A 57,671-nucleotide genomic window follows, 5' to 3' on the forward strand; every position below is an offset into this window, starting at 1 on the left:
TCGCTGCCATCAATTGAGTGAACAAACAAGGTCTCGGTGAGGGACTCGCCAGACTTGAGCCCTTGTATCGCGGACTGAGAGTTGTCGGCGGTGTAGGTCCAGTGGCCGAGATCGTTAATAGTCAGAGTGCCGTATTGCCCTTGGAGTGTGGTGGCAATGAAGTGAGCATCGCCGCCATCGGGATCGATCACCGTCAGTTGCCCCGATGTCTGTAGCTGCCCGGCGACCAGGTCTCTGTCTTCTGTCACCGAGCCGCTGGCAATGCCATGGATGATGGCTCGCTGATCTGCGCCGTGAACTTCTATTGTCACTATCTGGCTGACGGGTTGTCCCGAGCTGTCGGTTGCCGTGACTCTGAAGGTTTCCGTGGCCACCTGGCCTGCATGTAGGGCCAGGGTGTTGGGCGAGCTATTATCGATCCGATACTGCCAGACACCTGTATCTGGGTCGATCACTAGCTCGCCATAGACGCCTGATGAATGGGGCACAGCCCAATGGACGCCGTCTCCCGTGTCAGGATCCGTGGCGATCAATTGCCCCGACACCTTATCAACCGAGCCCAGCTCGTTGAGGCTAGCATGATGGACGCCGGAGATCACCGGCAGATCGTTACTGCCCTCGACGGCGACGCATATGACGCTGCTGACTCTGTTGCCCAAATTGTCTGTGGCCGTAATGGTAAAGGTTTCATTGTGGTGCTCGCCTTCGAACAGGGCATTGGTCTTGGCATCGAAGTTGTTGAGATGATAGTGCCACTCACCTGTGCTGGGATTCAGTACAAGATCGCCATATTGCCCCTTGCTGGTCTCTACCGACCAGGTGACGGTATCCTTAGTGTCGCCGCTGGCCGCGAGTTTGTCCGATACCGTATCGATAACACTATTTTCTTTAATCGTTTGAAAATCTTGTTGACTATCAATATGTAACGGATTTTCATGCGTGCCAGTGCCAGTGCCAGTGCCAGTGCCAGTGCCAGTGCCAGTGCCAGTGCCAGTGCCAGTGCCAGTGCCAGTGCCAGTGCCAGTGCCAGTGCCAGTGCCAGTGCCAGTGCCAGTGCCAGTGCCAGTGCCAGTGCCAGTGCCAGTGCCAGTGCCAGTGCCAGTGCCAGTGCCAGTGCCAGTGCCAGTGCCAGTGCCAGTGCCAGTGCCAGTGCCAGTGCCAGTGCCAGTGCCAGTGCCAGTGCCAGTGCCAGTGCCAGTGCCAGTAAGCGAGACCTGTGGGTCGGTAGTGGGGCGCTCAGTTGTTGGGGGCTGAGTGCCTGTTTGCTGTGTGCTTGGCTGCTGTGTCGAGCCTGTGCTCGGCTGTGGTGGCTTATGAGCTTGTGTCTCGCTGCTCGTCAGGGTCACCTGAAAGGCGGGTGGCGTGCCGCCTGAGGTGAGGGCGTGAGCAAGAGGCGTCAGGTTTGGGGCCTGGGCTGTGCCTTTTTCGAAGCCGCTAAACTCCTCTATACCCGTGGTCTGCGCTGCGCGGTGGGCCAACTTGTTTTGCACCTGCGCCGCATTTGCTTGTGCTTCTGGCGTTTGAGTTTCCTGTGTCTGGGCTTCTTGTGACTGAACCTCTTGGGACTGACTTTGATGAGACTGGCTTTGCTGTGACTGAGCCGCTGACGCTATCCTATCGTCTAATTCTGTTGAACTTGGTGTCTGATCTCCCTGAGCCATTGGGCCCTGATCTGCACTATTTGCCAGATCTGCGTGCTCTATTTGTGGCTCTGCGCTTGCGCTGGCGGCCGCGTGCCAAGGCTTATCCGCCACCAGATCTTGATTGAAGCGGCTCGTCGTCTTGCCATCGCGATACTCTTCGGCCTTGAGCTTTTGGACCGCCTTATCCTGCGCCCTGGCGAGACGTTCCGCCTCGCGCTCACGTCGCTGAGCCTCTGTTAACGGCTCCGGCTCGCTCGCCGGCTGCGAATTGGTTTGCGGCTTCGCCTGATTCCTAGCCTGACTAGATTCGTCCTGAGGCGGCGTGTTGGGGCGCTTATCTTGGCTCATGGCGTTCTCCTAACGTTCACCAAAGGCTTCGGTTACATTGGTAAAGACCGGCTTCCATAGGTACTGGAAGACTGTCTTGTCGCCTGTCACTATGTCGGCTTCTCCCGTCATGCCGGGGATCAACGCCAGCTTGTCGGGTTGGTCGCCGAAGTAGGGTTTGTCGATGGCTATCTGTACCTTGTAGAAGACGCCACCTTTCTCGTCGGCGTCCGTGCTGGGGGAGATCTTCTTCACCAGCCCATCGATGGCGCCGTAGCGGCTGTAGTCGAAGGCATCTATCTTGATGCGGGCCTTCTGCCCGACGGTGACGAAGCCTATGTCTCTGGGGGACAGCTTGGCCTCTAGCAGCGCAGTGGGTGTGGTGGGGACGATCACCGCCACGGTACCGCCTGGCTGGATCACGCTACCCGCGGAGTTGTTGGGGATAGATTGAATGATGCCATCCACCGGCGAGGTGACCCGGTTCTGCTGCACCAGGGAGTCAGAGGATTTGAGCCGGGCAACTATGCCTAGCAGTTCGGCCTGGGCGTCTGTGCGTTTCTCGCCCACCTCGTTGAAGAGGCTCGCCTGCTTCTGGGCCAGCTGTTTCTCTTGATTGTCTATGTTGCGTTGCAGCACGCTGCGACGCCCCTCCAGCACCTTGAGCTCACGGATATAGGCGTCGAGTTTCTGTTGTGATTCCAGCATCCTGAGTTTAGAAACCGCCTGTTGCTCCTTGACCGAGTTCATCATCTTGAGGGTCTGTTCTACCGAGCGGATCTGATCCTTGAGCGGGGTGATCTCCTGCTCGACACTGGCCAGCTCAGCCTCAGACTTGGCCACGTCAGATTCGGACAGGGCGATGATCGCCTGCTTCTCCTGATTCATACGTGCCAGGGCGTTGATGTGTTGAGCCACTAGGGCGGGGAAGCCGAGCTGATAGGCGTTAAAATCGGGCTCACGCTCCTCGAGGAAGGCGGTGTATCTCTCTATCTTCAGCTCCAGGTTGGCCTGCTTGCTTTGTAGCTCCTCCTTCAGCGCCTGGCTGTCGGTGGCGACAAAGTTAGCGATAAGGTCGCCCTTCTGGACCAGATCTCCCTCGGCGACGGCGATCGATGCCAGGGTGCCGCCGGTCTGGCTCTGGATCACCTGCCTGTGACCCAGCGGCACCACCTGGCCCTTGGCCTTGGCGATCTCCTCTATGTTGGTGAAGATAGACCAGATCAGCAGAATGAAGACGGCCGTGGCGATAAAGAAGGTGATGCGGCGAATGGCGCGCTTCTCGGCGGGCGCCTCGACGGCCTCGGTAAATTCGTGTTCAGGCCATGAACGCTGAGTGAGTTGGCTGTCATTCATTTTGTGAGGCCTCCATGCTGGGGGTTGAGTCCTGGTTGGTTGCACCTTGTGTCGTCACACCGTCTTGGTTAGGCAGAGGCCCTGCGTAGACCACAGTGCCTTTGTCGAGGATCACCACCTTGTCGGCCTGTTGAATCAGCGCCTGATCGTGAGTGGTGAACAGGATGGTGGTCTTGCCCTTGAGGCGTTTGAGGGTCTGGATAAAGGCCTGTCGGGCAAAGGGATTGCGATTGGCTATCGGCTCATCCATCACCAGCAGGGGAGAGCCTTTCAACAGGGCCCTTGCCAGGCTGATATAGCTGCTTTCCACCGCCGAGAACATGCTGGTGCCACGGGAAAAGAGGTTGGCATCTATGTTCTGTTTTAGCGCCTGCAGCAGCGAGGCGCCGCCGGCATCGGTGAGGGCCTGCTTAAGCTCTTCGTCGCTGGCCTCTGGCTTGGCCAGGCGCAGGTTGTCCGCCAGGGTGCCGGGTAAGATCTCGCTGTTGGTGGGGCTGTAGGCGGCCCACTGACGGAAGATCTCAGGGTCAAATTGTTTCAGGTTTTTGCCGTTGACGGTGACGAAGCCGGCCTGGGGCTCGATAACTCCTATGGCGGTGAGCAGCAGCGAGGTCTTGCCGCTGCCGTTGGGGCCTATGATGGCCACCGTCTCGCCAGTTTCGATGTCGAGGGTTACCCCGGAGAGAGCGGGCTCGCTGTCGGCGCTGTATCTCAAGGTCACATGCTTAAAGGAGAGCGCCGGTGTCTGGTTGAGATTTGGCGAGTCGAGCCTGAGCTCATTGAACTCTGTGGTTACGCCCATGAAACGGTCGAACTGATCGACGGCGCCCTTGAGCAGGGTAAACTTCTGCCGCGAGGCAAAGGCCAGCTGCGCCGGGCCTGTGATCCGCCAGATCAACATGACGCAGGCGATCAGCGCCCCCGGGGTGATGCTCTGGTTGAGCACCAGGAAGATGCCGGTAAACACTGTGGCTAGGGCGGTAAACAGTCCCATGGCATGGGCCACCGCCGCGTTGAGTCCCGCACGTTTGCTGTAGAGAAAGTTCTGCCGGCAATGCTCCCGGGCGCGGCGCATAAATTGCTCGTACCAGGCACCACTCTCGCCGGCGCTCTTAAGTGGTAGCAGGTGAGTCGAGAGCTCGTTCAGGCTGTTCTGGTACTCGCCGCTGATGGTGGGCGCGGCGGCCTGGGTAAATTTGTCCAGCGCCTTCATCACCAGATAGAAGAGCAGCAACATGCCTAGCGGCACCAGCACCAAAACACCACTCAATAGGGTAATGGCGACCAGAGCTATGAGGGTAAAGGGCAGATCGATGAGGCCGCCTCCGCCAGGGCCGGCCACCAGGCTGCGTACCTTCTCGGCGTTGCGCATCCTGGCGATATGGCTGGAGAGGCCGACCCGTGAGAGCAGGCTAAGGGGCATGCTCAGCAGGCGGTTGAAGGTGATGCCGGAAAGATCCCTGGCGAAGCGGTTGCTGACATTGGCCAGTGCCTGTGCCCTAAGCAGCCGACTGGCGACAAAAATTCCCAAGGCAAGGGCCGCACCCAAGGCAATGCTGGGCAGGATCTGCGGCGCCTGACCGCCGATGACCCTGTCGTACACCGCCATGGTAAAGAGTGGAATGGCGAGGCCACTCAGGCTGGATAGCAGACTCAGCCAGAAGATGGGGCGATACCAGGGCCTGAGCTTGGCGAGATGGGAGGCGAACACGCTGCTGCTTCGGCTCTGGGCCGGCAGGCTCTCCACCAGAAACACGTGGCCGGCGCCCGGCAGCTTGTCGAGTGTGAGCCATTGATTATCTTTGCTTAAGTATTGAAAACTGTGGTTGCTGCGCCGCGCCACCATAGGCTCGCCATCCTGAGGCAGCAAGATGAAGGGGTAGACGCTGTGGACCAGGAGGTTAGCATCCAGTGCCTGCACCTTGATGCCCACATGATGCTTCTTCAGCAGAATATAGGCTTCGAGATGGGTGAGCCTGTCGTGGAGATCGCTCTTGTCTATGTTGCTGGCCTGCACGCTAAGGCCCAGCTGATGGAACAGGGCGATCAGCAGCGACTTGGGTAGATGTATCGGATCTAGGTGCTGATTCATTAGCGTACTCCTCCTTGGCCTTGAGCTTGACCAGCCAGCTCGCCGTGCTCGCCGAGTGCGATCTGCATGTCGCTCAGCGCCGCGACCTCATCGAAATAGGAGGCGATGACAACCGTCATCTGCCCGCGCCGCTCCATTAACACCTGTAGCAGGCGGGCCTGGGAGTCGGCATCCAGTGAAACCATAGGCTCATCCAGCAGCAGGATGGAGGGGGACTGCGCCAGGGCTCGTACCAGGGCGATCAACTTGATTGCCCCCTTGTTGAGCACCTGATTCTCATTGCTGCCCACCTGGGTCTGATAACCCGCCGGCAGCTGCGCCAGGGTGGCCGATAGGCCGAGTTGGTCGGCGATCAGCATGGCGCTCGCCTCACGCTCGCGGCGAAACAGCGTCATGTTCTCCAAGATGGAGCCGCTGAAGAGGCTGGCCCAGGGGGGAACATAGCAGATGGATTGACGGTACTCGAAGCCGTCGTGATCCTGCTGCGGCACACCCGCGATGGCGATCTGCCCACTATCTAGCTGGTGATAGGCGCCTATGGTGCTCAGTAGCAGGCTGGCATGGGTCATGGGGTTGGAGGTAACGGTAACTATGCAGCCCGCAGGTATGGTGAGGCTGATGTTGTCGAGCCGGGCACTGGTCTTCTCGGCGCTGACGCTCTCGAAGCTAATGGGGCCGAGGGGCAGTTTCTGTTGATAGCGGGTCTGGCCGTTAAAGGTCTCCTGGGGCGTCGCGATCAAAGCATTGACCTGATCCATCGCCTCCTTGGCACTGACGTATTTGGCCCTAAGGCTGCCGATGGCGCTTAAGGGGGCGACGGCGCGCCCGGCCAGGATGGAGCAGGCCGCCAAGCCACCCGTGGTCAGGTTACCGTTGAGCACCTCGAAGCAGCCTATCATCACCAGGCACAGGGTGGTGGCCTGGGCGGTGCCCTGGATCAGCTCCTGTAGTTTCGCCGACAACCAGTCGACCTCCTCCTGCTGGGCGAGGCGCTGATGATTGATCTTCTTATAGGCGTAGGTCATGCGGGACTCGAGGGCCATCGCCTTGGTGGTAGTGAGGCCTGAGAGCACCAGCATCAAGAGGCGGGTGCGCTCATCCTGGCTCAGGCTTAGCTCCTTAGTGGCGAGAGAGAGTTTCTGCCCCAGCTGCCATACTCTCACGCCGGCGATCAGCCAGACGATCAGTGGGATAAACACCAGCGGCCCGCCTATGTAGGCCACTAGGGCGAGGAAGATTAGAACGAAGGGGAAATCCATCAGCGCCACGGCCGCCTGGCCGGAATAGATGTCGCGCATGGCCGCTATGCTGTGGATGCCGTGGGAGATCTTGCCCGCGCCGAGATTCTCTATGTGGTGGTAATCGGCATTGAGCAGACGCTTCACCACCCGGGTGATGGTGTGCAGCTCATAGTTGGCCGCCGAAGCGCCCAGCAGCCAGCTACGGGCGTACCTGAGTATTAGCTCCAACAGGATGGCGATAGCGACTCCAATCACTAGAACTGTTGCCGTCCCGTGTGCCTCGTTGGGCAAGATACGATCGTAGATCTGTAACATGGTGAAAGGCAGGGCGAGTGAAAGCAGATTGATAAACACAGAGGTGAGGAGCAGTTCGTTGAACGACTGATTCTGTGCGAGCAAACGAAAGGTTTTAACCATCTATGCCGTCCCTTGGAATAATTGGTGATTAAACAAGAGTGTAGTTCAATGTTGCTAGGACTAAAGCTAGCAGCTAAGACAAGGGTTAGATATAAGACAAATTTCTATACTTTTGATTTAGCTGCAAAGCTTGCCTCGTCATTATTTTGAGCGGATTGGCAGCCTGGTGGATTGGCTGCCTGGCGGATTGGTAGCCTGATGGGTGAGTGCGATGGGCAAAAAAAAGAGGCCTGGTGGACCAGACCTCTTTGCTGCAGGGAGATGACGAAAGGGGATTACAAATTACTTGGCGTGTTTAGCGCCTTTCTTGTTCTTCATTGGGTCGCCTTCGTAACCTAAGGCTTGCCAATCTAAACGTGTGCCCTTGTTGTGGCAGTCGTTACACTTGAGCGCCTGATCTTTTGGCGAAACCATGTGGTTAATACGCCACCACATCTCGGTTTCGGCAAAGCCATGCTCACCACTGTACTTGATGCCTTGCTGGGCCAGTGCCTGGTTAGCCTCCATGCCGAGCTTGGCGGCCTTATCCCAGTCGAACTCTTTCCAGTAACCGCCCTTGCCATAGACTTTGGCGGTAACGAAAATGTTCTGCTTCTTGTCGTAGATCTGCTTGCCGCGATGCACCTTGAATGGGTAGATCTTGGCGGTCTTGTCTGTGATATCACCCAGTGGTGCAGTCAACTTAGTGACCTTGGATGGATCCATCTTGTCACCCACCATGTAGGCATCGGCTTTGCCGTTGTACCAGGCGTATTCAGGCTTGACCATCTTGCCCCAGACGAAGCTGCCTTTCTTCTTCATGAAGGTGTGCTTGCCATACTCGTCCACGGTTTCCTCTTGATCGCTACCCGCGGTCGACCAGTCCCAGCTCATCTTGGTCGGCTCATTGCGGGCGAAGAATGGAATGTGACAGGTCTGACAGGCGACGCTGGCCGTATGGGTGTTGAGGCGCTTGTTGGCGTGTGGCGCGCTATCGTGGCAGTTTTCACAGCCGATATCGTTCTCACCGCCTGGCGATACGCCCATGGCATTGCCGGTGATCTGGTGCTGCTGGGTGGTGTGACAGGTCTGGCACTGGAAGTCATTGCCATCGCTGTCCATGTGCACGTCGGTGGCCTTGTCGGGATAGGCCATGGAGGAGTCGAGATCCCCATGCTTCACCGCGTCGCCGCCGCCACCGTAGAAGTGGCAGGAGCCACAGTTGTCACGTACCGGCATGCCGACATTTTGTGCCACACGTTCCAGGTTGACCTTAGCCAGGGCCTCGCCGGCACCGGCAGGGTCTTTGACATAGGTACCTGTGGTGTCGTGACACACCAGGCAGTCGACCTTGGTCATGTCGCTAAAGTCGAAGTTGTTGTCTTTCCAGCCATAGCCTGCGTGACAGCTGGTACATCTAGGCTCGTTACCGGCGATAGAAGTACAGAAGTTGTTGATGGCGTTCTTCTTCCCCCGTTTTACCGTGCGTCCGGGCAGCTTCTGTTCTAGCTCCCAGGTCCAGTGAGAAGACTTCATAAAGTCTTTGGCGTGATCTTCATGGCATTCGATACACTGCTCGGTCACCTGAGAGCCCTGGGTAAAGGGCCCCTGAATGGCTTCCTTATGCGGGTTTTCGGCGATGGCATTGAGGCTGGCCAAGCCGAATACCCCTGCAGCAAACATCGCCGTAAGAGAAAGTGTGTGTTTCATTGTCTGTTCCCTACCCCCGGCCTAGGCCGGGGGAGATAGCTTAGTTAGAAGTTGACGACGAGTGAGGCGTTGATGTCATAGGCGGTATCGACTACTGGCAACATAGAGAAGGCAGAGCCAGCGATCACATCATCCACCTTCTGCGGTGCGCCCACAGGGGTGCCGCTGCCGGTGTATTCGTAGTCGTAGTAGAGACCAGCGAGTTTGATGAACATTCTTGGGTTGATATCAAACATATAGTAGGCCTCGGCCACATGACCGCGTGTAGCCAGCTTGCTGCCGATAGGATCGTCCTGGGCCTGGGTGAACGGTGTCCAGTACTTGGAACCATAGTTATACTCGAGGCCGAACTTGCCGTATGGCGCCGGGATCTGAATACCCACATAGATACCGTAACCATCTTTGGTGTCGTTCTCGTCGGCAGCGCTTGGCATCATGATGATCTCGCTACCGTCGGCATTGAGCTGGGCTTCAAATACCGCATCGCTGAGCATGCCACCAAACATACCGGCATTACCGTTGCCTTCGGCGCGGGTCCAACCGAAAGAGGCGAAGGCCTTGAAGTCTTCATCGCTCTCGTAGGCGTAACCTATGCCGCCCAGGTACATGTCGCCGATCACGCCGCTAGGCTGTACTCGGGTCTGGAAGTTGAAGTTGCTGAACTTCTGCATGTCCTGGTACATGGTCGGGGCAAAGATTCCCGCTAGCTGAGTGGGGAAGGCCATGGTGCCCTTGAAGCCATCGTTGATATCTTTGGCGCCAAACAGGGTGAATTGCAGGAAGTGATTACCGTCGTTGATGGCATCTATGTTAAAGCCGCCCAGGTGGGTGTCTTTGGTGACGATATCGCCAAACATCTCACCATTGCCCCACTGTGACTCGAAGCCCTGGCCATAACAGAAACGAACTACCTGACCTTCGATGCCGGTGAGCTCACCCAGCTTGTAACCCAGAGTTAGACCATCGAAGTTGAAGTTAACCAGGTGACCAGATGGCGTACCGCCGCGTTTCTCGTTTTCACGATATTGGGTTGGTGGGCCATAGGTAGATGGACGACGACCGATAGAGAGGTAGGTGTTGCTGCCCCCTATGTTTTTCCAGTCGAAGTAGGCGCGTTCGACCCTGAGCCAGTCGCCGCTGGTGTTACCACTGTTGGTGCCATCCATAGTGAATGAACGCCATGAGTCGAAGACTTGAACACCTGTGGAGTCACCCCAGTTTTTGTACATGCTGAGACGGCCGGCGAAGCTGACGTTATCCCATACCTTGGCCTTGAGGTTGAGTCGCAGACGTGTGGTGTAGAAGATGTCGTTATTGATATCTTGGGTGGTCTTGGGGGCCAGCACGTAAGGCATCACGCCTTGTAGCATGCCGCTCTGAAAGGCGGCGGCAAGCTCCGGGTTGGCAGCCATCATCTGTCCCAGGGGGGAGTTAGGATCGTTAGGCATACCAAAGGCACCAGACATGGCTTTAGCACCAAAATCGTTGAAGTCCACCTTGATTGCAGGGTTCCAGGTGACATTTTGGTAATGCAATGAATGGGCCTTGGTACGGAAATCGCCGGTGATCTCTAATCGGTCGAGAGCGGTGTGGCGCTCGTTCTTATCGACGCGGCTGTTGATCTGATCGATCTCTTCGGTGAGATCGGCAAGTTGTTGTTTAAGTTCGGCTATTTTTTGCGCATCGCTATCGGCGGCATAGACTGAGCCTGACATAGCCAGGGCGTTAGCGATCAATATAGACAGTAGAGTACGCATGTGAATCTCTCCTTAGGCGCTCATCGGGAGCGGTGAATGAGCGCTTCGATTACAAAAGCTGTGGTTAACCGCAAGTCTGTGGCTGATCTGAGTCGGCCGCGTGGTCGTATAAGAATTGCTGGATATCCAGGCGTTCTTTGTCGGAGAGCTTTTTAAATACGTCTGGTTGGGCGCCGTGCATGTCGCGCTTGAAGAAGCGATCCCACTGGCTCATGGTCTTGCTCATGGGGGTGAGTTCACCGGCGGCATCGCCCTTGCTGTGGCAGGCCTTGCACTCTTTTTTATAAAGGTGTTTCCCTTTCTTAGGGTTACCACCGTCGACGGCGTAGACTTGTCCGCCTACGGTGAAGGCGAGGATTAAGCATGTAGCTATTTTGGCAACGTTTTTCATCATCATTTTCCTTAATCGCTACTCTGAGCGATTTATTAACCTGAAACAAAATGCTTGTTTCTTGTTGGAAAATTTACCAAAAGGGGGTAGTTGTAAATTTGATGTTGATCACCTTCATGAAAAAAATCTAATTGATAAAAATATCATGGATAAAAATCTAATGAATAAGGTGTAATGCAATGAAATTTAATGATTTTTGTTTTTAAGGCTTTGCTATCTTGTGATCTTGCTCTCGGGGATAAACCACCTAGTTAGATCACACTTTATTATTTCAGCTCTCTCTAAATAGGTATTTTTGCTTGTTTTTGTATTGCAAATGGTCCTGTTTTAACGGGTAGGGTGGCGAACTGAATCGGCAGGTTTCTCTGGCAATGGGAAGGGGCGGCAAAATGATTTAAAAAAAAGTGTCTGATCGAGCTGTTTTGAGAGCACTTTTTAGCCGTCTTAGTCTATCTTTAAAGACGACTCGGGTAGATTCCTGAGCGAGAACAAAAATAATGAACGGGGTGAATGAGATGAAATACCTTAGCTTGGTCATCGCAGTGTTATTGTCTGGTAGTGCCTCACTGGCATCTGCCGCCTCCCTCTACAACGAAGCCCGTAGTGATGCCATGGGCGGAACCGGGGTCGCGGCCTCTAACCGCGAAGGTGCCGCCTTTATCAACCCCGCCCTGTTAGCCATTCATGCCCCCAAGTATTCCGGCGGCGCCGTGATGTTGCCCGTGCTGGGCGCCGAGGCTGCGAATATCGATAATCTGACCGACAAATTCGACGCCCTGCAGGCCTCCTATGACGGTTTGGAGGCGGCCATCAATGCCAGCGACGTCACTGGGATCACCAATTACCGCGACATGCTGGTCGCCGATCTTAAGTCCCTCGATGGTGAAAATGCCTATGGCAGTGTGGGGCTAGGTTTTTCCGTGGTCCTGCCCACCAAGCGCATGCCCATGTCGATCTTTTACAAGACCTATATCGATGCGGTGAGCGTGGCGGTGATCGAGGACAGCGACATAGACGCCCTGACCAATCTCGACCCTAACAATCCGCCTGCGGTCACTGATCTGGATTCGCAGGGGGCCGTGGTCGCCGGTGCCATCTCAGATCTTGGTGTGGCCCTCAGCTTCCCGCTGTCGATCGTCAACATGCCGGTCGCTGTCGGTATCTCGCCCAAGCTGCAGCGCATAGACACCTATAACTATGTGGTCAGTGCCAACAACTTCGATGCCGATGATTTCGACGACAACAAATACCGCAACGACGATACCGTGGCAAACCTGGATATCGGCGTGGCCATTCAGCCACTCGAACGCATGACCATAGGCCTGTCGGGACGTAACCTGGTGAGCCAGAAGCTGGACACAGTCGAGGCGATGGGGCGCAAGTTTACCTATCGTGTCGAGGCTCTCTATACCTTAGGTGTGGCTTATGATTGGGATAACTTCAGCCTGACGACAGATGTGGATCTTAATGGTCATAAGCGATTCGATGAGATAGGCGAGACCCAGTATTGGCGCCTGGGCGGTGAGATGAGGGCGACTGATTGGCTGGCCCTGCGTGTCGGCTATCGCCACGACATGAAAGATACCAGCAGTAATCTCTATACCCTGGGCACAGGCTTTACCATAGGTCGCTCCTTCAATCTGGACCTGACCGGCCTGGTGGGCACAGATGACGCCGTGGGTGGGGTGATTCAGACTTCCTATCATTTCTAGGAGTATGTTTCTCTAAGAATGAAAAGGCCGGCTGTGATGCCGGCCTTCTCTTGAGCCTAGGTGTTAGAGCAGGGCACTTAAGGACTTGGCGGCCAGCAAGATGGCGCTCAGGCTACAGAGCACCAGCGTCATGATGCGGGTCTTATTCTTGTCTATGCGTCCCACCAGGCGATTGGCCATCAGGTAACCCAGCAGCACAGAGGGGAGCAGCAGCGCCGAGCAGTAGAAGTGATGTAGGGTCAGCAGACCCGTAAGCCCCAGGATCACTATGGCGATAGTGGAGCTGAAGATGAAGAAGGCCGACAGGGCCGCGCGAAACTGCTTGGCATCTTTACCCGAGAGCAGTATGGCCAGCGGCGGTCCGCCGATGGCGGCGATGTTGCCGAAGATCCCCGAGATCACCCCGGCGATAAACAGGCTGCGGCGGTTGACCACTAAGTTGAGCCGCATCAGGCTCAGCAGTACGGCGATGGCCACGATGATGGCGATAGTCATGCCGAGCACGTCCTGGGGGGCGACCATGAGCAGGCCGGCGCCGATCAGTCCGCCGGGGATGCGTCCCAGCAAGGCATATTGCAGGCCGTTGAATTCCAGGGCGCCACGCTCGCGGATCAGGGTCAGCAGGGCGATAGAGAAGCCCATCAGGATCACGGGCGCAGGCACAAGTGACGGTTCGATAAGGTAGAGCAGAGGCGCGGCGACGACTGCCATGCCGAAACCGATCAGGCTCTGGGTGAGGGCGCCGACGAAGACGATAAGCGAGGCTAGCGCCAGAATATGGGGATCGAGCGGAAGTGCAGGCACTGCAATGTTCCAGGCTAAGGTTGAAAACTAAAAGAGGGACCGCCTAGCGATCCCTCTATCGATTCGTGTGTGAGTGGATCACTCCATCTCTTCCCACTCTATGCCCATCTCGGTCATCAGACGTTTGACTTCGGCTGGGATGCTATCTGGCTTGTCTTTAGACAGGTCATCGTCTTGGGGGAGTGGTTGACCGGTGTAGGCGTGCAGGAAGGCCTCGCACAGCAGCTCGCTGTTAGTGGCGTGACGCAAGTTGTTGACCTGGCGCCGGGTGCGTTCGTCGGTTAACACCTTAAGCACCTTAAGAGGAATAGAGACAGTGATCTTCTTTACCTGCTCATTCTTCTTACCATGTTCAGCATAGGGGCTGATATAATCGCCATTCCACTCAGTCATTGACTCACCTGTAAATTCTAAAATTCGGTGCAGATTTTAAACCCTTACAAATTACAGTCAAATTATTGCCTCGAATTTTTGGCAAATGCAAATAGATTTCTAAATGTTTGGACGTCTAAACGTCCAAAAGTTGTTGACGCTCACTACCGGCTTAGGTACATTTAGACGTCCAGACATCTCTTTTGTCCGAGGTGCCTGCCCAGATCCATATTGAGGAGTTGAAGATGACAGCGCGTAAACTAGCCACCGCCGCCGTACGACGAGGCATAGAGTCAGACACTCAGCACGGTGCCGTGGTGCCGCCTATCTATCTGTCGACAAACTACTCGTTTGAAGGGCATCAACAGCCGCGGGCGTTCGATTACAGCCGTTCCGGTAATCCGACCCGCTCCATTCTCGGCGATGCGATTGCTGAACTGGAACAAGGGGCGACCGGCGTGGTGACCTGTACCGGCATGGCCGCCATCACCCTGGTGACCAGCCTGTTAGGACCAGAGGATCTGCTGGTGGTGCCTCACGATTGCTATGGCGGCAGCTATCGCCTCTTCACCAACCTGGCCAAGAAGGGCGCCTTCAAGCTATTGGTGGTGGATCAAACCGACGAGCGAGCGCTTGAGCAGGCGCTGACCCAGTCACCCAAGATGGTGTGGCTGGAGACTCCTTCTAATCCGCTGTTGCGTGTGGTCGATATTGAGGCCATCGCCCAGGCAAGCCACAAGGTGGGCGCTCAGGTGGTGGTGGACAACACCTTCCTCTCTCCTGTGTTACAACAGCCACTGCAGCTGGGGGCCGATATCGTGGTGCACTCCACCACCAAATATATCAATGGTCACAGCGATGTAGTGGGAGGCGCCGTGGTGGCCAAAGACCCTGAGGTGGGCGAGCTGCTGCACTGGTGGTCAAACACTCTAGGTCTGACCGGGTCAGCCTTCGACAGCTACCTGACCCTGAGGGGGCTGAGAACCCTGGCGGTGCGCATTCGTGAACACCAAGCCAACGCTCAGAAGGTATTGGCACTGCTTTGTGACCACAAGGCGGTGGAAAAAGTGTATTATCCGGGGCTTGCCGAGCATCCTGGCCATGAAATTGCGGCCAGACAGCAGAAGGGCTTCGGCGCTATGCTGAGTTTTGAATTAAAAGGTGGCGAATCGGCACTCGTTGCCTTTTTAGATGCGTTACAATACTTCTCGGTAGCCGAGAGTCTGGGAGGCGTAGAGAGTCTGGTGGCGGTCCCCGCGACCATGACCCACAGAGCCATGGACCCAGATGCACGCCGTGAGGCGGGCGTGAAAGATACCCTGATCCGTTTGTCAGTGGGCATAGAAGATGGCGAGGATCTGGTGGCAGATATTCTTGCGGGTTTAGAAGCGGCTATCGCGGTAAGTAGTTAAAGGGTTTGAGGAGCAGATAATGACACGATGTCATTTGCATAAGTTTGGTGGTTCTAGTTTAGCGGATGCAGATTGTTACCGCCGCGTCGCCCACATTTTACTGACCCATGGCCACAGCGATGATCTTATCGTGGTGTCGGCTGCGGGTAAGAGTACCAATTTCCTATATCGCCTGCTGGAGCTGTGCGACACAGATCAGCTGTGGCAGGAAGAGTTACAGGTGCTGGTGAGTTACCAGCAGAACCTGATCGAGCAGCTGCTCTCCAACGAGCAGGCCCGCAGCCTGAGAGAACGACTGGCCACCGACAAGTCGCAGCTGACCAGCCTGCTGTCGCTGGATGAACTGAACGACTATCAACGCAACCAGGTGGTGAGTTTCGGCGAGCGCTGGTCTTCCTGTCTGCTGGCGGCGCTGCTGCGCGAGTCTGGCGTGGCGGCGACCGATGTCGATGCCCGCACCCTACTGGTCGCCGATGAAGGCGCCGTGCCGCAGATCCGCCTTGGCGAGTCACGCCAGAAGGTGCAGGCACTGCTCGAGGCTCATCCCCAGGAGCGTCTGGTGATCACCGGCTTTATCTGCGCCAACGAGCAGGGCGATACCCTGCTGCTGGGCCGTAACGGCTCAGATTTTAGCGCCACCTTACTGGCTAGCCTGGCGGATATCGAACGTGTCACCATCTGGACAGATGTGGAAGGGGTGTTCAACGCCGACCCTAACCGAATTAACGATGCCAAGTTGCTTAAGAGTATGTCGCTCACCGAGGCCAACCGCCTGGCGCACCTTGGCTCTCCGGTGCTGCATAACCGCACTCTGCAGCCATTGTTCGACACCGAAGTCAGCCTGGCGGTGCGTTCAAGCTACGCACCCCATACAGATTTTACCCTGATCGCCCCTAAGAGCTCCTCGGCCAGTGCCCCTGTGGTGACCAGCCTCTCCAGCGTCAGTCTGTTTAGCTTGACCATATCGGTCGAACTGCCTCAGCTGCTGGCCTGTTTTGCCCAGGCAGGTTTGACGCCACTGGCCTATTGGTCGTTGGCCCACGGTCGCGCCGAACTGGCCTTTACCCATGAGAATCAGAAGCAGGCCCAGGCGATCTTCGAGGCCAAGCGCAGCGAACTTGGAATCGATGAGTTACAGCTGCGTGACGATCTCGGCCTGGTGGCCCTGGTAAGCGCCGATGCCAGCCTCTATCGCCGCGGCTTCTCGCGTCTGTTGAGCCGTGAGGCCCATCCTCTGTGTAATGATGGCCTTAGCCTGGTGACTCTGGTGCCTAAGGCGCAGGTGAACCTGTTGACCCAGAAGGTGCACAGACGCTGCGCCGGTCCGCGCAAGCGTATCGGTGTCCTGCTGCTGGGCATAGGCAACATAGGCGAAGCCTGGATCGATCTCTTCAAGCGGGCTCGCCCAGTGCTCAATAAGGAGCTTGAGGTCAGCGTCGAGCTGGTGGGACTCTTGAGTTCCAAGAAGGCGCTGCTGAGCGAGACAGATATTGATTTAAGCAGCTGGCAGCAGGCCTTCGAGGAGCGCGGTACCGGTTGGCAGTACACCCATCTGTTTGAGCAGTTGCAGGCACTAAATTGCGATGAGTTGATCGCCCTGGACATCAGCGCCAGCGCCGATCTCACCCTGCAATATCCCGAGTTTTTTGCCCGCGGCATTCATATCGTCAGTGCCAACAAGCTGGCGGGTTCTGGGCCGCTGGCCTTCTATCAGGAGCTGAAACAGCAACTGGGTAATCGCCGTCTGTTCTGGCGTTATAACGCCAGCTGTGGTGCGGGCCTGCCGGTGCAACATGCGCTAAATGATCTGCATAACAGCGGTGACAGCATAGAGGCGGTCGGCGGCATCTTCTCCGGTACCCTGTGCTGGCTGTTCGAGCACTATGACGCCAAGAAACCCTTCTCCGAGCTGGTGCTGGAGGCCAAGGGGCTGGGTATTACCGAGCCGGATCCCCGCGACGACCTCTCCGGCCGGGACATGCAGCGCAAGTTGCTGATCTTGGCCCGTGAGATAGGTTACGACATTGAGCTGGACGATATCGAGCTGGAGTCTCTGGTGCCGACTAAGCTGGCCGAGATCCCGCTGGATGATTTCATCAAGCGTATGGCGGAGCTCGATGGCGAGATGTTGCAGCAGTATCAGGCGGCTGCCGAGCAGAACAAGGTGCTCAGGTATGTGGCGTCATTGGATTCAGAACAGGGCCAGCTCAAGGCCAAGGTGGGGATCCAGTGGGTCGATAGGAGCCACCCGTATGCCAATTTGACGCCGGGCGATAATGTCTTCGTGATCCGCAGCGATTTCTATCAGGACAATCCGCTGATCATACGTGGCCCGGGCGCCGGGCGTGAGGTGACGGCTGCCGCGGTGCAGTCGGATCTGGCGCAGATCTGCCGGGATCTCCTGCAAGAATAATCTAATGGGTCGATGCGTGCATCGGCCTTTTTTTACCCTTTATCTCTTCATTCTTACTCGCTTTTTCAGCCTGTTTCGCCGGGGTCACCCGGCGGGATCTGCTCGCCTGTGCCTGCCGTTTCACTTTCGGACTATCTTATAAACAGATTGTTTTTTATTGAGTCAATTTTTGGGCTTGACATCACTCTGAGTTTCTCTAGTATATGGACATATAGACGTCCAAACGTCTAAAAATTTTTTGCTCTAGGTCTGAGGGAATTAAGATGGCTTTTCATCACGCACAACACGCCAATTCATTGAATCAAAGCTTGTCTGAGCTTAATGGTGATATCAATGTGTCATTCGAGTTTTTCCCACCGGCCACCCCCGAGATGGAAACCATTCTGTGGAACTCCATCAGACGCCTGGAGCCGCTCAAGCCTAAGTTTGTCTCGGTAACCTATGGTGCCAACTCTGGTGTTCGCGATCGTACCCACGGGGTGATCGAGCGTATTCAGAAGGAGACAGATCTGGTGGCGGCGCCCCATCTGACCCTGGTCGATGCCAGCGATGAAGAGCTGGTCGAGCTGGCGAAGCACTACTGGAACTCGGGTATACGCGACATAGTTGCGCTACGTGGCGATCTACCCGCGGGCAGTCCTAAGCCGACCCGTTTTGCCAACGACCTGGTGCGCCTGCTTAAGTCTGTGGCCGACTTCGATATCTCGGTGGCGGCCTATCCTGAAGTGCACCCGGATGCGCCCAATGCCCAGGCGGATCTGATTAATCTTAAGAAGAAGATAGACGCGGGGGCCAACCGCGCCATCACCCAGTTCTTCTTCGATGTGGAGTCTTACCTGAGATTCAGAGACCGCTGCGTGGCCGCCGGTATCGACGTGGAGATAGTGCCGGGCATACTGCCAGTGACCAACTTTACTCAGCTGAAACGTTTCGCCGGCATGACCAATGTGTCTATCCCAAGCTGGCTGCATAAGCAGTTTGAAGGGCTCGACGATGACCCGTCGACCCGCCAGATGGTAGGGGCCAACGTGGCCATCGACATGGTCAAGGTGTTGTCTCGTGAAGGGGTGAAAGACTTCCACTTCTATACCCTGAACCGCGCCGAATTAACCTATGCCATCTGCCATACCCTTGGCGTAAGACCCGGTAAATAGCGCGTCGTTAGCCAGAATAGACTTCTAGCCCCGCCTCAATAGGTGGGGCTTTTTTATACCTATTATCAATAGTCCTAGTGTGGTTTTTCTTCTATGATTGACCACAGCCAATAAGGAGGTTGATATGTATAGAATGCTTATCGGAGTAACAGCGCTTTTCCTGAGTAGTCAGGTGATGGCCGCCAACGAGATGCCACCGGCCGCCGCCCTGTGTGGCAGTTGCCATGGCCCGACCGGGATGGGCATAGAGCCTATCGCGCCGCGTATCGCCGGACTCTCTTCCGAATATATTGTCAAGCAGATCCACCTGTTTCAGCAAGGCGACAGACAAAACCCCAGCATGACACCCATGGCGATGACGGTGCAGGGAGAGGCCATCAATCAGGTGGCAGATTACTTTGCCGCTCAGCCTTTGCCAGCCTTTACCCCAGTGGTGCGAGGTAGCCAGACTAGCTACCAGAGCGCGGCGGAAACCTTGGTCTATCAAGGGGACTGGCAGCGCACCCTGCCGGCCTGTGTCTCTTGCCATGGCCCCTCGGGGATAGGCGGAGGCCAGTTCCCGCGTCTGGCGGGGCAGCAGGCCAGCTATCTCAAGACACAGCTGATGGCCTGGCAGTCGGGCACGCGGAAGGGCGATATCGATAACATGATGGGCAATATCGCCAGCAAGTTGAGCCAAGATGAGATAGCGGCCCTGGCCGACTATTTTGCCACGTTGAAGTAGGGAGGCGGATATGAACAGGAATCTAATGACACTCAGCGGCCTACTCTTTTTTGCCCTTGGCAATAACGTACAGGCGGGTGACTTACCCGATAAGCAGGCTGAGCTGAAACTGGCGGCGCCAGCGCAGGATGCGGATTATCTTAAGATGCGCTCCCTTGCCACCATCCCCGAAGGTGTCTTCGGCGACAAGGTACGCCTGGGCTATCAGCTATTCGTTAATACCCAACAGCTTAGGGGCCAATATGTGGGCAACGAGCTGAACTGCGTCAACTGCCACATGGATGCAGGGCGCAGGGCCAATGCCTCTCCCTTGTGGGCCGCCTATCTGGCCTATCCTGCCTATCGCAAGAAGAACGATAAAGTTAATAGCTATCAGGAGCGGATTCAGGGCTGTTTCACCTATTCGATGAATGGCAAGGCGCCCGAGTCGGGCAGCGAACCCCTGGTGGCGCTGTCGGCCTACTCTTACTGGTTAGCCATGGGGGGCCTGATGGATAAGTATGGCGTGACAGGCGCCGTGCCCGAGCTGAGCGATGCCGAGCTGCTCAAAGGCGGCAAGCGGGAGGATTTTGTCTTGCCCGAGGCGATCGCCAAGGCCACGACACTCGATGAGCGTGCCAAGTTGCCGGGCAGAGGCTTCCCCGCCATCCCTAAGCCCGAACAGGCTTATTCACCTGCGCGCGGCGAGCAGGTCTATCGGGCTCATTGCCAGTCCTGCCACGGTGAAAACGGTGAAGGGTTAGCCATGGGCGGTGTCTATAGCCTGCCGCCGTTGTGGGGGCCGAACAGCTTTAACTGGGGAGCTGGCATGCACAGGGTCAACACGGCGGCCAATTTCATCTATGAGAATATGCCTCTGGGTAAGAGTGTACAGCTTTCTCATCAGGAGGCCTGGGACGTGGCGGCCTTTGTGGTCTCCCATGAGCGACCACAGGACCCGCGACTGGAAGGCGATAAGGTGATGGAGCTGAGCAAGCGCTATCACCAGCATCAAGGCTATTACGGCAAGAGTGTGGGTGAGGGGGCCGTGCTCGGCACTCAATCCTATCCTATCAATCCGGTTAAGCAGTAAGCCTAAGCAATAAGCCTTAAGCTTGTTCCGCCAGAGACTGAGTGTTAACGTTAACGGCTAACACTCAGTCTCTATGGATTCTATGCGCACCAATGCCAGTCAGTGCCCCCTGTGTCACCAGCCCAATCAATGCGCCGTAGTGGCGGGGCGTGAGAGTGATACCTGTTGGTGTCATCATCAGACGTTTGCGCCCAAGGCGCAGTTGCCTCAAGCCATAGCCCCAGATGTTTGTATCTGCCAGGCCTGCGCCGAGGCGCTTAGGCTGGAGGCTGAGTTGGGGGTTAAGCGAGTCGATTAATGGTCAATCAATTATTTAAGGATGAATATTTATGAAAAATAGCGCCATCATGCTCTTAGGCCTGCTTGTTCTCGCGGGATGTAGCAATTTAACGCTGACGACCAATATCTCACCTGAAGAAGCGTTAAAGACCTCTAAGGTGGAGGAGTATAGTATGGCCGAAATTGGCCGTTATAAGGCGGATTATCTGGGGAAAGTGTCAACCTCTATGTGCCGTACCCGCTCTACTCAGCCGAAACCGACCGAGTCATTATTGGTTGGCAATCTCAAATATAAGGCGCAGAAGTTGGGAGCTAACGGCATAGTCGTCATGGAGTGTGTCGATCATAAAATCAATAACGATTGTCCTGAGTTCTTGCGCTGTGATGCGCTGGCTTATCGCGTCGACTTCGACGCCCTGTAAAATAAAAAAGAGGCGAATTCGCCTCTTTTTTCATCTTATGAGCTAACGGGAGCTTGGGTAGTAGTTAGGGCCTTCGATTCTAAATGGAATGGTCTCTCTTCCCCAGTCAGACAGCAATACATCTCTAACACGCTCACTGTCACCCTCTGTGCTACATCCCCACATCTCGGCACAGGTGCGTCCGGCGATGTTGGAGCCGGTACCCGACTCTGTATCTGGGCGGCTGTTATTGAGGCGGGCAATTTCGTCGTCGAAATAGCGGTTATAGTCGGGTGCCGTTACTGTGATGGTTTCCATTTCACCCACAGGGGCATTGCTGCCTGGTTTGGCGTCCTTGTCTGCGTCGACCATGGCATATAGCTTAGGTAGCGGCAGAGTCTTGGCCAGTTCTGATTTTTTCAGGTTAGCGGCAAAGACTTTAGCCGAGGCATTATTCAACTCATAGGCGCGAGATAGCCACTTGTCGGCTTCGGTAAGGTCTTGCTTGACCAGAGTATCGTTGAGGTAAACCTTACCTAACACTAAGGCACTTGGAGAGAAGTTGACCTTCATACTGCGCTCCAAGAGCGAGATCGCCTTATCGACATCTTGATAGTCGGTCTCTTGCAGGTACATGACTGCTGCCTTGTACTGTGCCGTCGTATTGCCAAACTTGGCGGCGCGTCTAAACCACTTCAGCGCCTTCTCTGGGTTTTTCTTGGTGCCGTAACCTGCATAGTAGAGTTCTCCCAGGGTTGCCATGGCGTCAGAGTGACCTCGCTTGGTCAAGATGGTATAGGCCTTAAAATATTCCTTACATTCTGCCGAGTCACACTCAGGCAATCCCGAAGCGTAACTCGTTGACGTAATAGCCCAAAAGGTCAAGCCGATTGAGAGTGTTTTGATTATCCTTTTCATTATATTGTCCTATTTTGGTGGTTGATGTGCTTCAACCCTCTATGCCTCAATCGGCTCAGAGTACATCTTGTTGAGGCTGATATTATCGAAAACATTATCGAAAACTAAGAGCTATCCTTCCCCAGTCAGACAGCAGGAAGTCGCGAATACGCTCACTGTCTCCCTCCGTACTACATGCCCACAATTCGGCACAGGTTCTGCCTGCGATATTGGATCCTGTGCCTTTTTCCGTATCTGGGCGACTGTTGTTGAGGCGGGCGATTTCGTCGTTGAAAAACTGGGTATAGTCAGGCGCAGTGACTGTGATGGTTTCCATCTCACCGACAGGTGCATTACTGCCGGGTTTACTGCTGGCTTGCGTATCTAGCAGGGCATAAAGCGTTGGCAGGGCGAGTGTTTGGCCTTGTTCGGACGCTTTAAGTTGCTTGGCAAATTTTTGCGCCTCTTGGTTGTTGAGCTCATAGGCCTTGGCTAGCCAGTGATCGGCTTCGGCAAGGTCTTGTTTAACGAGTTCGTTGCCAAGATAAATTTTACCTAATACGAAGGCGCTGGGAGAGAAACCGACTTTACTGCTGCGTTTGAGCAGTGTGATGCCTTTGTCGATATCTCTTCCTTTTGAATCTTGAAGATACATGATCCCGGCCTTGTACTGGGCCGTGGTATTGCCAAACTTGGCGGCACGTCTAAACCACTTGAAAGCTTGCTCCATATCTTTCTCTGTGCCATAGCCGGCATAGTAGAGTTCGCCCAGGGTCGCCATGGCGTCCGAATGCCCTCGTTTGGTCAAGATGGTATAGGCCTTGAAATACTCCTGGCATTCAGCCGTGTCGCATTCGGGAAGCCCGGCAGCAAAGCCTTGGGAGGTAACCGCCAACAGGCTTAGTCCAATTGAGAGTGCTTTGAGTCTCTTCTTCATCATCTCGTCCTTTGATAGCGCTGACAAAACTCCAACTCTTCAAGCCTGAAAGAGGCTTTAAGTACCACTCGTTGAAATGGATTTACCTAACATTTAAGGCCAATGCGATATTGCCCCAATCCGATAACTGTAGATCTCTAATGCGTTCGCTGTCGCCCTCACTGCTGCATGCCCAGATATCTGAGCAGGTTCGTCCAGCGATGCTGGACCCGGTTCCCTTTGCCGTGTCGGGACGACTCTGATTAAGCTGTGCTATCTCCTCATCGAAATAGGCGGCATAGTCAGGGGCCTCAACCAGTATTATCTCCATCTCTTCCAATGATGATTTACTGTCGGCCGCGACGGGCTTTTCGGCATCGACAAGTGCAAACAGTTTAGGCAGCGGGAGCTTGGCAGTATCGGGCGATTCTCTAAGGGTTTTGGCAAATTTCATTGCCTCTAAGTTGTTGAGCTTATAAGCGAACGTCAGCCACCTGTCCGTTGCGGCTAAATCCCTTGGGATCAGTGTGTCTTGCAGGTAGATCTTGCCTAGGGCTAGCGCGCTTGGTGAAAACGTCGCCTTGGCGCTACGTTTTAGCAAAGCGATCCCTTTGTCGATATCTTGGTATGCAGAGGTTTGCAAGTACATGATCCCGGCTTTATATTGCGCCGTGGTGTGGCCAAACTTGGCGGCGCGTCTAAACCACTTAAAGGCCTTATCGAGATCTTTTTCCGTGCCATAGCCCGAGTAGTAGAGCTCACCAAGCGTCGCCATTGCGCTCGAATGACCCCGTTTGGTCAAGATAGTATAGGCGTCAAAATAGGCCTCGCATTCTGCCGTTTTACAAGGGGCTAACTGAGTTGCATTGCAAAGAGGGGCTATCGCGACCAAAGCTGCTACTAACAAAAGCTTATTCACGATTCGCTGCATGCCGATATCCTTTAGTAAAATGTTAATAACTATTACTATCAGTAACTAATGGAGAGTGCCATAGTACTAAAGTGCTAATGTTTGGTGATCTCTTAGTCCTCTCCTGGCATGGCTAAGAGCGGGCTCGATTTAGGAATTTTTAATCTATTCAGAACAAGGTCAGATATTTAGCCTGTTGGCATTAAGGGGCTCAAGTTGTCTGGTAGGAAGGGCAGGATTGGCAAGGGGGAGTGATGGACAAGCTTGATGCGATCGTTATCGGTGCCGGTGTGGTTGGGCTCGCGGTGGCGGCTAGCTTGAGTCGGCGTTTTGGCAATGTGCTGATCATAGATCGCGCCGAGACCATAGGCACAGGCATCAGCAGTCGCAACAGCGAGGTGATCCACGCAGGGATCTACTACCCGACGGGGAGCCTCAAGGCGCAGCTTTGCGTAGAGGGTAAACGGCAGCTGTATGCCTATTGTCGTCGCCGGGGTGTCGCCGTGAATTCCCTGGGTAAGCTGATAGTGGCGACTCAGGTCGAGCAGGAGGCGCAGCTCGACGCCTTGTTCACTCAAGCTCGGGCCAATGGGGTCGATGATCTTAACCCCCTTGGTCGCCGGCAACTGCAGGCACTCGAGCCGGCGCTCAAGGCATCTGCCGGGTTACTCTCTCCCTCTACAGGTATTGTCGACAGTCATGGCTTGATGCTGAGTCTGCTGGCCGAGGCGGAGGAGTATGGCGCGATATTCTGCCCTCATACCGAGTTTATCACCACCCAGGCCGATGCGAATGGCTTCAGGGTGGAGCTGATGCAGCAAGGGGAGCGGGTGAGTCTGGAGACCAGCTTTCTGATCAACTGCGCCGGATTATTTGCCACAGAGGTGGCGACGCGTATTGAGGGGCTGGCAGAGTCGCTCGTTCCACAGCTTTATTGGTGCAAGGGGCATTACTTTGCCTATCAGGGCAAGAGTCCGTTTGCGCATCTTATCTATCCCGTGCCCGAGCCAGGGCTGAAAGGCTTAGGAATACACGCCACCATAGATCTCGGCGGCCAGCTTAAGTTTGGCCCGGATGCTCAATACATGGTACCTGACTCTCTGGAAGACTATCGGGTGCCAGAAGCGCTGCGCCAGCGTTTTCATCAGGCGATCGCGAGCTATTACCCAGGCATAGCAATTGAGCGGCTACAGACTGCCTACGCCGGGATCCGCCCTAAGCTACAGGGGCCAGATGACACCGAGGTGGCTGATTTCTTGATTCAGGGGGAGGCGCAGCATGGCATACCAGGCTTGGTGAATCTGCTGGGAATCGAATCCCCCGGATTAACGGCGAGTCTGGCCATTGCCGAGCAGGTCTCTCGGCAGTTAGTGACGCCATAAAAAAAGGAGCCGATAGGCTCCTTTTTTAAGTTCGCGCGCTTTAATCGCGCCAGGGACGGGCGTTAGCCGTTGTCTCTGTTGCCCTTACGGTGTGACTTGCGCTCACCCACAGGCTTGCGACGACGCGGTGCACGGTTGTCATCGCTGGCATTGACAATTTCGCTGCCCGCTTCGCGGATGTTTAGCGGCTTGCCACATACGCGAACCTTCTTCAGGTGTTGCAGGACATCCTTTGGCATGCCTTCTGGCAGGTCGATCGAGGTGATCTGATCGAACAATTGGATCTGACCTATGTAACGGCTGTCGATGTTGGCTTCGTTGGCAACTGCGCCGACGATGTTGCCTACACCCACACCATGGTCACGACCCACGTCTAGCACGTAACGGCACATCTTGACGTCTGGATGATCTTTCAGGGTATCTGCCTGGCCCAGGTTTGCCGGAGTCGGACGCGATTCGCGGCGGCCACGAGGAGCACGATCTGAGCGGTCGCCACGGTCGCGCGAGTTGCGCTCGTCACGGCTATCGCGCTGACGCTCCTGAATAGGAGGCAGCTGCAGAGGACGCTCCTGCTGCACCATGTTGAGCAGTGCGGCGGCAAGTACTTCGGTGTCCACTTCCAGTTGCTGACACAGCTGGGCAACGGCGCCATGCATGAAGTCCAGCGACTCGTTGTCGATGGTGTTGGAAACCTGCTCTCCCAGACGCGACAGACGACGCTCGGCCACTGTCTCAGGGCTTGGCACGTTCATCGGTGAGATACGGCTCTTGGTCGCACGCTCGATGGTGCGCAGCATGCGCATCTCTCTGTGGGTGACGAACAGAATCGCCATACCGGTACGGCCGGCGCGGCCGGTACGACCGATACGGTGTACATAGGCTTCGGTGTCGTAGGGGATATCATAGTTGATCACGTGACCGATACGCTCAACGTCCAGACCACGGGCGGCCACGTCGGTGGCGATCAGGATATCCAGTTTGCCACGCTTAAGCTGATCGACGGCGCGCTCACGAGCCTGTTGGTTCATGTCACCATGCAGTGGCGATGAGGCATAACCGCGGGCTTCCAGCTTCTCGGCCAGTTCGACACAAGAGTTACGGGTACGCACGAAGATGATGATACCTTCGGTGTTTTCAACTTCCAGTACGCGTACCAGGGCCTCGAGTTTGTTGTGCTGAGACACCTGCACGAAGCGCTGCTCGATAGACTCAACGGTTGTGTGGCTAGCTGCGATGCTGATGTGTACCGGCGTTTGCAGGTACTTGTTGGCGACGCGCTTGATCTGCTCTGGCATGGTGGCCGAGAAGAGTGCCAGTTGACGCTCCTGTGGCGTGTGCTCCAGGATCCACTCTATGTCGTCGATAAAGCCCATCTTGAGCATTTCATCGGCCTCATCGAGTACCAAGGCGTTGAGTGTCTCTAGCTTCAGGGTGCCACGACGCATGTGGTCCATGACACGACCCGGTGTACCCACGACAATCTGTGGGCCACGACGCAAGGCGTTAAGCTGTTGATGCATGCTCTGACCGCCGTAGATAGGCAGTACGTGCAGGCCCTTCATAAATTTGGAGTAGCTACCGAAGGCTTCGGCAACCTGTACCGCCAGTTCGCGGGTCGGCGCCAGTACCAGAATTTGTGGTACGTTGCGGTTAGGATCGATAGCGTTGAGTAGGGGCAGGGCAAAGGCACCGGTTTTACCCGTACCGGTTTGCGCCTGGCCTAGAATATCTTTACCCGCCATGAGGGGGTCGATACTGGCGGCCTGGATCGGGGTAGGTTTTTCATAACCTAGCTCGTCGAGAGCACGCAACAAAGGCTCGGACAGGCCGAGTTCGCGGAAAGTTTTTTCACTGGATGACATGGGTTGTAGCCTTGTGGTGTAACTAAAGTGCAGAGACTGCACCAAAAGATGTAAAAGACAGAAAATCAACCCCGTGTCGACTTCCCGCACCGAAAACGAATCAGTAAGCCGGTTATTATAACAGTAAGCCAGAGATCTTTCCACCGCCTGGCATAATTTTCGCAGTAAACTCAGGTGTCGTTAATTTAACCATTTAGTTAACAGTGAGTTACATTTTTCAAAAATACAAAAATCCCTGTGTTTTGTATTAGTTATTCAAGAGATAAGTGTCAATTATTAACAGTTTATAGGCGGTTTCCGTAACAGCGGCCAGAAAATTAACATCTATCTTACTCGCCGCGTCACTGGGTTGGTGGTAATCCTTGTGGGGCGGCACGCCGAAGTAGAGCCAGGGGATGCCCGCCTGATGAAAAGGATAATGATCTGAGGCTCTTAACCAATCGACCTTCTGTATCGTCTTGCCCGCTTCCGGGGGATGATTGGCGCGAATACAAAGATTGACCGTCTGCTCCAGCCGGGCCTTGATCTGCTCGAACTGGCCAAATCCACGGCGGCCCTCCAGGTAAATACGGCTGTTGCGCGCGGGGCGGCCAATCATGTCCAGGTTGACCATCAGCTGGATTTGACTGGCCTTGAGCTTGGCATCCGGCGCCATCAGGCCATCGACAAAGGCCTTGGAACCATAGAGGCCCGGCTCTTCGGCGTCGGTGGCGATAAACATCAGGTTGGTATCTCTTGGCAGGCGTGCGCTATGAAAGGCTATCTCAAGCATGCCGGCGACACCCGAGGCGTTATCGTCGGCGCCGTGATAGAGCTTATAGCCCTGCTTGCCCAGATGATCATAGTGGGCGACCACCAGACGCCAACTGTCGCTGGGCTCGTTTGCCGGCAATATGCCTATGATGTTGGTGCCAAGGCGAGTGCCGAACTGATAGTCGTACTCAAAGTCGTGATCGAAATGGCCCTGCCAGGGGGTGAGACCCGCCAGCTGCATCTGATTGGTTATGTAATCTCTGGCCAGGGCGGCGCCATCTGTGCCTGTCTTACGTCCGGCGAATTGATCGCTGCTGAGGGTCTTTACGTGGGCGAGGAGCCGTGCTTGATCGCTCCAGGTGAGCCGATACTCATCGCCGCAGCGCCTATCGTTCGGGCTCTCGGCGCAGCCTGCCAGGCCTAGTGTGAGCAGGCTCAGGGTGAACAGGCCCAGCTTAAGTAGACTTAGCAGTGGTGCGAGCCTTAAGTAGTGCTTATGGACAGGGGCGTAGGGACTTCTCAATGATGGCAATCCTCGAGTGTGAATACTCCTAAGCTACCCCTGTTTGCCGGGGAAGGAAACAAAAAAGCCAGCCTGTCGAGGCTGGCTTGTTAAGGCCGTCAGCTTGAGCTGCTCTTTCAATAGCGGCTTGAGTTAGCCCTTTAACAGCGGCTTGAGGAAGCGCGCCGTGTGGGAGCTTGGATGCTCGGCGACCTGCTCAGGTGTGCCGCTGACCAGTATGGTGCCGCCGCCGGAGCCGCCCTCTGGGCCGAGGTCGACGATCCAGTCCGCCGTCTTGATCACATCCAGGTTATGCTCGATAACCACTATGGTGTTGCCATGGGCCTTGAGGCGATGCAGCACATCCAGCAGCAGCTGAATATCGGCAAAATGCAGACCCGTGGTTGGCTCATCCAGAATGTAGAGGGTCTTGCCGGTATCGCGTTTCGACAGCTCCTTGGCCAGCTTAACCCTTTGAGCCTCACCACCAGAGAGGGTGGTGGCACTTTGGCCCAGGCCGATGTAGGAGAGACCGACCTCCATCAGCGTCTGTAGCTTGCGGGCGATGGCCGGCACGGCGTCGAAGAACTCGCGCGCCTCCTCGACTGTCATCTCCAGTACCTCGTGGATATTCTTGCCCTTGTAGCGCACCTCCAGGGTCTCGCGGTTATAGCGCTTGCTCTTACAGCTGTCACAGGGCACATACACATCCGGCAGGAAGTGCATCTCCACCTTGATTAGGCCGTCACCCTGACAGGCCTCGCAGCGTCCGCCCTTGACGTTAAAGGAGAAACGCCCCGGCTTGTAGCCACGGGTTCTCGCCTCTTGGGTGGCGGCAAACAGCTCGCGGATCGGGGTAAAGATCCCCGTATAGGTAGCCGGGTTAGAGCGCGGCGTGCGGCCGATGGGGCTCTGGTCGATATCCACTACTTTGTCGCAGTGATCCATGCCTGCGACTTTCTTATAAGGCGCGGGTTCATCGACCGTGGCGCCGTTGAGCTGGCGATGGGCGATCTTGTAGAAGGTGTCGTTGATCAGGGTCGACTTGCCCGAGCCCGATACCCCGGTGACACAGGTAAACAGGCCGACGGGAATGGTGAGGTCGACCTGCTTGAGGTTGTTGCCCGAGGCGCCGAAGAGTTCGATTACCTTGCTGGCATCGTACTGGGCGCGTTTCTCGCTGATATGGATCTGCTTCTTACCCGAGATATATTGGCCTGTGACCGACTCGTCGCAGGCGACGATCTCCTTGAGCGGGCCGTCGCAGATCACCTGACCGCCATGCACCCCGGCGCCCGGGCCGATGTCGATAATATGATCCGCCATGCGAATGGCGTCTTCGTCGTGTTCGACCACGATGACAGTGTTGCCGAGATCCCGCAAGTGGATCAAGGTGTTAAGCAGGCGCTCGTTATCTCTCTGGTGCAGGCCGATGGAGGGTTCATCCAGCACATACATGACGCCGACTAAGCCGGCGCCGATTTGGCTGGCCAGACGGATACGCTGGGCCTCGCCGCCAGACAGGGTGTCGGCCGAGCGCGACAGGCTCAGGTAGTTGAGGCCGACGTTGACCAGGAAGCCGAGACGATCGCGCACCTCCTTAAGGATCTTCTCGGCGATCTGTGCCCGCTGACCGGTCAGGCTCAGCTGCTCGAAATACTCCATCGCCTCGCCGATAGACCAGTCTGTGAGTCTCGGCAGGTTAAGGTCTTCGATAAACACATGGCGAGCCTCTTCACGCAGGCGCGAGCCGCCACAGCTGCTACAGGCCTGAGTGTTGATGTATTTAGCCAGTTCTTCACGCACCGCGTTAGACTCAGTCTCGCGGTAGCGTCTGTCCATGTTGTTGAGGATCCCTTCGAAGGGATGGTTACGCACCACCACGTCGCCGCGATCGTTAATGTATTTGAACGCTATGCTCTCCTTGCCCGAGCCGTGCAGCACTATGTTACGGATCTTGGCGCTCAGCTTCTCAAACGGCGCCTCGACATCGAACTTATAGTGCTCCGCTAGCGAGGTGAGCATCTGGAAATAGTAGAAGTTGCGTCTGTCCCAGCCGCGGATCGCGCCGCCGGCCAGTGAGAGTTCGGTGTTGGTGATCACCCTGTCGGCATCGAAAAATTGCTGCACGCCTAGGCCATCACAGGTAGGGCAGGCACCGGCCGGGTTGTTGAAGGAGAAGATGCGCGGCTCAAGCTCCGCCATGGAGTAACCACAGTGGGTACAGGCAAAGTTGGCCGAGAACAGCAGCTCTTCGCTGTCGCCGTCCATGGAGGCGACGGTGGCGATGCCGCCAGAGAGTTCCAGCGCGGTCTCGAAGGATTCCGCCAGGCGCTGCTGCAGATCGTCACGCACCTTGAAGCGATCCACCACCACCTCGATAGTGTGCTTTACGTGAAGCTCAAGGGCTGGAGGATCGGACAGGTCGCACACCTCGCCGTCGATACGGGCGCGGATAAAGCCCTGGGCCGCCAGGCTGTCCAGCAGCTTGACGTGCTCGCCCTTACGATCGTTGATCACAGGGGCCAGCAGCATCTGCCGGCTGCCCTCTGGCAGGGTGAGTACCTTGTCGACCATCTGGCTGACGGTCTGCGCCGCCAGTGGTTGGTTGTGGGTCGGACATCTCGGCTCGCCGACACGGGCAAACAGCAGACGCAGGTAGTCGTAGATCTCTGTGATGGTGCCCACGGTGGAGCGTGGGTTATGGGAGGTCGATTTTTGTTCGATTGAGATCGCCGGACTCAGGCCCTCGATATGATCCACATCTGGCTTCTCCATCAGGCTGAGGAACTGGCGCGCATAAGCCGACAAGGATTCGACATAACGACGCTGGCCCTCGGCGTAGAGGGTGTCGAAGGCGAGTGAGGATTTTCCTGAACCCGACAGGCCAGTGATCACAATAAGCTTATCTCTGGGGATCGTAAGGTTGATGTTTTTGAGATTGTGGGTGCGGGCGCCACGAACTTCAATCTTGTCCATCTGTCTCTCTGAATGTGCCGAAAAAGAGACTGATTATCGCATAAAAATTGAGTTAGGTCATAGAAAAGCCCAGCCTGTGATCTGGCCATGGGGGGAGGGCAATTGCGCATTTTGCTCGCATCTTCAACTTTTCTTTTTGAGCTATTTCTCCGCTTCGTGATAAACTGCGCGACTTATTTATGAATACAGATCAGGGCGAATAATGGCCAATAATGGACTGTCTAAGACTGAGAAAAAAGTCGCGTTTTCACTAGCCAGTGTATTTGGGCTACGCATGATGGGCTTGTTTATGATCATGCCTGTCTTTGCGTTGTACGGACAACACCTTGAGGGATTCTCTCCCCTGTGGGTGGGGATTGCCATCGGGGCCTATGGCCTAACCCAGGCCATCTTGCAGATCCCCATGGGGATCCTATCGGACAGATATGGCCGCAAGCCTATCATTCTTATCGGCCTGGCCCTGTTTGCGCTGGGCAGTCTGCTGGCCGCCTCGGCCGATTCTATCTATGGCGTCGTCGCCGGACGAGCCCTACAGGGGATGGGGGCGATAGCCGCCGCCGTGTTGGCCCTGGCCGCCGACCTGACCCGTGACGAGCAACGCACTAAGGTGATGGCCATCATAGGCATGTGCATCGGCTTCTCCTTCGCGCTCTCTCTGCTGGTGGGGCCGATCGTGGCCGAGCATCTTGGTCTGTCGGGTCTGTTTGCGATGACGGCCGGTCTCGCCCTGTTGGGGATGGTGATAGTGCAGCTGCTGGTGCCTAACCCCATAGGTCAGGCGCCCAAAGGCGATACCGTCGCCGCGCCAGCCAAGCTCAAGGCGATGCTCACCGATCCGCAGCTGTTCCGCTTGGATGCGGGTATCTTCATCCTGCATCTGGTGTTAACCGCCGTATTTGTCGCGCTGCCGCTGGATCTGGTCGATGCCGGCCTGGTGAAAGAGAAGCACTGGATGCTCTATTTCCCCGCCTTCGTGGGGGCCTTCTTCCTCATGGTGCCGCTGATCATCATAGGGGTGAAGAAGAAAAACACTAAGGCGACCTTCCAGATTGCCCTGCTTATCATGATCGCCGCCCTGGCTGCCATGGCGCTGTTTGCCAACAGCCTGGTGGTGCTGAGCGTTGCCGTGGTGCTCTTCTTCACCGGTTTCAACTATCTCGAAGCATCCCTGCCAAGCCTAATCGCTAAGTTCTGCCCCGTGGGCGACAAGGGATCGGCCATGGGGGTCTACTCTACCAGTCAGTTCCTCGGCGCCTTCTGTGGAGGCCTGCTGGGTGGCGGCGCCTATCAGCTGCTGGGAGCCGCCGGTGTGTTCGCGGTGGCACTGGGCCTGATGTGTATATGGCTGCTGCTAACATTGGGGATGCAAAACCCCATACTGTTAAAGAGTTACACCCTGGAAGCCGAGGTGGAAGGTAAGGAGCAGGCCCGCGCTATGGCGACCGAGCTATCGCAGCTGCCCGGCGTGGCCGAGGCCATTGTGGTGCTTGAGGAGAAGGTCGCTTATTTAAAAGTTGATGAGCATTTCGATTTGAGACAGGCGCGAGCTGTGTTAGGCTCTTCCAATTAACAGATTCGCGGTCGAGTACGGCCGTGCATCTGTACCTAATTTAGATTTATAAGATTATCGCAGGAGATTTCAATGGCCAGTCGTGGTGTCAATAAGGTAATTTTGGTCGGTAACCTAGGGAAAGATCCCGAAGTTCGTTACATGCCAAACGGCAACGCCGTAGCCAACTTTACAGTGGCGACCAGTGAGTCTTGGAAAGACCAGCAAGGTCAGATGCAAGAACGTACAGAATGGCACAACATTGTAATGTACCGTCGTCTTGCGGAGATCGCCGGTGAGTACCTGAAGAAGGGCTCGAAAGTGTATCTGGAAGGTAAACTGCAGACCAGCAAGTGGCAGGATCAGCAGACCGGACAAGATCGCTACAAGACAGAGATCAACGTTAACGAGATGCAGATGCTGGATAGCCGTGGCCAAGGCCAAGGCGGTCAGGGTGGCCAACAAGGTTACGGTGCGCCGCAACAGCAAAACCAATACGCACCACAGCAGTCGGCGCCAGCCGCGCGTCCACAGCAGCCGCAACACTCGGCTCCTCAAGGTGGGTACGGTGCCCAGCAACAGGCAGCACCACAGCAGCAAGGTTATGGCGCTCAACCACAGCAGGCCCCTGCCTATGCACCTAAGCCGCAGGCGGCTCCACAACAGCAAGCGCCGCAGCAGCGTCCAGCACCTCAGCCACAGCAGAACTTCACGCCGGATCTGGATGACGGTTGGGACGACGATATCCCGTTCTAGGATTAGGTCGACAAATGTTTGCTTAAAACCCTGCCTTGGCAGGGTTTTTCTTTTCTTAGACTCTGCCGCGCTATGCTCTTCTTAGCATGCGTCGGTCGGCGTCACCCTGCGGGAGTGTTCATTTACCGCCATGCGGTGTAAAATGCGCGCCCAGCCCGTAAAAGGGCGACTGCTAAACTTGGGTTACCCTTATTTATGTCATCTGCCACTATGCCAACTGCTATTAATCGTACCTTCTCCATTGCGCCCATGCTCGATTGGACCGACAGGCATTACCGCTATTTCGCGCGCCTGATGTCTTCCGAGTTGCTGCTCTATACCGAGATGGTGACGACCGGGGCGATCATTCATGGCAAGGGCGATTATCTGGCCTATAACCAGGAGGAGCATCCGCTGGCGCTGCAGCTAGGGGGATCCAATCCTGAGGATTTGGCTAAGTGTGCCAAGCTGGCGGCAGAGCGCGGCTATGATGAGGTCAACCTCAATGTGGGCTGCCCGTCGGATCGCGTGCAGAATGGCCGTTTCGGTGCCTGCCTGATGGCCGAGCCTGATCTGGTGGCTCAGTGCGTGGCGGCGATGAATGAGGTGGTGGATATTCCGGTAACGGTGAAGACCCGCATCGGCATCGACGAGCAGGACAGCTATGAGTTTCTTACCGAGTTCGTCGACAAGGTGAGCGCGGCTGGCTGTGACACCTTTATTATTCATGCCCGCAAGGCCTGGTTGCAGGGGCTGAGTCCCAAGGAGAACCGCGAGATCCCCGAGCTCGACTATGACAGGGTGTATCGTCTCAAGCAGGATTACCCTCAGCTGAGCATCTCCATCAATGGTGGGGTCAAGACACTTGAAGAGTGCGGCGAGCACCTCAAACAGCTAGACGGCGTCATGGTGGGCCGCGAAGCCTATCAAAATCCTTATCTGTTGGCTCAGGTGGATCAGCAGCTGTGCGGCCTGGACAAGCCAGTGCTGAGCAGAGATGCCGTTTTGGAGAATATGATTCCCTATATAGAGAAACATCTAGTGTCCGGTGGCCGCCTGAATCATATTACCCGTCACATGACAGGTTTGTACCAGGGCGAGGCGGGTTCGCGCGCCTGGCGTCGTTATTTGAGCGAGAATGCTCATAAGCCTGGTGCCGGTATCGCCGTGGTGCATGAGGCCAGAGCCAGCATGGAACTCAAATAAAAGCACAATATAAACAATGTATTGAACAAGATTATTGCAGAAAGCCGCTGATACCACAGCGGCTTTTTGTTGTCTGATTTTTAAACTTTTCACCAAAGGTGGTGAAAATTACCAGCCGGTAGTGAAACTCACTATCTTCTTATCCAGCTGCCTCAGTTCTAATGAATGCCTCAGCGGTATTAAATTTTATAAATCCATATTTATCATGTGTTTATATTGTTTTTACAAAGTTGGCACACCCCTTGTATTGTCATAGATGTCATAAACGAAATGGAAAGGAAGACATCATGAACAAGCTAACTAAAGTATCGCTAATCGCCTCTCTACTTGTAGGTGCTAGCTTCTCTGCCTCGGCAGATGACTTTATCCCAACAGATATCACCGCCAAGCTGGAGCGTCATTTGGCGACTCAGATGCAAGAGATGATGGTGACTGCTCAGCAAGAACTGACACTTTCACTGCAGGCGCAGCTGTCAGAGTCGCTATTCGACACTAACCTTAAGCTGGCAGAAACGGCGACCAAGAGTGAAGAAGCACCGATGAAGAGTGCGATGGTTAAGGAATAACTCTGGTAAAGGAATACCATAGTTTAGGGAATTATTATGACTTATCTGTTTGAGTTGGCAGCACTGTTACTGCTCCCAGTATTGAGCTTCGCGCTCTGCGCAGCCTTAGTCTGTACCTTGAAATGGCATAAGGTGTTATAGCCGGGGCTCATGAATTTGTTGATAGTGAAGGACAAGTATTATGAATATCGATGATCTGGTAAGAAGGCTAAAAAATCCCCGCAGCATGGTGTGTGGTGTGGCGGCGATGACGGCAGACAAATTTGCCTGGTCTTGCCTATGGACTCGCGTCGTGTGGGCCGTGGCAGCCTTTATGAATCCGGCCTTCGTCTTGTTAGTGTATTTTGTATTGGCACTCGTTCTGCCGAAATGGAAACCAGGCTACTAGCCGTTAGGAATTAAGAGCGTGAAGGGACGTACGAATTTACAAAAAGCGCTGGATATCTTGCTGGCCCTGGGTGTCATCCTTATAGTGGCTGCGGCGCTGATGATGCTGGGACATTACTTTGAAGCGCGTTGGTTTTATATCAGCCTGGAGTCGCCCCAGTGGATCGACATAGGCTTGTGGAGTACGGCGCTGGTCAGTGCCCTGTTATTGATTCTGTTACTCTGGCTCACCCTGGCCTTTAGTTTTATCGCCCTGGTTTCTTCTTTTTGCGTGCTAAGCGCCATCGCCATGTTGTTTGCCGGCTTTTCGCTGTTTTGGCCGATTCTCCTATTACTACTGGCGGCCTGGGGCGTAGGTCAAGCTAGCCGGGTCGACTAGCCTGGCCCAATTTCTTTATCTGCTCAGGAAGGCGTTAAATTGCGCCTTGGCCTCATCGCTTTGCAACCGAACGGCAAACTCTTCCAACTCTTTTTGCATCTGCTCTCTGATAAGTTCGCTGTCGCCGCGTATTAGCCTGCGACTGGCTCTGAGTGCCTGAGGTGGCTTCTTCGCCAGCTTGATGCTTTGGCTCATGGCATGACTCATCAACTCATCGCTTGGCAGCAGATCGTTGATAAGCCCCATGGACAGGGCGCTCTGGGCATCGAAGGGCTCACCGAGCAGCAGCAATTCGCTGGCCTTGGTTTGTCCGACCAGGCGGGGCAGTAGAAGGCTGGCACCGGCCTCGGGCACCAGCGCCAGATTGACGAAAGGTAGCTGAAACTTGGCGGTGTTATCGGCATATACCAGGTCGCAATGCAGCAGCAGAGTCGTGCCTATGCCGACCGCAGGACCGGCCACGGCGGCGACCAGAGGTTTAGTGAGATCCAGCAGGGTGAACAGGAACCTGACGGTAGGATGATTCTGTCCTAAGTCACTATTTTTTAAAAAGTCGGCAACATCGTTACCCGAGGTGAAACAATCGCCTTCGCCTTTGAGGAGAAAGGCGTTAATTCCGTTGTCTGACTCCCCTTGGATAAGGTATTCTGTGAGCCGAGCATACATCTCAAGGTTAAGCGCGTTGCGTTTGTCGGGGCGATTGATCGTGATGATGCGTACGCCCTGCTCATCCTGAAATTGAATGTTACTCATGGGTCAATAATCCTTATTTGGCAGATGGGTTAAAAAGGAGTTTAAGGCATTGAAACAGATTTTCAAACACGCGTTTAATTTTGTCCTGCTATCATGCACTTCATTTTCCGTATTGGCAAACGTCATGTTTGTCGATGGCTATGTCAGGGCCATGCCGCCGAGCGTGCCCAATACCGCCGCCTATTTCACTCTGATGAACCATGGGCCCGAGGTCGATCTAGTAGGCGTTGACACAGAGGTAGCCGACGAGGCGCAGCTACACACTCTGGTGGAAGAAGAGGGCGTAGTGAAGATGCGCCAACTCCCCAAATTTACCCTGGCCAGCCACGCTAACCTGGAGCTCATGCCCTCGGGTAAGCACGTGATGCTGCTGGGTTTAAAAAAACCGCTGACGGAAGGACAGGAAGTGGTGTTAAGGCTAAAGTTTAGCGATGGCAGCGAGCAGCAGCTAACGCTGCCGGTGAGCAAGCAAGCGATAGCGACACAAGATGATGGCGAGCACCATCACCACCATTAATGGAGTAAGAGTATGCAGGTAACATGGAAACGGGTCAGCCTGGCGGCCGCCGTCTTATTTTTGATTGGCTACATCATCAGCGTATGGTGGAGCGTAGAGCCAGACAGCATAGAGCCCCATCAGCTCAATAATGAGACGGGCCATAAGATAGTGGGCTACGCGACCACTACCTCTCTGATTTTGACCATGGAAACCCTCCTCGATAAGAACGGTGGCTGGTTGTCGAACGATGTGATGCCTCCCTCGCTGTTTATGGATAACATGCCCGCCTTCGAGTTTGGCGCCATCGAGCAGGCGCGGGATCTGGCGCTGATCATGCGCAAGGAATTTAGCCGTTCCCAATCGCAGTCGACCGCCGACAAAGATCTGCTGGCGGCCCACTCTAAGCTGAATATCGAACACACCAGTTGGTTAGTGCCGAGCGCCGAGGGCGAGTATCGTGACGCCATCAAGCTACTCAAGCTTTATCGTGCCCGCATCGCCGACACCAATAATCCCGATGCTCAGTTCTATGCCCGCGCCGATAACCTCAACGAATGGCTCAAAGAGGTGCAGAAGCGCCTGGGTAGCATGTCTCAGCGCCTGTCTGCCAGTGTCGGCCAGGAGCGGATCAATACCGATCTCGCCGGTGACACTGAGGCCAGCCAGTCGACGCCTAATCTGGCCAGCCAGGAGATCAAGACCGGCTGGTGGCAGATAGACGATGTCTTCTATGAAACCCGCGGCGCCACCTGGGCACTGCTGAACTTCATGAAGGCTATTGAGGTGGATTTCGCCGACGTATTGAAGAAGAAAAATGCTGAGGTTAGCTTGCAGCAGATCATTCGTGAGCTGGAAGAGACGCAGCAGCCTGTGTGGAGCCCGATCGTGTTGAACGGTTCAGGGTTTGGCATAGTGGCCAACCACTCGCTGGTGATGGCCAATTATATTTCCCGCGCCAATGCCGCGGTGATCGATTTAACTAACTTATTGACTCAAGGCTAATTAGATGAAAAAAACACTACTTGCATGTGCTCTGCTCGGGTCTTTGGCAGCGACATCTGCACAGGCGGCTACTGTAGTTGGCTTCAAGGTGGGCGGCGACTACTGGAACGCCGACACCGAGGGTACTTTTGCTCAGAAGGGCCAGGCTCAACAGGAGTTTGATTACAGCTCTTCATCTCAGGGTAGTATCTGGGTCGCCGTCGAGCATCCGATTCCTTTAGTGCCTAACCTGAAGATCCGCGAAAACCGTCTGGATGCAGATGGCAAGGCGACTTTGACCGGCGACTGGACATTCGGCGATCGCGTATTTAGCGACGATGTGACCACGGCAAGCAACCTGAGCAATACCGATTTCGTGCTCTACTATGAGCTGCTGGATAACGACATAGTGGCACTGGATCTCGGCGCCGCCTACAAGAAGATGCATGGCTCTTTCCGCGTACATCAGATCTCGCCATCTGGCGTAGTAGGGGCTTACGCGCAGAAAGATCTTAGCGACGGCATCGTCATGGCTTACGCCAATGCCGAGGTGGGCATTCCAGGCCTGGGTCTGTATGGTTTTGCCGACGTGATGCAAGGCATAGACGAGAGCAGCGTCTACGACTATCAAGTGGGTCTGGGTTGGCAGTTTGACGGCGTGGCGCTAGACACCAAGGTACGTGTCGGTTACCGCGACTTTAACTTCGACGTGAACAACTTCGATGGTGTGACCGCCAACATGCAGTTCAAAGGCTATTTCGCCGGGGTTGAGCTGGTCTTCTAATTGCCCAGCTTAGCGATATAAAAAAACCGCCATGATGGCGGTTTTTTTGTGGCTAAAGCCTGACGTCTTACTGACTGACTTCAGGGGCCTTCAGGCCATTGTTGATGGCGATGACATCGTCTTCGCTCAGGGTGCCAGTCGCTTGTTTCAACGCCAAGATAGAGTTGATATAGCCATAACGGGCATTAGAGAGCTGACGCTTAGAGTCATACAGGTCACGGGTACGGTTGAGTACGTCAACGATGGTACGGGTACCGACTTCGAAACCTGCCTGGGTCGCTTTCAGTGCACTCTCAGAAGAGATCACCGATTGCTCATAGGCGCGGATAGAGCTGATAGAGGCGCCAACGTTGTTGAAGTTGTTACGCACATCTTTCACTACCTTGCGGTAGGTCTGTTCCATCTTCTCGCTGGCTTCTACGTATTGGTATTGCGCCTGGTTAACCTTAGAGCTCACCTTAAAGCCTTCGAAGATTGGCACGCTCAGGGTCAGACCCACGTTGGCGTTGTCGTAATCGCTCAGATCACCTGCCTGATTCTTCTGATTCAGGTTGGTGGTGTAACCGGCATTCAGGCTCAGAGACGGCATGTGGCCCGCCTTGTAGAGCGAGATGGTCTGCTGGGCGATATCTTTACCGATACGCGTGGTTAACAGATCCACACTGCTGGTCTCGGCCATCTTCAACCAGTCGTTTGGCATGGCTGGGGTTGGCGGTACCGCGGTGAAACGTGTGGTATCCAGAATGTCGATAGACTTGTGGTCTATGCCGGTGATCTCTCTGAGGGCTTCGTAGCTGTTGATCAGCTGGTTTTCCGCCAGGATTTCCGATGCACGGGCCAAGTCATACTGGGCCTGAGCCTCGTGTACGTCGGTGATCGCGGTGAGACCCACGGCAAAACGTTGCTTGGTCTGCTCGAGCTGACGCTCGATGGCACGCTTCTCGGCGCCCTTGAATTCATAGTTATCTTTCGCGGCTAAGACGTCGAAGTAGGCGCCTGTTACGCGAATGATGAGTGACTGAAGTGTCGAGGCATAGGCTGCATCGGCCTGTGACGCCGCAAGCTCTGCGAGGTCGAGTCCGACCCAGGCGCTGTGATCATAGATCACCTGCTTGAGTGACACTCCAGCATCGAGTCCGCTGTTGTACTTGTCATCATCAACATTGGTCCAGCTCTTTCCATAGCCTACGCTGGCGCTGATGGTAGGTAGCAAGGGGGCGCGGTTCTCTTCGATCTGCTCGTAGAGACGGTCGCGCTGCGCTTGTGCTTGGAGCGCAATAGGATCATTGGTAAGGGCCTGCTGATATATCTGCAGTAGATCGTCGGCATGCACGGCAGAAGTCGTTGCCGCGAGAGTCAACGCTGCACATAAGGTGCGGATCTTAAATTTCATTAGCTGTCCTTTTTTAGACATAAATACTCCGAGGCGGAGCCATTTACTTAATAAAGTTAAGTGATGCTTCAGCGCAAATCATTTGCGCGAAGCGGTTTGCGCTTCCCGACGCTTCCCGATACATCTAAACTTATTAAGGTTAAGATATTAAGAAATTAACCATTTTTAAGTCAACTAGGAAGTGTAACAGTTTTTAACGGTAAGTCTGCATTTTTTAGTGGTCTACATGGTATATTGAGAGCCCTTGGAGATAAGCATTTACTAACTGAGTCGCGGGACGGGTAATGAGTCAGAAATTCACCAATGAAGATGTACAGATGCTGGGAAAACGAACCCTTTTTCAGGGGTTCTTTCGTATGGAAGAGTACAGATTCAAACATAGGTTGTTTGCCGGTGGCTGGAGCCAGGAAGTGGTGCGTGAAGTGTTCGAGCGCGGCCATGCCGTGGTCGTGCTGCCCTATGACCCCGTGAGCGACAAGGTGGTGCTGATTGAGCAGATACGCATTCCCGTGGTGAATGCCGCAACCACCCCTTGGCTGCTGGAGTTTGTTGCCGGCATGATAGAGGAGGGTGAGAGTGCCGAGCAGGTGGCTCACCGTGAACTGCTCGAGGAGTCTGGCCTGGTGGCCAGCGAGATGCACTACATCAGCCAATATTTTTCCAGTCCCGGCGGCACCAGTGAGCGATTCGACTTCTACTGGGCCAGGGTTGATGCCAGTCAGGCCGATGGCCTGCATGGTCTGGATGATGAACATGAGGATATCAAGGTGCACGTGATGCCCCGTGAGGCAGCCTTTCAACTATTGCAGGATGGCACCATCAACAACGCCTCGACGGTGATTGGTCTGCAGTGGCTGCAGCTCAACTACCAAAGCTTAAGGGCCGCCAAGTGAGCCTGTCGTTAAATAAGCGCAAGCCGGACTATCAGGCAAATGTGAGTCGTTTTCTCGCCTTGTGTAGCCGGAACTACTTCAATATATTACGCTGGCTGCCCGCGGGCTATGAGCAGGGGCAGTCCTGGCAGGTCGAGGGAGACTTCGGTTGCCTCGAGGTTAAGCTGCTGGAAAACACCCAATATACCCAATTAATTGAGATCTCCCGCCCGCTGAAAATCGCGCAATACGTTGATACACCTAAAGTTGTAGTGCGTGTTTACCATGACGCTAAATTAGCAGAAGTGTTAACTAGTCGACAGATTTATCGATTAAGACCAGTATATGATTATCCAAATATACGTATGTACCATAGAGACGAAAAGTATCAGGTAAATGCTTTTCTTGAAGAGTTACTCAAGATTGACAACCATGCCCGCATCATTTGTCAGTCCGAATCTTAGGGTTTTAATGTGCTAAAAGAGGCTATCTCTTATTCCATCGATCACGATGAGAGCGTAAAGCTGGTCCAGGTGACGGACCCTCATCTTTTTGCTGATCCCGAGGCGCAACTGCTGGGTGTGAATACCGCACATAGCTTGGATGCTGTGTTGAACACCATTAAGGCCGTCGATTATCCGGCACATCTCTTATTGGCCACAGGCGACATTAGCCAAGATTATTCTAATCAGTCTTACCATAACTTCGTCGCCGCGATTGAAAAATTAAACCTTCCTTGTCACTACCTGCCGGGCAATCACGATGATCCGCGCATCATGCACCTGCATATGCAGGGCCCCAGTGTTTACGGCGATAGGCGGATCCTGGTGGGAAAGTGGCAAATCATCATGCTGGACTCCACCGTTAGGGGGAAGCCTGGCGGGCATATGGCCGACAGCGAGATGGAGCTTATCGAGGCGGCGGTGGCGGCCCATCCCGAGCTGTATACCCTGTTGGTGATGCATCACAATCCCATCCTGGTGGATTGTAAATGGCTGGATCAACACTGCATGGACAATGGCGAGGCGTTTCTCGACAGAGTGACGGCCATGCCTCAGGTCAAGGGCCTGCTGTGGGGCCATGTGCATCAGAGCCTGGATCAGTTCTACCAGGGCAAGAGTGGCCCGGTGAAGTTGATGGCAACGCCTTCTACCTGCATCCAGTTTAAGCCCAAGTCTCCCTATTTCGCCCTCGATGCCCAGCAGCCAGGTTATCGCCTGCTGGAGTTAAAGCCAGACGGCAGCATACTAGCCAACGTTTACCGGGTGCCCGGCAACAAGTTTTCACCAGATCACGACTCCAGCGGTTACTAGGCGCTCATTTTGGTGAGCAGATAGCGAGCAGTTTGCTTGGCATTGGCGGGGTTAATATTTGGTTAATCGCCGCGCCGGTGTTAGCATCTGGATGCCCGATACTTGGCTGCAGATGTTAGGCGCAGAGCCAATCTGTCCGCTAAGCCGTCGTGTAGGGAACACATTGCCGTTTTATCATTCGCTGCCGAGGAAATATGCTGCTCTATATTCATGGATTCAATAGTTCACCGCACTCAGACAAAGGTGTGGTCACTGCCCAGTATATTGCCAAGCATTTTCCCGATATCAATTTCGTTCAGCCCCAACTCCCAGCCACGCCCAAGGCGGCCATGGCGCTATTGACAGATTTGGTCGAACAGGCGTTGGAGATGGGAGAAAGCCTGAGTTTCATCGGTTCATCCCTCGGTGGCTATTTTGCCAGCTATCTGGCGGAGCGTTATGGTGGGCGCGCCGTGCTGGTGAACCCGGCGGTGAAACCCTTCGAGCTGTTTGATGAGTTCCTCGGTCCCCAGTACAATCCCTACACAGAAGAAGATTATCAAATTCTACCCGAGCACAAGTTAGAGGTGGCTAAGTACGATACCCCGGCCATCTCACATCCAGATCGCTTCTTGGTGCTGCTGCAGTCTGGGGATGAGGTGCTTGATTATCGGCAAGCCGTGAATAAATACCAATGTTGTCAGATGCTCATCGAGGCGGGTGGCGATCACAGCTTCGTCGGCTACCAGCAGCAGATGCCGGGGATCTGTGATTTCCTGTTTCTTGACAAATAGACATGTAGGGCCGCAACATGGCCTGAATAACAATATATTGTGTGCGCTATGACTAACCAATACACTTCAGATGCAATTGAAGTCCTCAATGGACTCGACCCGGTAAAACGTCGCCCAGGTATGTATACCGACACCACACGTCCAAACCATTTGGGCCAAGAGGTGATCGATAACAGCGTCGATGAGGCCCTCGCGGGACACGCGACCAGAATCGACGTGATACTGCACAAGGACAATTCGCTGGAGGTGATCGATGATGGCCGCGGCATGCCGGTGGATATCCATCCCGAAGAGGGGATCCCCGGGGTCGAGCTGATCCTCACCAAACTGCACGCAGGTGGTAAGTTCTCCAATAACAACTATCAGTTTTCCGGTGGTCTGCACGGCGTAGGTATCTCGGTCGTGAACGCGCTGTCGAATCGTGTCGAGATCACGGTGAGGCGCAGCGGTCAGGTCTATGAGATGGCCTTCGAGCATGGCGACAAGGTGGAAGAGCTGACCGTAACGGGAACCTGTGGTCGACGCAACACCGGCACCCGCGTCCATTTCTGGCCAACCGCCAGCTATTTCGACTCGGTTAACTTCTCGATTCCTAAGCTTATCTATCTGCTAAGGGCCAAGGCGGTCCTCTGCCCGGGGCTGCGTATCAAGTTTACTAACAAGCAGACCGGCGATGTCGAAGAGTGGTGCTACGAGAGCGGTCTGACCGACTATCTCAAGTCGTCGACGCAAGGTGCATTGACTCTGCCTGAAGAGCCTTTTATCGGCAGCATGGCTGGTAATACCGAGGCGGTTGACTGGGCCATTACCTGGCTGCCTGAGGGGGGCGACTCCCTTAACGAGAGCTACGTCAACTTGATCCCGACGCCGCTGGGCGGCACCCATGTTAACGGTTTCCGTCAGGGTCTGCTGGAGGCGATGCGTGAATTTTGTGAGTTTCGTAACCTGATCCCCAGAGGGATCAAGCTCTCCCCCGAGGATATCTGGGATCGCAGCAGCTTCATTCTGTCGATCAAGATGCAAGATCCACAGTTTGCCGGACAGACTAAAGAGAAACTCTCCAGCCGTCAGAGCGCGGCGTTCGTCTCGGGCATCGTCAGAGACGCCTTCAGTCTCTGGCTCAATACCCATACGGATCAGGCCGAGGCCCTGGCCGAGATGTGTATTAGCAACGCCCAGAAACGTCTGAAGGCGGCCAAGAAGGTCGCGCGTAAGAAGGTGACCTCGGGCCCTGCGCTGCCGGGTAAGCTGACCGACTGTAGCGGCCAGGATCCTATGCGCGGCGAGCTCTTCCTGGTGGAGGGTGACTCCGCGGGCGGTAGTGCCAAGCAGGCGAGGGATCGTGAGTTTCAGGCGATCATGCCGCTGCGGGGTAAGATCCTTAATACTTGGGAGGTAGAGGCCTCGCAGGTGCTGGCCTCTCAGGAGGTGCACGACATCTCAGTGGCCATCGGCTGTGACCCGGACAGCAATGATATCTCAGAGCTCAGATACGGTAAGATCTGTATCCTGGCGGATGCGGACTCGGATGGTCTGCATATCGCGACCCTACTGTGCGCCCTGTTCATGAAGCACTACAAGGTGCTGGTGGAGAAGGGGCACATCTATGTGGCCATGCCGCCGCTGTTTAGGGTCGATGTGGGTAAAGAGGTATACTACGCGCTGGATGAAGCCGAGAAGCAGGGGATCTTAGATCGTATCAGCGCCGAGAAGAAGAAGGGTAAGGTGCAGGTGACCCGATTCAAGGGATTGGGTGAGATGAATCCATTGCAGCTGAGGGAGACCACCATGGATCCCAACACCCGAAGACTGGTACAGTTAACCATAGATGATGCCGAGGATACCCTGGCCATCATGGATATGTTGCTGGCCAAGAAGCGTTCTGGCGATCGTAAGACCTGGCTTGAAACCAAAGGCGACTTAGCCCAGCTATAGCTATGTCATTAAAATAAAAAGACAAATCGTTAGACAAGCTTAATATAATGCATAATAAAAGAGTTAGTTGTTATTTTCTGTGTGCGATGTTTGCCGTGATGGCATCGGGCGTGTCCCTGACGGCGCGCGCCGAGCAGCCCATCATGATCACAGTCACCAAGGGATTTGGACTCTCCTTATATGCCTCAGATCTCGGTGATGCCAAACAGATGGCACTGGGTGACGAAGGCACCCTGTTTGTGGGCTCTTATAAGTCCGGCACCATACAGGCCCTGGTAGACAGCAACGCCGACGGTCGTGTAGACAAGCGCTACGTAGTTGCCAAGGGGCTGGAGTACCCAGAGGCGATCGCCTTTCATAAGGGGGATCTCTATGTTGCCGAAGAGGAGCGCATCCTACGCTTCGTGGATATCGAGAATCGCCTGAAACGTCCCGGCCGTGGCAAAGAGGTTTACGACCGTCTGCCGGGTAAGACCAACAAGAGCCGCCGCGCCATGCGCTTCGGCCCAGATGGTCGTCTCTATGTTGCCATAGGCGCTCCCTGTAACGTGTGTGAGGCTCATGCCCCCTTTGGCAGTATCATTGCCATCGACCTAGACAGTGGTAGCAGTGAGCAGATCGCCACCGGTATACGCAACGTCACCGGCTTCGACTGGGACCCTAAAGACAGCAAGTTGTGGTTTGCCGATTTGGGTCGTGACTGGATGGGTGACAGACTGCCACCGGATGAGATCAACCGTGTCGATATCGTCGGCGCCCACTACGGCTTTCCCTATATTCACGCCAGCAGCGTGCTGGAACCCGCCTACGAGAAGCCCAAGGGGCTCAAGGTCACCACGCCCGTCTTCGAGTTGCCGGCCCACGTGGCGCCCATGGGGCTCGAGTTTTACCGTGGCGAGCAATTCCCGGAGAAGTATCGTGACCAGCTATTCGTGGCCGAGAATGGATCATGGAACCGTTCCAGTAAGATCGGCTATCAGGTCACCATGTTGACCCTGGAAGATGACAGTATCAGCAAGCGCCAGACGGTGGTGAGCTTTCTCGATGGAGAGTTCCCCGTCGCCCGGCCCTATGACTTAATCATGGCGCCCGATGGGGCCATGTATATCTCAGACGATCTGAAAGGCAATGTGTATCGTCTGTTTTATAAAGAGAACGCGAGCGAAGAGATTGAATCGAGTGAAGCGAGTGAACAACAGGATCCTAATCAATGAGTGATGCGATAGATTTAAGCCTCGATGGCGTCGAACAGATGCCCTTGAGACGTTTCACCGAAGAGGCGTATCTGAACTATTCCATGTACGTCATCATGGATCGCGCCCTGCCGCATATCGGCGATGGCCTAAAGCCGGTGCAGCGCCGTATCGTCTACGCCATGAGCGAACTTGGCCTGTCGGCGCAATCTAAGCACAAGAAGTCGGCGAGAACCGTGGGTGACGTACTGGGTAAGTATCACCCTCACGGCGACAGTGCCTGTTACGAGGCCATGGTGTTGATGGCGCAGCCTTTCTCCTACCGCTACCCACTGGTAGATGGTCAGGGTAACTGGGGCGCGCCGGACGATCCTAAGTCATTCGCGGCCATGCGTTATACCGAGGCGCGCCTGTCTAAGTTCTCCGAGGTGCTGCTGACTGAGCTGGGTCAGGGCACGGTCGATTGGGGGGTCAACTTCGACGGCACGCTCAAAGAACCCATGGTGTTGCCCGCCCGTCTGCCACATATCCTGCTCAACGGCATCACAGGGATCGCGGTGGGGATGGCGACCGACGTACCGCCCCACAATGCCCGCGAGCTGGTGGATGCCTGTGTGGAGCTTATCGACAACCCCAAGGTGGATCTGGAACGTCTGATGGAGCTGGTACCCGGCCCTGACTATCCCACCGAGGCGGAGATCATCAGCCCGAGAACCGAGATCGCCAAGATCTACGAGACGGGCCGCGGCTCCATCAAGGCCCGCGCCGTTTATAGCGTGGAGTCGGGCGAGATAGTGATCACCGCGCTGCCCCATCAGGCCAGTGGCGGTAAGATTTTAGAGCAGATCGCTGCCCAGATGCAGGCCAAGAAGCTGCCCATGGTGGCCGACCTGCGCGACGAGTCAGATCACGAAAGCCCGGTGCGTATCGTTATCGTGCCTCGCTCAAATCGTGTCGATTGCGATCAGCTGATGGCGCACCTGTTTGCCACCACAGATCTCGAGAAGAATTTCCGCGTCAACCTCAACGTGCTGGGGCTCAATGGCCGTCCTCAGGTGAAGGGGCTGAAACAGCTGCTGACCGAGTGGCTGGAGTTCAGATTGACCACGGTCAGACGCCGTTTAGAGCACAGATTAGATAAGGTATTGGCAAGGTTACATATTCTTGAGGCCTTGATGATCGCCTTCCTCAATATCGATGAGGTGATCGAGATCATTCGTTACCACGATGATCCCAAAGCCGAGCTGATGTCGCGTTTTAACCTGACTGACGAGCAGGCCAATGCCATCCTGGATCTTAAACTGCGTCACCTGGCGAAGCTGGAAGAGTTTAAGATCAAGACGGAACAGAGCGAGCTAGAGGCGGAGCGTGAGAAGCTTGAACTACTGCTGAGCTCAGATCGCCGCATGAAGACGCTGATCAAGAAAGAACTTAAGCAAGACGCCGAAACCTATGGTGATGAGCGTCGCTCGCCGCTTGTCGAGCGTAGCGAATCCCGTGCCCTGTCTGAGCAGGAGTTGGTACCGGCCGAAGCGGTAACCGTAGTGCTGTCGGAGAAGGGATGGGTACGCTGTGCCAAGGGGCATGATATCGACCCTACGGCGCTCTCCTACAAGGCGGGTGACGGCTTCCTCTGCGCCGCGTCTGGCAGGAGTAATCATGCAACCGTCTTTATCGGCTCGACGGGCCGCGCGTTTGCCACCGATACCCATACCCTGCCATCGGCCAGGAGTCAGGGTGAGCCTGTGACTACCCGCTTCCAGCTGTCGCCGGGCGAGTCTATGGCCCATGCGCTGCTCGGAGAGGATGGACAATGCTTCCTGCTGGCCTCAGATGCGGGCTACGGCTTTATCGGCGATTACAAGGATATGGTATCTCGCAACAAGGCGGGTAAGGCGCTGTTGAGCCTGCCGGCCAATGCTCAGGTGCTGCCGCCGAAACGCGTGGACAAGAGTCGTAGCGAGTCTATCTTAGCGATCACCAACGAGGGGCGCATGCTGCTCTTCTCCGTCGATGCTTTGCCGCAACTGGCCAAGGGCAAAGGCAACAAGATCATCGGCATCGCCAGTGACAGGGCCAAGAGCCGCGAAGAGCTGCTGGTGCATCTGCATGTAGTGCCGCAAGATACCGCAGTTACCCTGTGGGCGGGTAAGCGTAAGCTTACTCTCAAGCCGAGCGATCTCGAGCACTACCGTGGCGAGCGTGGTCGTCGCGGCGCCAAGCTGCCTCGCGGTCTGCAACGAGTGGATAAGGTGGAGCTTGGCGAGGACGAGACCAGTCTCTAGCCGACTGTCAGACATAAAATCCGGATACAAAAAAAGCTGCCTTAGGCAGCTTTTTTGATGTCTGATGTAAGTTGGCCCTAAGCCACTTCGTAGAAGTTGGGGGTTACATCGAGGCGGGCCTGGATGATCTCGGTGGCCATCTTGCTACATTTACCACATTGATTGCCAACACCCAGACGACGCTTAACGTCGGCAAGAGACATATCTCCTTGATCGACAGCTTCTTTTATTTGCTTGTCGGTAATGGCGTGGCAAAGGCAAACATACATACAGGTGACTCCCCTACTTCAGATGCATGCAAGTATAAATGAAAACGATTCTCACTGCTAATAACTCCTGGTTATAGACTGTGCACTATGGCGCCTAAGCGGGGAATTAAAAATTGTGAGCCAGCCCACTAAATTCGGGGCCTCCAGCCTATTGGTGGCGCGTATTTTACTTCGTTTTGTCTGGGCGTAGGCTAGGGCGGTAATGAGTGCAAGCGCGCATGAAAGATTCACTTACCCCAAGTTAAGATGGTTTATTTGCTGGCTTATGATGAGTTGGGGTAGGCATTTACTGCTTAGTGGAGGCGCTATCTTTGGCAGATAGCGCCAGGGATGATTTAAGCTTAATAGCCGCGCTCGAAGTTGACCTTATGGCTCAAGGGCTCTCCCTTGATGAACTTGTGGTAGTTATTGGCGAAGATCTCCACCACCTGCTCTGGGAAACTCGGGGCGGCGATATGTGGGGTGATGATGACATTCTCCAGCGACCAGATGGGATGCTCCTGGGGCAGGGGCTCCTGATTGAAGACATCCAGGATAGCGTTCTGCTGGGGATGACTCAGCAGCTGGGCGTAGAGGGCGTCGAGATCCAACACGTCGCCGCGACCCAGATTGAAGAGGATCGCCTCCGGCTTCATCATGGCCAGCAGCTCCTGGTTGAGCGCCCCCTGGGTCTGCGGCGTGCTGGGCAGTATGGCGGCGATGGCGTCTGCCTTATCTATGTGGTGGGCCAGATTGGCCAGGGTGTCGACGCTGTCGAAGCCTATGGTTGGCTTGGCGCCGCGATTGATGCCGGTCACCCGCATGCCGAAATGTTTGGCGGTCTGTGCCAGGTGTTTGGCGATATTGCCTGTGCCTAACAGCAGCAGTTCCTGCCCCTGCAGGGTGCGAAAGTTGCCCGGGCGCCAGATCTTCTCCGCCTGTTGTGACTGATATTGCTTGTGCTGACGCTGGTGGGCCAGCAGGTAGCCAAACAGGTACTCGCTCATCAGCGGGCCGAAGATCCCCCGCACATTGGTGAGTTGGTAGTCGCGGCGCAGCCTGGGTTTGACCAGGAGATCGACGCCGGCATAGGTAGATTGCATCCACTTGATCTGTTTGGCATGGCCCACCAAGGGGGCGGCCAATGGCGGTTCGGCGAGCCAGATGTCGGCATCGAGAATACTCTGGGGATCGTCGCCTAGCAGTGTCAGGTGTGGCAGGTGACAGGAGCCGAGCAGGCTGCGGTATCTATCATTATCGCTGGTCAGCAGCAGTAGCTTGTGTTCCATAGCGAGTCCTTTTGGCTGTTATTATTTTTGTATGAGACCCAGAAAATGGCTGGTTTATTTTGGTGACGAATTTTTTTCATTCGCACCTAGTCATTATAGATGCTCCCGCCTGGCTTAGTACTTAAGTGGGGTAGGGCCTGTTGACCTTTTGAGAACAAATTTTGTTCTAATTGAGCACGTTCAAATCGCGGCATGAGGCTTGTAGTATAGTTATTCTATATAAAAGCCGAGTAACAAAGAGTTGAACGTGCTCAAGACGAACCCTGCGGGCAGCGTCTGTATCATTTTTCTACTGCGTTATCGCTCATTGATCTAGCACACTAGATTACAATCACTCTGCCTTGTATAAAATCGATACAGAATGCTGCAAAAATGAACGCGAAAGATAAACAGGCCCTAGTTCTACAGTGACAAAAAATGGCAGAGGTGTCCACCGCTAGGGTGAACTTTGCTTATTTGTTGGGCAGTTTAGGGTGAGTAGGCACTCGCTGACCCTAGCGGGTCAGCAGCAGTTGATGGACGCAGTCGGCGCTGACATCGGGGAAATTACTGAAGATGCCATCGACGCCCATCTGCGACAGATAGTGGATATCGTCGCGATTATCCACGGTATAGACAAACACCTTGGCGCCGCGGGCGTGGGCATCCTCCACCAACTCCCGGGTGACGAAGTTGACGCTCAGGTGCAGGGAGAAGGCCTCTAGCCGAGTGACTATGGCGGCCAGGTCTTCCGGCACTCCCTCGATGAGTGGCGCCAGCACTATCTCGGGAAAGGCCTGTCTCAGGGTGAACAGAAAGCCGTGATGGAAAGATGAGATTAGCAGCTGATCGGGGCGGTAGTTGAGCTTCTCCAGGATTTCTGGGTAGAGGGCCATGAAGGGGCCGAGGGAGTTTAGCCCTTTGAGCTCTATGTTGATCAGGGCATCGAAGGGTTGCAGGTACTCCAGCAGCTCCCAGAGTTTAGGGATGGGCTCGCCATCAACGGTAACGCCGGCCAGATACTCCTGAGTCACCGCCTCGATAAGACCTGTACCCGAACTTTTGCCGTCGAGACGCCTGTCGTGAAACACATAGAGTTCGCCTTCGACGCTGTGCACGTCGATCTCCACGGCGTTACAGCCCAGGGCGACCGATTTCTTGATGGCGGCCAGGGTATTTTCGGCGCCATAGCCGCTGGCACCGCGGTGAGCATAGACACGCATTAGCTTCTAATTATCCCCTGAGTCTCTTTACTTTGACCACTAATATGCACCTCGAGCTGCGGATAGGCGAGCTCCAGATGATTCTCTCTCAGTTTCTTACTGACCTGCTTGTGCAGCTTATGCCTAAGCGGCCAGCGGGTGTTCATATCCTTGGCATAGGCGCGGATCTCGTAGTCCTGAGTATGCTGACCAAATCCGGCAAACCAGACCTCGGGCTCCGGCGTGGTCAGGGCATCGTCACACTCCTTAACCGCCTGATAGAGCGCCGCCTCGACTCGCGCGGGATCTGAGTCCCTGGCGACCGAGACATAGACGATCACCCTAGTGATCGGGTCTGACAGCGACCAGTTGATCAGCTGCTCGGTAATGAAGGCCTTGTTGGGGACGATTATCTCTTTTCTGTCCCAGTCGACAATCGTGGTGGCGCGGATCTGGATCTTACTTACCGTACCGGTCAGCTCGCGAATGGTGACGGTATCGCCGATACGCACCGGCTTTTCGAACAAGATGATCAGGCCCGAGATGAAGTTGGCGAAGATCTCCTGCAGGCCGAAACCCAAGCCCACCGAGAGCGCCGCGACCAGCCATTGCAGCTTAGACCACTCCATCCCCAGGGTGGAAAAGCCGCTGAGCATACCGAAGAAGACCACCAGATAGCGACTCACAGTGGTGATGGCGAAGCCCGTGCCCTGGGTGAGATCTAGCCGCTGCAGAATCATCAGCTCCAGCAGACCTGGCAGGTTGGTGGCTATCATCAGCGAGAAGCCGACTATGATAAGGCCAAGCAGCAGGGACTTGAGAGTGATAGGGAGCTGCTGGGCGATGCCGTCGACCGTGCTCGAGCTGGTCCACAGGGTGATGCCATCCAGAAACGAGAAGATGGCGCTATGGGTCTGAGTCCAGAGGCCGATCAGGCTGATCAGGAAGGCCAGCGTTAGCAGTGAACGCACCAGCCCCAGAGACTGGCTGGAGATGGTCTCCAGATCCACCACTGGCTCTTCATAGGTGTCCGGTGGCTCGTTACTGTTGGGGTCATCTTCTTTCTCCCGCTGGGCCAAGATCTCGGCGCGCTTGGCCTTGGCGCGGTTAAAGGCGATGCGGCGTCGCTCGATCAGCATCCAGCGCTTAATCAACTGATACAGCAGCATAAAGCTTAGGGATAAGATCAACGACAGCTGCAGCTGCAGCAGCATCTGATAGGCGGTGAAGTAGTAGCCCCTGAAGGCCAGCACGGCACAGGCTGGTGGCAGCAGGATGAGTATCGACCAGAGCAGCTTCTGCAGCAAGCGCTTGTTCTTATCGTCCTGGTGATAGTGATGTTCCTGCTTCGACAGGCTCAGCATGTCGCGGTAGAACCAGAACAGCATGAGGGCCAGTAGGATGAAGGCGCCGCGTCCCAGGCTGTTGCGCACCAGCGAAGTTTCTAGCACCTCGGTGAAGCCGATCACGCCGACAATCGGCATCGCAAGTACGGTCAGGGCGCGTAGGCGTTGCTGACCGGCGCGTATGATCGCCTTGTCGCCCTTGAAGTGGCCGATTAACAAGCCCTTATCCAGCGCCAGCAGATAGGTGAGGCGATAGAGCTGGTACAGCATGCCTATGGCCAGTATGCCCATGCCCACCGAGGAGACCAGGTTATGGTTGCTGAAGTAGAAGATCAGACCGCCGCTGATCAATGGCAGTGGCTTGATGCAGCTATAGAGCAGCGAGCCAATCAAGGTATTGAAACTATAGATAAACTTATCTTGCGTGACGTTACCTACATAGGTGACGTTCTTCGCCATCAGCTGAGTAAATTTAGGTGTGACCAAGTCCTGCATTACCAGGCAGAGCACCATCAAGATCACCCACCAGGACCAGAGGGTGCTCTGTTCGCTTAGTGAGTCCTGTACCTGATGCCAAGGCGCCTGGGTCAGCAGCCATTGGGTACTCTGATACAGGTCGCCCAGCCAGTAGCCGTCTATGCTGTTGGCATTGGCCACCCAAAACAGGTGCTCGTTGAGCGTGGTCTTAAGAGTCTGATACTGCTGGCCTAGCTGCTCATACAAAACCCTTAACTCGGCCAGTTCGCCAAGGTAGAGATCATAGTTTTCCAGCAGCTGGCGCTGCAGCTCTTTCTGGGCACCGACCAGCTTGCTCTGCAGCGGCGTGAGCTGCTCGACGGCGCCGAGCAGCGGATGCAGTGTCTGGTCTTGCTCTATCTGATAGCGGGCCAGACGGGCATTGGCGATCTCATTGCTGATCTTGTCCTGGCTTGGCGGCTTGGGCAGTGAGTAGAGGATACGCAGGAAGCGCTCGCCGAAGGCCGAGTTAAGCTTCACCAAGGCGATCTGCTGCTGAATATTAGTGATCTGCTTGGCCTGGAACTGGTATTGGGTCTCGGCCTGCTCCTGCTGTGTCATCACATTGGTGACCTCATGGGTCAGCTGTTTCAGCTGCTCGCCATAGGCCTGGTTCTGCGCGTTCAACTTGATGGCGATGGCATCGTCTGTGATGGAGGTTTCTATCTGACTGGCGGCGATGGTGGCCGCCGTTGCCTTGTGACGCTGCTCGGCGATGGCGCCGTTGAGACGTTCGATAAGGGCTTCTTGCTGCACCAGTTGGCTGCGCACCAGCGCCAGTTGCTGTTGGGTCAGGGCGATCTGTTTCTGGCTGCTGGCCAGCTCAGATTCCAGGGTCGAAAGGCTCTGAACATAGACGCGACGCTGCATCTCGCTCAGGGGCTGGTTGTCATTGCTGGTCGCCTGTTTGTGCTTGGCCAGGGTCAGGTTGGCTTGGCTTATCAGGCTAGGAAGCTGTTGCTGGCGTTTGATTAACTCGTTGACCTGAGTGGCCAGGTTAGCCTCTGTCTCTTTGAGCTCAGACAGTCTCAGGTAGGAGAGTGACGCCTGCTGGCTGAGATCTTGATTAGGGTTGTATTCCAGCGGCGTGGCGGCTTCTTTAAGCTGCTGTGTCAGGGCCTGTTTCTGGCTCTGATACTGGTGAATGATGGCGTCGAAGCTGGACTGCAGGGCCTGTTGCTCGGTGAGCTGCTCCTCCAGCAGACTCAGCTGCTCGGCGGTGCTCTTGCTGGCGACCTGAGGCTCCTGTCCTAGTCCCAGGCGTTTGTTGAGATTCAGGGGCGAATTTGCGGCGCCTGAGAATGAGATTAGACAGAGAATAATCAGTAATATACGAGACATAAGCCGCTTTGTTCACACCAGCATCAATGGACGCTTATATATTACCAAGTTAGTTCAAAAATGATATCTATGAATCGGTTAATTTGACCCGTGTGGCGTTTCCTTTGCCTGCGACGAAAATGCCTTAGGATTTGGCCTTTTGGGCGCGGTTGGCCTTATGGCTCTTCTGGGTCTCATAGACGGCGGTGAAGACTACCAAGGCGCCACCAATCAGCGTCTTCATGGCGAGTCCCTCGCCCAGGATCAACAGGGCTAACAGGGCACCATAAAGGGGTTGCAGGCAGGAGACCAGGCTGACCGTCTTAGCGCTTAGCTGACGCAGCGCCGAGGTAAACAGGGCGTGGGGTGCGGCGGTAAAGACTATGCCTAAGAGGATCACCAACCACCAGACGTTGGCTTGGATGGCGCTTGGGTCGACCTCGAGCCAAGGCAGCAGGAACAGGGCGCTGACCCCTGTCTGGTAGTACATGGCTTGGGCGCCGCTGTAGCTGGCGAAGTAGCGCTTGTGCAGCAGGTTTCTGGCGGTGAACAGGGCCGCCGACAGAACGCCTATGATGATCCCTAGGGTGACATCGTTACCCAGATTGGCCTCTGGGATCAGCAGGCTGACGCCCAGCAGGACACAGATGCCGCTGATGATGTCGGCCAGCTCCAGGCGTTTGCCGGTAAAGAAAGGCTCCACCAGAACCGTCATCACGGGATAGGTAAAGAAGGCGATCATGCCGATGGCCACCGATGACAGCTGCATTGCGGCAAAGTAGGTGACCCAGTGCAGGCTGACGATAATGCCGAGCCCCAGGGCGATGCCGTAGTCTTTACCACGATTGAGCCTGAGGTGCTTGCCGCTGACCTTGACCAACAGAGCGAGGGCAAGGGCGGCGATGCAGCAGCGAAGTGCCGTGATATCCAGGGCACTGAGGGGAATCAGCTTGGAGAAAAGGGCCGTACCACCAAACAGGAGGACGGCCAGATGCAGTTCGATTAAGCCAGAGCGTTCGCTGCTACTTGTGTTCAAGATTTCCTCTAATCGATTTTGGCGAAGGCCTGACCCATGCGGGTAACGGCCTTAGGCTCGACGCCATCGGCAAAGTGTTCCAGCGCGTCTTTGGCAAATAGCATGACGACTGTGCTGCCCAGCTTGAAGCGTCCCATCTCCTCGCCCTTGTCCAAGGTGATCGCCTCTGGTCCCTCGGTTGGATAGTCCCAGGTGAAGACTTTCTTGCCTGTCGGCGGCGTGACTGTACCTGCCCAGACAGTTTCTATGCTGGCCACGATAGTGGCACCAACCAAGACCATGGCCATGGGGCCGATTTCGGTTTCGAAGATGGCCACCACGCGCTCGTTACGGGCAAACAGACCGGGCACATTCTCGGCCGTTAGTGGGTTAACCGAAAACAGCTCGCCAGGTACATAGGTCATCTTAGACAGGGTGCCCTTAATCGGCATGTGGATTCTATGGTAATCCTTAGGTGCCAGATAGATGGTGGCGAAGTCGCCGCCTTCGAAGCGCTTGGCATCATCGGCTTGATCGCCTAAAAGGGCAAGTGACGAATATTCATGTCCCTTGGCTTGAAAGATACGGCCTTCTTTGATCGGTCCGCATTGGCTGACGGCGCCATCGACCGGATGAACGATATAGTCGTCATCGTCACACAGGGGGCGGATACCGGGCTTCAGGGCGCGGGTGAAGAACTGGTTGAAGCTGGCGTAGGCTTCGGGTGCACTCTGTGCGGCCTCGCTCATGTCTATCTTATACTGCTTGATAAACCACTTAATTACGCTTGTCGTTACCGCGCCGAGTTCGGCGGCTGCCAGTTTACCCACGAGTCGCGAGAGCAGGTGTTTCGGCATTATGTATTGCAAGGCAATCTTCAATTTGTCCACTGTCTGTTTTCCTTCAAATCCAGTTTGGCTGTTCTTAATTTAGTTAGTCGTTATCGTTTTTGAAATGACGGGCGTGGCGCTGCTCGTCCAGGCTGTCGATAATTCTGTGGTAGTTCTGGTACCTGTCCTGGGCGATCTTGCCTTCCTCGAAGGCCTGGGTGATGGCGCAGCCAGGGTCATTCTTGTGTTTACAGTCTCTAAACTTGCAGGTGCCTAGGTAATCCCTGAATTCAACGAAGCACCAGCCGACACGCTCGGCAGGCAGGTGCCATAGGGCGAATTCACGCACACCGGGAGAGTCCACCAGATCGCCGCCGCTTGGGAAGTGTAGCAACTTGGCCGTGGTGGTGGTGTGTTGGCCAAGGCCCGAGGTTTCGGACACGTCGCCTGTAATGAGTTCGGCTTCCGGCAGCAGGGCGTTGATCAGCGATGACTTACCCACACCTGACTGACCGACAAACACGCTGACCTTGTCTTTTAATAGGGTCTTGATCGCCTCGACCCCTTCGCCAGACTTGCTGCTGACGCGATATACCTGATAGCCGATGGCCTGGTAGCGCTCCAGCGCGGCCTCGACGGCAGGAGCCTCTTCGTCGCTGAGTAGATCTATCTTGTTGAGTATGATGACCGGGGCTATGCCTGTGTCTTCGGCGGCCACCAGATAGCGGTCGATAATCTGAGTGGTAAAGCTAGGTACCACGGAAGAGACTATGAGTATCTGATCGATATTGGCGGCGATGATCTTGATGCCGTCGTAGAGATCCGGCCGCGACAGTGAGGAGTGTCTCGGATGAACGGCCTCGACC

General features: G+C 55.2%; 49 protein-coding genes (2 of these 49 cut by a window edge). 25 read left to right on the forward strand and 24 right to left on the reverse strand.

Annotation, left to right across the window (positions count from 1 at the left end; genetic code table 11):
• The 7 genes from SHEW_RS20645 to SHEW_RS02645 form a co-directional block, all read right to left on the reverse strand.
• Window positions 1-1,991, reverse strand: the 5' portion of a protein-coding gene (locus SHEW_RS20645; RefSeq protein ID WP_011864316.1) for a VCBS domain-containing protein. 6,448 nt of this gene lie to the left of the window's left edge; 1,991 of the gene's 8,439 nt are visible here — the first part of the coding sequence; it begins with the start codon at window positions 1,989-1,991; its stop codon lies beyond the left edge, outside the window.
• A gap of 9 nt (window positions 1,992-2,000) precedes the next feature.
• Complete coding sequence (locus tag SHEW_RS02620) at window positions 2,001-3,326, reverse strand: HlyD family type I secretion periplasmic adaptor subunit (RefSeq protein WP_011864317.1); 1,326 nt, start codon at window positions 3,324-3,326, stop codon at window positions 2,001-2,003.
• Window positions 3,319-5,418 carry a peptidase domain-containing ABC transporter gene (locus SHEW_RS02625; protein ID WP_011864318.1) on the reverse strand — a complete coding sequence of 700 codons (2,100 nt, stop codon included), beginning with the start codon at window positions 5,416-5,418 and terminating at the stop codon, window positions 3,319-3,321. Before SHEW_RS02625 ends, SHEW_RS02620 begins: the two co-directional genes overlap by 8 nt.
• The gene (locus SHEW_RS02630; protein ID WP_011864319.1) at window positions 5,418-7,076 is read right to left on the reverse strand and encodes an ABC transporter transmembrane domain-containing protein; all 1,659 of its coding nucleotides are present in this window, start codon (window positions 7,074-7,076) and stop codon (window positions 5,418-5,420) included. Before SHEW_RS02630 ends, SHEW_RS02625 begins: the two co-directional genes overlap by 1 nt.
• Before the next feature lie 282 nt (window positions 7,077-7,358).
• Window positions 7,359-8,765 carry a tetrathionate reductase family octaheme c-type cytochrome gene (locus SHEW_RS02635; RefSeq protein WP_011864320.1) on the reverse strand — a complete coding sequence of 469 codons (1,407 nt, stop codon included), beginning with the start codon at window positions 8,763-8,765 and terminating at the stop codon, window positions 7,359-7,361.
• A gap of 44 nt (window positions 8,766-8,809) precedes the next feature.
• Window positions 8,810-10,522: a DUF3373 domain-containing protein gene (locus SHEW_RS02640; RefSeq protein WP_011864321.1), complete on the reverse strand. Its 1,713-nt coding sequence runs from the start codon at window positions 10,520-10,522 to the stop codon at window positions 8,810-8,812.
• A 64-nt stretch (window positions 10,523-10,586) separates the two neighbouring features.
• Window positions 10,587-10,916, reverse strand: coding sequence for a c-type cytochrome (locus SHEW_RS02645; protein ID WP_011864322.1), 330 nt, complete (start codon window positions 10,914-10,916; stop codon window positions 10,587-10,589).
• Between the two features lie 512 nt (window positions 10,917-11,428).
• Here SHEW_RS02645 and SHEW_RS02650 point away from each other — a divergent pair.
• The gene (locus tag SHEW_RS02650; protein WP_011864323.1) at window positions 11,429-12,625 is read left to right on the forward strand and encodes a conjugal transfer protein TraF; all 1,197 of its coding nucleotides are present in this window, start codon (window positions 11,429-11,431) and stop codon (window positions 12,623-12,625) included.
• 63 nt (window positions 12,626-12,688) lie between these two features.
• Here the strand turns inward: SHEW_RS02650 and SHEW_RS02655 are convergent, their stop codons facing one another.
• Together SHEW_RS02655 and metJ are read right to left on the reverse strand one after the other, a co-directional pair.
• Window positions 12,689-13,429: a sulfite exporter TauE/SafE family protein gene (locus SHEW_RS02655; RefSeq protein WP_011864324.1), complete on the reverse strand. Its 741-nt coding sequence runs from the start codon at window positions 13,427-13,429 to the stop codon at window positions 12,689-12,691.
• A 78-nt stretch (window positions 13,430-13,507) separates the two neighbouring features.
• Window positions 13,508-13,822 (reverse strand): met regulon transcriptional regulator MetJ, encoded by a 315-nt coding sequence (gene metJ, locus SHEW_RS02660; protein ID WP_011864325.1) that lies wholly within the window; start codon window positions 13,820-13,822, stop codon window positions 13,508-13,510.
• 224 nt (window positions 13,823-14,046) lie between these two features.
• Between metJ and metB the strand changes: the two genes are divergently transcribed.
• The 7 genes from metB (at window position 14,047) to SHEW_RS02695 (ending at window position 21,277) form a co-directional block, all read left to right on the forward strand.
• Window positions 14,047-15,213 (forward strand): cystathionine gamma-synthase, encoded by a 1,167-nt coding sequence (gene metB / locus SHEW_RS02665; RefSeq protein WP_011864326.1) that lies wholly within the window; start codon window positions 14,047-14,049, stop codon window positions 15,211-15,213.
• A 19-nt stretch (window positions 15,214-15,232) separates the two neighbouring features.
• On the forward strand, window positions 15,233-17,626 hold the full coding sequence (locus tag SHEW_RS02670; RefSeq protein WP_011864327.1) for a bifunctional aspartate kinase/homoserine dehydrogenase II: 2,394 nt from the start codon (window positions 15,233-15,235) through the stop codon (window positions 17,624-17,626).
• A gap of 263 nt (window positions 17,627-17,889) precedes the next feature.
• On the forward strand, window positions 17,890-18,780 hold the full coding sequence (metF, locus tag SHEW_RS02675; protein ID WP_011864328.1) for a methylenetetrahydrofolate reductase: 891 nt from the start codon (window positions 17,890-17,892) through the stop codon (window positions 18,778-18,780).
• A 133-nt stretch (window positions 18,781-18,913) separates the two neighbouring features.
• Window positions 18,914-19,504 carry a c-type cytochrome gene (locus SHEW_RS02680; protein ID WP_223294789.1) on the forward strand — a complete coding sequence of 197 codons (591 nt, stop codon included), beginning with the start codon at window positions 18,914-18,916 and terminating at the stop codon, window positions 19,502-19,504.
• 25 nt (window positions 19,505-19,529) lie between these two features.
• Complete coding sequence (locus SHEW_RS02685; protein ID WP_041406331.1) at window positions 19,530-20,576, forward strand: c-type cytochrome; 1,047 nt, start codon at window positions 19,530-19,532, stop codon at window positions 20,574-20,576.
• Window positions 20,577-20,658: 82 nt separating this feature from the next.
• A complete protein-coding gene (locus SHEW_RS02690; RefSeq protein WP_223294755.1) occupies window positions 20,659-20,874 on the forward strand; it encodes a cysteine-rich CWC family protein in 216 nt (71 codons plus the stop codon).
• A 31-nt stretch (window positions 20,875-20,905) separates the two neighbouring features.
• Entirely contained in the window at window positions 20,906-21,277 is a 372-nt protein-coding gene (locus SHEW_RS02695) for a hypothetical protein (protein ID WP_011864332.1), read from the forward strand.
• A gap of 42 nt (window positions 21,278-21,319) precedes the next feature.
• Here SHEW_RS02695 and SHEW_RS02700 read toward each other — a convergent pair whose 3' ends face one another.
• From SHEW_RS02700 to SHEW_RS02710, 3 genes are all read right to left on the reverse strand, one after another.
• Window positions 21,320-22,174 (reverse strand): tetratricopeptide repeat protein, encoded by an 855-nt coding sequence (locus SHEW_RS02700; protein WP_011864333.1) that lies wholly within the window; start codon window positions 22,172-22,174, stop codon window positions 21,320-21,322.
• A 94-nt stretch (window positions 22,175-22,268) separates the two neighbouring features.
• Window positions 22,269-23,093, reverse strand: a complete 825-nt coding sequence (locus tag SHEW_RS02705) for a tetratricopeptide repeat protein (protein WP_011864334.1) — start codon at window positions 23,091-23,093, stop codon at window positions 22,269-22,271.
• 79 nt (window positions 23,094-23,172) lie between these two features.
• Window positions 23,173-24,000 carry a tetratricopeptide repeat protein gene (locus SHEW_RS02710; protein WP_011864335.1) on the reverse strand — a complete coding sequence of 276 codons (828 nt, stop codon included), beginning with the start codon at window positions 23,998-24,000 and terminating at the stop codon, window positions 23,173-23,175.
• Between the two features lie 233 nt (window positions 24,001-24,233).
• Between SHEW_RS02710 and SHEW_RS02715 the strand changes: the two genes are divergently transcribed.
• Complete coding sequence (locus SHEW_RS02715; protein ID WP_011864336.1) at window positions 24,234-25,361, forward strand: NAD(P)/FAD-dependent oxidoreductase; 1,128 nt, start codon at window positions 24,234-24,236, stop codon at window positions 25,359-25,361.
• A 62-nt stretch (window positions 25,362-25,423) separates the two neighbouring features.
• On the opposite strand, the gene SHEW_RS02720 is transcribed toward SHEW_RS02715, so the two are convergent.
• From SHEW_RS02720 to uvrA, 3 genes are all read right to left on the reverse strand, one after another.
• Window positions 25,424-27,223 carry a DEAD/DEAH box helicase gene (locus SHEW_RS02720; protein WP_011864337.1) on the reverse strand — a complete coding sequence of 600 codons (1,800 nt, stop codon included), beginning with the start codon at window positions 27,221-27,223 and terminating at the stop codon, window positions 25,424-25,426.
• A gap of 247 nt (window positions 27,224-27,470) precedes the next feature.
• Window positions 27,471-28,499 (reverse strand): M20/M25/M40 family metallo-hydrolase, encoded by a 1,029-nt coding sequence (locus SHEW_RS02725; RefSeq protein ID WP_011864338.1) that lies wholly within the window; start codon window positions 28,497-28,499, stop codon window positions 27,471-27,473.
• Window positions 28,500-28,631: 132 nt separating this feature from the next.
• On the reverse strand, window positions 28,632-31,457 hold the full coding sequence (uvrA, locus tag SHEW_RS02730) for an excinuclease ABC subunit UvrA (RefSeq protein WP_011864339.1): 2,826 nt from the start codon (window positions 31,455-31,457) through the stop codon (window positions 28,632-28,634).
• A 202-nt stretch (window positions 31,458-31,659) separates the two neighbouring features.
• On the opposite strand from uvrA, the gene SHEW_RS02735 reads away from it, so the two are divergent.
• From SHEW_RS02735 to SHEW_RS02760, 6 genes are all read left to right on the forward strand, one after another.
• A complete protein-coding gene (locus SHEW_RS02735) occupies window positions 31,660-33,027 on the forward strand; it encodes an MFS transporter (protein ID WP_011864340.1) in 1,368 nt (455 codons plus the stop codon).
• A 72-nt stretch (window positions 33,028-33,099) separates the two neighbouring features.
• Window positions 33,100-33,762, forward strand: a complete 663-nt coding sequence (locus tag SHEW_RS02740; RefSeq protein WP_011864341.1) for a single-stranded DNA-binding protein — start codon at window positions 33,100-33,102, stop codon at window positions 33,760-33,762.
• A gap of 195 nt (window positions 33,763-33,957) precedes the next feature.
• A complete protein-coding gene (dusA, locus tag SHEW_RS02745; protein WP_011864342.1) occupies window positions 33,958-34,947 on the forward strand; it encodes a tRNA dihydrouridine(20/20a) synthase DusA in 990 nt (329 codons plus the stop codon).
• 287 nt (window positions 34,948-35,234) lie between these two features.
• On the forward strand, window positions 35,235-35,513 hold the full coding sequence (locus SHEW_RS02750; RefSeq protein ID WP_011864343.1) for a hypothetical protein: 279 nt from the start codon (window positions 35,235-35,237) through the stop codon (window positions 35,511-35,513).
• A gap of 181 nt (window positions 35,514-35,694) precedes the next feature.
• Window positions 35,695-35,901, forward strand: coding sequence for a PspC domain-containing protein (locus tag SHEW_RS02755; RefSeq protein ID WP_011864344.1), 207 nt, complete (start codon window positions 35,695-35,697; stop codon window positions 35,899-35,901).
• An 18-nt stretch (window positions 35,902-35,919) separates the two neighbouring features.
• Window positions 35,920-36,279 (forward strand): hypothetical protein, encoded by a 360-nt coding sequence (locus SHEW_RS02760; protein ID WP_011864345.1) that lies wholly within the window; start codon window positions 35,920-35,922, stop codon window positions 36,277-36,279.
• Between the two features lie 15 nt (window positions 36,280-36,294).
• Here SHEW_RS02760 and SHEW_RS02765 read toward each other — a convergent pair whose 3' ends face one another.
• The gene (locus tag SHEW_RS02765) at window positions 36,295-37,032 is read right to left on the reverse strand and encodes an enoyl-CoA hydratase (RefSeq protein ID WP_011864346.1); all 738 of its coding nucleotides are present in this window, start codon (window positions 37,030-37,032) and stop codon (window positions 36,295-36,297) included.
• 49 nt (window positions 37,033-37,081) lie between these two features.
• Between SHEW_RS02765 and SHEW_RS02770 the strand changes: the two genes are divergently transcribed.
• The 3 genes from SHEW_RS02770 to SHEW_RS02780 are packed head-to-tail and all read left to right on the forward strand — an operon-like array spanning window position 37,082 to window position 39,296.
• A complete protein-coding gene (locus SHEW_RS02770) occupies window positions 37,082-37,549 on the forward strand; it encodes a copper chaperone PCu(A)C (RefSeq protein ID WP_011864347.1) in 468 nt (155 codons plus the stop codon).
• A 12-nt stretch (window positions 37,550-37,561) separates the two neighbouring features.
• Entirely contained in the window at window positions 37,562-38,533 is a 972-nt protein-coding gene (locus SHEW_RS02775) for a DUF2333 family protein (RefSeq protein WP_011864348.1), read from the forward strand.
• Between the two features lie 4 nt (window positions 38,534-38,537).
• The gene (locus SHEW_RS02780; protein ID WP_011864349.1) at window positions 38,538-39,296 is read left to right on the forward strand and encodes a TIGR04219 family outer membrane beta-barrel protein; all 759 of its coding nucleotides are present in this window, start codon (window positions 38,538-38,540) and stop codon (window positions 39,294-39,296) included.
• Window positions 39,297-39,363: 67 nt separating this feature from the next.
• Here the strand turns inward: SHEW_RS02780 and tolC are convergent, their stop codons facing one another.
• Window positions 39,364-40,689: an outer membrane channel protein TolC gene (gene tolC, locus SHEW_RS02785; protein ID WP_041406334.1), complete on the reverse strand. Its 1,326-nt coding sequence runs from the start codon at window positions 40,687-40,689 to the stop codon at window positions 39,364-39,366.
• A 284-nt stretch (window positions 40,690-40,973) separates the two neighbouring features.
• On the opposite strand from tolC, the gene nudF reads away from it, so the two are divergent.
• From nudF to parC, 7 genes are all read left to right on the forward strand, one after another.
• On the forward strand, window positions 40,974-41,582 hold the full coding sequence (gene nudF / locus SHEW_RS02790) for an ADP-ribose diphosphatase (protein ID WP_011864351.1): 609 nt from the start codon (window positions 40,974-40,976) through the stop codon (window positions 41,580-41,582).
• Entirely contained in the window at window positions 41,579-42,025 is a 447-nt protein-coding gene (locus SHEW_RS02795; protein WP_011864352.1) for a DUF1249 domain-containing protein, read from the forward strand. The genes nudF and SHEW_RS02795 overlap by 4 nt, the downstream gene beginning before the upstream one ends.
• 9 nt (window positions 42,026-42,034) lie before the next feature.
• The gene (gene cpdA, locus SHEW_RS02800; protein ID WP_011864353.1) at window positions 42,035-42,874 is read left to right on the forward strand and encodes a 3',5'-cyclic-AMP phosphodiesterase; all 840 of its coding nucleotides are present in this window, start codon (window positions 42,035-42,037) and stop codon (window positions 42,872-42,874) included.
• A gap of 194 nt (window positions 42,875-43,068) precedes the next feature.
• Window positions 43,069-43,647 (forward strand): YqiA/YcfP family alpha/beta fold hydrolase, encoded by a 579-nt coding sequence (locus SHEW_RS02805; RefSeq protein WP_011864354.1) that lies wholly within the window; start codon window positions 43,069-43,071, stop codon window positions 43,645-43,647.
• 48 nt (window positions 43,648-43,695) lie between these two features.
• Window positions 43,696-45,582, forward strand: a complete 1,887-nt coding sequence (parE, locus tag SHEW_RS02810; RefSeq protein WP_011864355.1) for a DNA topoisomerase IV subunit B — start codon at window positions 43,696-43,698, stop codon at window positions 45,580-45,582.
• An 86-nt stretch (window positions 45,583-45,668) separates the two neighbouring features.
• Window positions 45,669-46,796, forward strand: a complete 1,128-nt coding sequence (locus SHEW_RS02815) for a PQQ-dependent sugar dehydrogenase (protein WP_049766489.1) — start codon at window positions 45,669-45,671, stop codon at window positions 46,794-46,796.
• On the forward strand, window positions 46,793-49,060 hold the full coding sequence (gene parC, locus SHEW_RS02820) for a DNA topoisomerase IV subunit A (protein ID WP_011864357.1): 2,268 nt from the start codon (window positions 46,793-46,795) through the stop codon (window positions 49,058-49,060). The genes SHEW_RS02815 and parC overlap by 4 nt, the downstream gene beginning before the upstream one ends.
• A 77-nt stretch (window positions 49,061-49,137) precedes the next feature.
• On the opposite strand, the gene SHEW_RS02825 is transcribed toward parC, so the two are convergent.
• The 7 genes from SHEW_RS02825 to rsgA form a co-directional block, all read right to left on the reverse strand.
• Window positions 49,138-49,329, reverse strand: coding sequence for a bacterioferritin-associated ferredoxin (locus tag SHEW_RS02825; protein ID WP_011864358.1), 192 nt, complete (start codon window positions 49,327-49,329; stop codon window positions 49,138-49,140).
• A gap of 341 nt (window positions 49,330-49,670) precedes the next feature.
• Complete coding sequence (locus SHEW_RS02830; RefSeq protein WP_011864359.1) at window positions 49,671-50,597, reverse strand: D-2-hydroxyacid dehydrogenase; 927 nt, start codon at window positions 50,595-50,597, stop codon at window positions 49,671-49,673.
• Between the two features lie 494 nt (window positions 50,598-51,091).
• Entirely contained in the window at window positions 51,092-51,799 is a 708-nt protein-coding gene (locus SHEW_RS02835; protein WP_011864360.1) for a glycerophosphodiester phosphodiesterase, read from the reverse strand.
• The gene (locus SHEW_RS02840; RefSeq protein WP_011864361.1) at window positions 51,799-54,981 is read right to left on the reverse strand and encodes a mechanosensitive ion channel domain-containing protein; all 3,183 of its coding nucleotides are present in this window, start codon (window positions 54,979-54,981) and stop codon (window positions 51,799-51,801) included. The genes SHEW_RS02835 and SHEW_RS02840 overlap by 1 nt, the downstream gene beginning before the upstream one ends.
• 124 nt (window positions 54,982-55,105) lie before the next feature.
• On the reverse strand, window positions 55,106-55,996 hold the full coding sequence (locus SHEW_RS02845) for a DMT family transporter (RefSeq protein WP_011864362.1): 891 nt from the start codon (window positions 55,994-55,996) through the stop codon (window positions 55,106-55,108).
• Window positions 55,997-56,004: 8 nt separating this feature from the next.
• On the reverse strand, window positions 56,005-56,865 hold the full coding sequence (asd, locus tag SHEW_RS02850; protein WP_011864363.1) for an archaetidylserine decarboxylase: 861 nt from the start codon (window positions 56,863-56,865) through the stop codon (window positions 56,005-56,007).
• A 43-nt stretch (window positions 56,866-56,908) separates the two neighbouring features.
• Window positions 56,909-57,671 carry the 3' portion of a small ribosomal subunit biogenesis GTPase RsgA gene (rsgA, locus tag SHEW_RS02855; protein WP_041406337.1) on the reverse strand. Its footprint extends 293 nt past the window's final position, so the window shows 763 of its 1,056 coding nt (coding positions 294-1,056); its start codon lies beyond the right edge, outside the window; its stop codon occupies window positions 56,909-56,911.

The sequence above is a fragment of the Shewanella loihica PV-4 genome (genome assembly GCF_000016065.1).
GTDB lineage: Bacteria > Pseudomonadota > Gammaproteobacteria > Enterobacterales > Shewanellaceae > Shewanella > Shewanella loihica.

Bases quoted from the DNA above. Each gene is read 5' to 3' on its own strand.
- SHEW_RS02740 (WP_011864341.1), top strand. From the start codon at position 33,100: ATGGCCAGTCGTGGTGTCAATAAGGTAATTTTGGTCGGTAACCTAGGG.
- SHEW_RS02680 (WP_223294789.1), top strand. From the start codon at position 18,914: ATGCTTATCGGAGTAACAGCGCTTTTCCTGAGTAGTCAGGTGATGGCC.
- metB (WP_011864326.1), top strand. From the start codon at position 14,047: ATGACAGCGCGTAAACTAGCCACCGCCGCCGTACGACGAGGCATAGAG.
- SHEW_RS02765 (WP_011864346.1), bottom strand. From the start codon at position 37,032: ATGAGTAACATTCAATTTCAGGATGAGCAGGGCGTACGCATCATCACG.
- SHEW_RS02705 (WP_011864334.1), bottom strand. From the start codon at position 23,093: ATGATGAAGAAGAGACTCAAAGCACTCTCAATTGGACTAAGCCTGTTG.
- SHEW_RS02720 (WP_011864337.1), bottom strand. From the start codon at position 27,223: ATGTCATCCAGTGAAAAAACTTTCCGCGAACTCGGCCTGTCCGAGCCT.
- parE (WP_011864355.1), top strand. From the start codon at position 43,696: ATGACTAACCAATACACTTCAGATGCAATTGAAGTCCTCAATGGACTC.
- SHEW_RS02695 (WP_011864332.1), top strand. From the start codon at position 20,906: ATGAAAAATAGCGCCATCATGCTCTTAGGCCTGCTTGTTCTCGCGGGA.
- SHEW_RS02755 (WP_011864344.1), top strand. From the start codon at position 35,695: ATGAATATCGATGATCTGGTAAGAAGGCTAAAAAATCCCCGCAGCATG.
- tolC (WP_041406334.1), bottom strand. From the start codon at position 40,689: ATGAAATTTAAGATCCGCACCTTATGTGCAGCGTTGACTCTCGCGGCA.
- SHEW_RS02835 (WP_011864360.1), bottom strand. From the start codon at position 51,799: ATGCGTGTCTATGCTCACCGCGGTGCCAGCGGCTATGGCGCCGAAAAT.
- SHEW_RS02830 (WP_011864359.1), bottom strand. From the start codon at position 50,597: ATGGAACACAAGCTACTGCTGCTGACCAGCGATAATGATAGATACCGC.
- SHEW_RS02700 (WP_011864333.1), bottom strand. From the start codon at position 22,174: ATGAAAAGGATAATCAAAACACTCTCAATCGGCTTGACCTTTTGGGCT.
- SHEW_RS02670 (WP_011864327.1), top strand. From the start codon at position 15,233: ATGACACGATGTCATTTGCATAAGTTTGGTGGTTCTAGTTTAGCGGAT.
- SHEW_RS02775 (WP_011864348.1), top strand. From the start codon at position 37,562: ATGCAGGTAACATGGAAACGGGTCAGCCTGGCGGCCGCCGTCTTATTT.
- SHEW_RS02815 (WP_049766489.1), top strand. From the start codon at position 45,669: ATGTTTGCCGTGATGGCATCGGGCGTGTCCCTGACGGCGCGCGCCGAG.
- SHEW_RS02710 (WP_011864335.1), bottom strand. From the start codon at position 24,000: ATGCAGCGAATCGTGAATAAGCTTTTGTTAGTAGCAGCTTTGGTCGCG.
- SHEW_RS02840 (WP_011864361.1), bottom strand. From the start codon at position 54,981: ATGTCTCGTATATTACTGATTATTCTCTGTCTAATCTCATTCTCAGGC.
- SHEW_RS02620 (WP_011864317.1), bottom strand. From the start codon at position 3,326: ATGAATGACAGCCAACTCACTCAGCGTTCATGGCCTGAACACGAATTT.
- SHEW_RS02645 (WP_011864322.1), bottom strand. From the start codon at position 10,916: ATGATGAAAAACGTTGCCAAAATAGCTACATGCTTAATCCTCGCCTTC.
- metF (WP_011864328.1), top strand. From the start codon at position 17,890: ATGGCTTTTCATCACGCACAACACGCCAATTCATTGAATCAAAGCTTG.
- SHEW_RS02685 (WP_041406331.1), top strand. From the start codon at position 19,530: ATGACACTCAGCGGCCTACTCTTTTTTGCCCTTGGCAATAACGTACAG.
- SHEW_RS02825 (WP_011864358.1), bottom strand. From the start codon at position 49,329: ATGTATGTTTGCCTTTGCCACGCCATTACCGACAAGCAAATAAAAGAA.
- dusA (WP_011864342.1), top strand. From the start codon at position 33,958: ATGTCATCTGCCACTATGCCAACTGCTATTAATCGTACCTTCTCCATT.
- SHEW_RS02625 (WP_011864318.1), bottom strand. From the start codon at position 5,418: ATGAATCAGCACCTAGATCCGATACATCTACCCAAGTCGCTGCTGATC.
- SHEW_RS02690 (WP_223294755.1), top strand. From the start codon at position 20,659: ATGCGCACCAATGCCAGTCAGTGCCCCCTGTGTCACCAGCCCAATCAA.
- SHEW_RS02650 (WP_011864323.1), top strand. From the start codon at position 11,429: ATGAAATACCTTAGCTTGGTCATCGCAGTGTTATTGTCTGGTAGTGCC.
- uvrA (WP_011864339.1), bottom strand. From the start codon at position 31,457: ATGGACAAGATTGAAGTTCGTGGCGCCCGCACCCACAATCTCAAAAAC.
- SHEW_RS02715 (WP_011864336.1), top strand. From the start codon at position 24,234: ATGGACAAGCTTGATGCGATCGTTATCGGTGCCGGTGTGGTTGGGCTC.
- SHEW_RS02735 (WP_011864340.1), top strand. From the start codon at position 31,660: ATGGCCAATAATGGACTGTCTAAGACTGAGAAAAAAGTCGCGTTTTCA.
- parC (WP_011864357.1), top strand. From the start codon at position 46,793: ATGAGTGATGCGATAGATTTAAGCCTCGATGGCGTCGAACAGATGCCC.
- SHEW_RS02635 (WP_011864320.1), bottom strand. From the start codon at position 8,765: ATGAAACACACACTTTCTCTTACGGCGATGTTTGCTGCAGGGGTATTC.
- SHEW_RS02640 (WP_011864321.1), bottom strand. From the start codon at position 10,522: ATGCGTACTCTACTGTCTATATTGATCGCTAACGCCCTGGCTATGTCA.
- SHEW_RS02630 (WP_011864319.1), bottom strand. From the start codon at position 7,076: ATGGTTAAAACCTTTCGTTTGCTCGCACAGAATCAGTCGTTCAACGAA.
- SHEW_RS02750 (WP_011864343.1), top strand. From the start codon at position 35,235: ATGAACAAGCTAACTAAAGTATCGCTAATCGCCTCTCTACTTGTAGGT.
- nudF (WP_011864351.1), top strand. From the start codon at position 40,974: ATGAGTCAGAAATTCACCAATGAAGATGTACAGATGCTGGGAAAACGA.
- SHEW_RS02780 (WP_011864349.1), top strand. From the start codon at position 38,538: ATGAAAAAAACACTACTTGCATGTGCTCTGCTCGGGTCTTTGGCAGCG.
- metJ (WP_011864325.1), bottom strand. From the start codon at position 13,822: ATGACTGAGTGGAATGGCGATTATATCAGCCCCTATGCTGAACATGGT.
- SHEW_RS02805 (WP_011864354.1), top strand. From the start codon at position 43,069: ATGCTGCTCTATATTCATGGATTCAATAGTTCACCGCACTCAGACAAA.